Source organism: Streptococcus vicugnae (genome assembly GCF_016461705.1).
In the GTDB taxonomy this organism is placed as follows: Bacteria; Bacillota; Bacilli; order Lactobacillales; family Streptococcaceae; genus Streptococcus; species Streptococcus vicugnae.
The window spans coordinates 57672-115342 of record NZ_JAEMHW010000001.1; the positions used below are offsets into that span (position 1 = coordinate 57672).

The 57671-nt window shown below is 35.0% G+C and carries 49 protein-coding genes, 3 pseudogenes and 1 other annotated feature (2 of these 53 cut by a window edge); of the genes and pseudogenes, 7 read left to right on the top strand and 45 right to left on the bottom strand.

Annotated elements, in window-relative coordinates; translation table 11 throughout:
- The 4 genes in view from aroB to JG537_RS00335 are tightly spaced (at most 19 nt apart) and all read right to left on the bottom strand, a layout consistent with a single transcriptional unit that may run on beyond the window.
- Nucleotides 1-73 carry the 5' portion of a 3-dehydroquinate synthase gene (aroB, locus tag JG537_RS00320; RefSeq protein ID WP_132869057.1) on the bottom strand. Its footprint begins 995 nt before the window's first position, so only the first 73 of its 1068 coding nucleotides appear in the window; it begins with the start codon at nt 71-73; the stop codon falls past the left edge of the window.
- A 19-nt stretch (nt 74-92) separates the two neighbouring features.
- Nucleotides 93-962 carry a shikimate dehydrogenase gene (locus tag JG537_RS00325; protein WP_132869058.1) on the bottom strand — a complete coding sequence of 290 codons (870 nt, stop codon included), beginning with the start codon at nt 960-962 and terminating at the stop codon, nt 93-95.
- A complete protein-coding gene (gene aroD, locus JG537_RS00330; RefSeq protein ID WP_199542342.1) occupies nt 952-1629 on the bottom strand; it encodes a type I 3-dehydroquinate dehydratase in 678 nt (225 codons plus the stop codon). Before aroD ends, JG537_RS00325 begins: the two co-directional genes overlap by 11 nt.
- Nucleotides 1626-2789: a class I SAM-dependent rRNA methyltransferase gene (locus JG537_RS00335; RefSeq protein ID WP_199542344.1), complete on the bottom strand. Its 1164-nt coding sequence runs from the start codon at nt 2787-2789 to the stop codon at nt 1626-1628. Before JG537_RS00335 ends, aroD begins: the two co-directional genes overlap by 4 nt.
- 319 nt (nt 2790-3108) lie before the next feature.
- Between JG537_RS00335 and JG537_RS00340 the strand changes: the two genes are divergently transcribed.
- Entirely contained in the window at nt 3109-5238 is a 2130-nt protein-coding gene (locus JG537_RS00340) for a sulfatase-like hydrolase/transferase (protein ID WP_199542346.1), read from the top strand.
- A 156-nt stretch (nt 5239-5394) separates the two neighbouring features.
- On the opposite strand, the gene rplT is transcribed toward JG537_RS00340, so the two are convergent.
- The 5 genes from rplT to JG537_RS00365 all read right to left on the bottom strand — a co-directional run bounded on the left by rplT (nt 5395) and on the right by JG537_RS00365 (nt 7917).
- Nucleotides 5395-5754, bottom strand: a complete 360-nt coding sequence (gene rplT, locus JG537_RS00345; protein WP_000124839.1) for a 50S ribosomal protein L20 — start codon at nt 5752-5754, stop codon at nt 5395-5397.
- Between the two features lie 51 nt (nt 5755-5805).
- Complete coding sequence (gene rpmI, locus JG537_RS00350; RefSeq protein WP_003065422.1) at nt 5806-6006, bottom strand: 50S ribosomal protein L35; 201 nt, start codon at nt 6004-6006, stop codon at nt 5806-5808.
- Between the two features lie 38 nt (nt 6007-6044).
- Nucleotides 6045-6575, bottom strand: a complete 531-nt coding sequence (infC, locus tag JG537_RS00355) for a translation initiation factor IF-3 (RefSeq protein WP_003065423.1) — start codon at nt 6573-6575, stop codon at nt 6045-6047.
- A gap of 13 nt (nt 6576-6588) precedes the next feature.
- Nucleotides 6589-6716, bottom strand: a sequence feature (ribosomal protein L20 leader region).
- A gap of 23 nt (nt 6717-6739) precedes the next feature.
- Entirely contained in the window at nt 6740-7420 is a 681-nt protein-coding gene (cmk, locus tag JG537_RS00360) for a (d)CMP kinase (protein ID WP_074481598.1), read from the bottom strand.
- A gap of 14 nt (nt 7421-7434) precedes the next feature.
- Nucleotides 7435-7917, bottom strand: a complete 483-nt coding sequence (locus JG537_RS00365) for an SAG1386/EF1546 family surface-associated protein (protein ID WP_132869640.1) — start codon at nt 7915-7917, stop codon at nt 7435-7437.
- Nucleotides 7918-7961: 44 nt separating this feature from the next.
- Between JG537_RS00365 and JG537_RS00370 the strand changes: the two genes are divergently transcribed.
- Nucleotides 7962-8156 (top strand): ferredoxin, encoded by a 195-nt coding sequence (locus JG537_RS00370; protein ID WP_132869639.1) that lies wholly within the window; start codon nt 7962-7964, stop codon nt 8154-8156.
- On the opposite strand, the gene JG537_RS00375 is transcribed toward JG537_RS00370, so the two are convergent.
- From JG537_RS00375 to dnaG, 26 genes and pseudogenes are all read right to left on the bottom strand, one after another.
- Nucleotides 8146-8637: an EbsA family protein gene (locus JG537_RS00375; RefSeq protein ID WP_199542354.1), complete on the bottom strand. Its 492-nt coding sequence runs from the start codon at nt 8635-8637 to the stop codon at nt 8146-8148. The genes JG537_RS00370 and JG537_RS00375 overlap by 11 nt on opposite strands.
- Before the next feature lie 52 nt (nt 8638-8689).
- Nucleotides 8690-9907, bottom strand: a complete 1218-nt coding sequence (pepT, locus tag JG537_RS00380; protein ID WP_132869468.1) for a peptidase T — start codon at nt 9905-9907, stop codon at nt 8690-8692.
- 105 nt (nt 9908-10012) lie between these two features.
- Entirely contained in the window at nt 10013-10588 is a 576-nt protein-coding gene (locus JG537_RS00385) for a DUF6287 domain-containing protein (RefSeq protein ID WP_165941986.1), read from the bottom strand.
- A 16-nt stretch (nt 10589-10604) separates the two neighbouring features.
- Nucleotides 10605-13784 carry a GBS Bsp-like repeat-containing protein gene (locus tag JG537_RS00390; RefSeq protein ID WP_199542356.1) on the bottom strand — a complete coding sequence of 1060 codons (3180 nt, stop codon included), beginning with the start codon at nt 13782-13784 and terminating at the stop codon, nt 10605-10607.
- Between the two features lie 229 nt (nt 13785-14013).
- Nucleotides 14014-14471 (bottom strand): annotated as a pseudogene (tnpA, locus tag JG537_RS00395) (IS200/IS605 family transposase).
- Nucleotides 14472-14660: 189 nt separating this feature from the next.
- Complete coding sequence (locus tag JG537_RS00400) at nt 14661-16001, bottom strand: GBS Bsp-like repeat-containing protein (protein ID WP_199542357.1); 1341 nt, start codon at nt 15999-16001, stop codon at nt 14661-14663.
- Nucleotides 16002-16074: 73 nt separating this feature from the next.
- Nucleotides 16075-17001, bottom strand: coding sequence for a glycosyltransferase family 2 protein (locus JG537_RS00405; RefSeq protein ID WP_199542359.1), 927 nt, complete (start codon nt 16999-17001; stop codon nt 16075-16077).
- 122 nt (nt 17002-17123) lie between these two features.
- Nucleotides 17124-18386, bottom strand: a complete 1263-nt coding sequence (locus JG537_RS00410; protein ID WP_199542360.1) for a glycosyltransferase family 4 protein — start codon at nt 18384-18386, stop codon at nt 17124-17126.
- 2 nt (nt 18387-18388) lie between these two features.
- Nucleotides 18389-20425 (bottom strand): rhamnan synthesis F family protein, encoded by a 2037-nt coding sequence (locus JG537_RS00415; RefSeq protein ID WP_199542361.1) that lies wholly within the window; start codon nt 20423-20425, stop codon nt 18389-18391.
- 121 nt (nt 20426-20546) lie between these two features.
- Nucleotides 20547-23000, bottom strand: a complete 2454-nt coding sequence (locus JG537_RS00420; protein WP_199542362.1) for an LTA synthase family protein — start codon at nt 22998-23000, stop codon at nt 20547-20549.
- Nucleotides 23001-23018: 18 nt separating this feature from the next.
- On the bottom strand, nt 23019-23996 hold the full coding sequence (locus JG537_RS00425; protein WP_199542363.1) for a glycosyltransferase family 2 protein: 978 nt from the start codon (nt 23994-23996) through the stop codon (nt 23019-23021).
- A 14-nt stretch (nt 23997-24010) separates the two neighbouring features.
- Nucleotides 24011-24973, bottom strand: a complete 963-nt coding sequence (locus JG537_RS00430; protein ID WP_199542364.1) for a glycosyltransferase — start codon at nt 24971-24973, stop codon at nt 24011-24013.
- 12 nt (nt 24974-24985) lie between these two features.
- Nucleotides 24986-26302, bottom strand: a complete 1317-nt coding sequence (locus tag JG537_RS00435; RefSeq protein ID WP_199542366.1) for a DUF2142 domain-containing protein — start codon at nt 26300-26302, stop codon at nt 24986-24988.
- On the bottom strand, nt 26299-27567 hold the full coding sequence (locus tag JG537_RS00440) for an MATE family efflux transporter (protein ID WP_199542368.1): 1269 nt from the start codon (nt 27565-27567) through the stop codon (nt 26299-26301). Before JG537_RS00440 ends, JG537_RS00435 begins: the two co-directional genes overlap by 4 nt.
- The gene (locus JG537_RS00445; RefSeq protein WP_004232324.1) at nt 27560-27895 is read right to left on the bottom strand and encodes a DUF2304 domain-containing protein; all 336 of its coding nucleotides are present in this window, start codon (nt 27893-27895) and stop codon (nt 27560-27562) included. The genes JG537_RS00440 and JG537_RS00445 overlap by 8 nt, the downstream gene beginning before the upstream one ends.
- A 1-nt stretch (nt 27896) precedes the next feature.
- Nucleotides 27897-28592, bottom strand: coding sequence for a glycosyltransferase family 2 protein (locus tag JG537_RS00450; RefSeq protein ID WP_199542370.1), 696 nt, complete (start codon nt 28590-28592; stop codon nt 27897-27899).
- A gap of 11 nt (nt 28593-28603) precedes the next feature.
- Entirely contained in the window at nt 28604-29398 is a 795-nt protein-coding gene (locus JG537_RS00455) for a glycosyltransferase family A protein (RefSeq protein WP_199542372.1), read from the bottom strand.
- Nucleotides 29395-31092, bottom strand: coding sequence for a rhamnan synthesis F family protein (locus tag JG537_RS00460; protein ID WP_199542374.1), 1698 nt, complete (start codon nt 31090-31092; stop codon nt 29395-29397). Before JG537_RS00460 ends, JG537_RS00455 begins: the two co-directional genes overlap by 4 nt.
- Before the next feature lie 287 nt (nt 31093-31379).
- A pseudogene (locus tag JG537_RS00465) lies at nt 31380-32105 on the bottom strand (glycosyltransferase family 2 protein); the annotation flags it as partial.
- Between the two features lie 491 nt (nt 32106-32596).
- Nucleotides 32597-33341, bottom strand: a pseudogene (locus tag JG537_RS09820) (ABC transporter ATP-binding protein); the annotation flags it as partial.
- Nucleotides 33341-34147, bottom strand: a complete 807-nt coding sequence (locus tag JG537_RS00475; RefSeq protein WP_199542381.1) for an ABC transporter permease — start codon at nt 34145-34147, stop codon at nt 33341-33343. The gene JG537_RS00475 and the pseudogene JG537_RS09820, both read right to left, overlap by 1 nt.
- Nucleotides 34144-35079: a glycosyltransferase family 2 protein gene (locus tag JG537_RS00480; protein ID WP_199542383.1), complete on the bottom strand. Its 936-nt coding sequence runs from the start codon at nt 35077-35079 to the stop codon at nt 34144-34146. The genes JG537_RS00475 and JG537_RS00480 overlap by 4 nt, the downstream gene beginning before the upstream one ends.
- Nucleotides 35069-36223 (bottom strand): beta 1-4 rhamnosyltransferase Cps2T, encoded by a 1155-nt coding sequence (gene cps2T, locus JG537_RS00485; RefSeq protein ID WP_199543587.1) that lies wholly within the window; start codon nt 36221-36223, stop codon nt 35069-35071. Before cps2T ends, JG537_RS00480 begins: the two co-directional genes overlap by 11 nt.
- Nucleotides 36224-36364: 141 nt before the next feature.
- On the bottom strand, nt 36365-36700 hold the full coding sequence (locus JG537_RS00490; protein ID WP_132869512.1) for a metal-sulfur cluster assembly factor: 336 nt from the start codon (nt 36698-36700) through the stop codon (nt 36365-36367).
- A 21-nt stretch (nt 36701-36721) separates the two neighbouring features.
- Nucleotides 36722-37831 carry an RNA polymerase sigma factor RpoD gene (gene rpoD / locus JG537_RS00495; protein ID WP_024343868.1) on the bottom strand — a complete coding sequence of 370 codons (1110 nt, stop codon included), beginning with the start codon at nt 37829-37831 and terminating at the stop codon, nt 36722-36724.
- A gap of 8 nt (nt 37832-37839) precedes the next feature.
- Nucleotides 37840-39648 (bottom strand): DNA primase, encoded by a 1809-nt coding sequence (dnaG, locus tag JG537_RS00500; RefSeq protein ID WP_281402426.1) that lies wholly within the window; start codon nt 39646-39648, stop codon nt 37840-37842.
- Nucleotides 39649-39766: 118 nt separating this feature from the next.
- On the opposite strand from dnaG, the gene mscL reads away from it, so the two are divergent.
- Nucleotides 39767-40147, top strand: a complete 381-nt coding sequence (gene mscL / locus JG537_RS00505; protein WP_132870019.1) for a large conductance mechanosensitive channel protein MscL — start codon at nt 39767-39769, stop codon at nt 40145-40147.
- A 65-nt stretch (nt 40148-40212) separates the two neighbouring features.
- On the opposite strand, the gene rpsU is transcribed toward mscL, so the two are convergent.
- The 8 genes from rpsU to JG537_RS00545 all read right to left on the bottom strand — a co-directional run bounded on the left by rpsU (nt 40213) and on the right by JG537_RS00545 (nt 49457).
- A complete protein-coding gene (rpsU, locus tag JG537_RS00510; RefSeq protein WP_000048058.1) occupies nt 40213-40389 on the bottom strand; it encodes a 30S ribosomal protein S21 in 177 nt (58 codons plus the stop codon).
- 174 nt (nt 40390-40563) lie between these two features.
- Entirely contained in the window at nt 40564-41379 is an 816-nt protein-coding gene (locus tag JG537_RS00515) for a transporter substrate-binding domain-containing protein (RefSeq protein WP_199542387.1), read from the bottom strand.
- A gap of 101 nt (nt 41380-41480) precedes the next feature.
- A complete protein-coding gene (locus JG537_RS00520) occupies nt 41481-42593 on the bottom strand; it encodes an aminotransferase (RefSeq protein WP_199542389.1) in 1113 nt (370 codons plus the stop codon).
- An 84-nt stretch (nt 42594-42677) separates the two neighbouring features.
- On the bottom strand, nt 42678-43487 hold the full coding sequence (locus JG537_RS00525) for a transporter substrate-binding domain-containing protein (protein ID WP_199542391.1): 810 nt from the start codon (nt 43485-43487) through the stop codon (nt 42678-42680).
- Nucleotides 43488-43498: 11 nt separating this feature from the next.
- Nucleotides 43499-44317 carry an ABC transporter substrate-binding protein gene (locus JG537_RS00530; RefSeq protein WP_277997070.1) on the bottom strand — a complete coding sequence of 273 codons (819 nt, stop codon included), beginning with the start codon at nt 44315-44317 and terminating at the stop codon, nt 43499-43501.
- Nucleotides 44318-44477: 160 nt separating this feature from the next.
- Nucleotides 44478-46742, bottom strand: a complete 2265-nt coding sequence (gene glgP, locus JG537_RS00535) for a glycogen/starch/alpha-glucan family phosphorylase (RefSeq protein ID WP_199542393.1) — start codon at nt 46740-46742, stop codon at nt 44478-44480.
- Between the two features lie 20 nt (nt 46743-46762).
- Nucleotides 46763-48265 carry a 4-alpha-glucanotransferase gene (malQ, locus tag JG537_RS00540; protein WP_132869724.1) on the bottom strand — a complete coding sequence of 501 codons (1503 nt, stop codon included), beginning with the start codon at nt 48263-48265 and terminating at the stop codon, nt 46763-46765.
- Nucleotides 48266-48428: 163 nt separating this feature from the next.
- Nucleotides 48429-49457, bottom strand: coding sequence for a LacI family DNA-binding transcriptional regulator (locus tag JG537_RS00545; protein WP_199542395.1), 1029 nt, complete (start codon nt 49455-49457; stop codon nt 48429-48431).
- Nucleotides 49458-49799: 342 nt separating this feature from the next.
- On the opposite strand from JG537_RS00545, the gene JG537_RS00550 reads away from it, so the two are divergent.
- The 3 genes from JG537_RS00550 (at nt 49800) to JG537_RS00560 (ending at nt 53392) form a co-directional block, all read left to right on the top strand.
- Nucleotides 49800-51059 carry an extracellular solute-binding protein gene (locus tag JG537_RS00550; RefSeq protein WP_132869998.1) on the top strand — a complete coding sequence of 420 codons (1260 nt, stop codon included), beginning with the start codon at nt 49800-49802 and terminating at the stop codon, nt 51057-51059.
- Between the two features lie 129 nt (nt 51060-51188).
- A complete protein-coding gene (locus tag JG537_RS00555) occupies nt 51189-52556 on the top strand; it encodes a carbohydrate ABC transporter permease (RefSeq protein ID WP_157629157.1) in 1368 nt (455 codons plus the stop codon).
- Nucleotides 52556-53392 carry a sugar ABC transporter permease gene (locus tag JG537_RS00560; RefSeq protein WP_132869275.1) on the top strand — a complete coding sequence of 279 codons (837 nt, stop codon included), beginning with the start codon at nt 52556-52558 and terminating at the stop codon, nt 53390-53392. Before JG537_RS00555 ends, JG537_RS00560 begins: the two co-directional genes overlap by 1 nt.
- 121 nt (nt 53393-53513) lie before the next feature.
- Here JG537_RS00560 and JG537_RS00565 read toward each other — a convergent pair whose 3' ends face one another.
- Together JG537_RS00565 and uvrB are read right to left on the bottom strand one after the other, a co-directional pair.
- Nucleotides 53514-53978 carry an 8-oxo-dGTP diphosphatase gene (locus tag JG537_RS00565; RefSeq protein ID WP_132869274.1) on the bottom strand — a complete coding sequence of 155 codons (465 nt, stop codon included), beginning with the start codon at nt 53976-53978 and terminating at the stop codon, nt 53514-53516.
- A 19-nt stretch (nt 53979-53997) separates the two neighbouring features.
- Entirely contained in the window at nt 53998-55989 is a 1992-nt protein-coding gene (uvrB, locus tag JG537_RS00570; RefSeq protein WP_199542397.1) for an excinuclease ABC subunit UvrB, read from the bottom strand.
- 189 nt (nt 55990-56178) lie between these two features.
- On the opposite strand from uvrB, the gene JG537_RS00575 reads away from it, so the two are divergent.
- Nucleotides 56179-57671 carry the 5' portion of an ABC transporter substrate-binding protein/permease gene (locus tag JG537_RS00575; protein WP_199542399.1) on the top strand. 712 nt of this gene lie beyond the right edge of the window, so 1493 of the gene's 2205 nt are visible here — the first part of the coding sequence; the start codon lies at nt 56179-56181; its stop codon lies beyond the right edge, outside the window.

Here is a 57671-nt window from a genome sequence, read left to right on the forward strand (position 1 = left end):
CGGCTTTAGCTAAGACACCTTTTTCAATCACAATATCATAAGGTGTTTGAGGGAGATTAACATTCAATTTCATTAGCGTCACCTATATTATCCTATTTTGTATTGTACTTTTCTTCTAAAGCTGACCAAATTTCAGCTGTTGGCATAGTCTCACCAGTCCAGATTTCAAATGCTTCTGCAGCTTGGAACAATAACATTCCCAAGCCATTAAGCGCTTTGAGACCTTTGATTCGTGCTAATTTCAAGAATGGTGTTTCAAATGGTTGATAAATCGTATCAGCTACCAACAACCCTTCAGGAAATTCAAAATCTTCTGTGATAATCATTGATTTTCCATCCATTCCAACACTTGTCGCATTGACAAAAAGTTGTGATTCCAAAACCTTTTCTTGAATTGTTTTCAAATCTTCGACTGGATAAACTGTGATAGATACACCAGTTTTATCAGATAGTTCTTTAGCTTTATCTCGAGTCACATCCAAGAACTGTGTCTGATTGAAAATGTTAATATGACCAGCACCATTTAGTGCTGCTTGTGCAATAAGAGCCGTTGCAGCTCCTCCGCCACCAAGAATCGTCATTGTTTTGCCTTTGACATCAAAATCAGCAAAAGTAGACAGACTTCTAAAGAAGCCAATACCATCTGTATTATGGCCAACCAATTTGCCGTCACGATTAATAACAGTATTAACCGCACCAATCAGAGCTGCTGAATCAGTCAATTCATCCATATAAGGCATGACTTTTTGTTTGTATGGCATTGAGATATTAACACCAAACATGTCATAACGTTTAACATTTTCCAAAGTAACCGCTAGATCTTCCTCAGGAATATCCCAGGCAACATAAACACCATTAACACCAGTTTTGTCAAAAGCGTAATTATGAATGAATGGTGAAATAGAGTGTTTAATTGGCGTTGCCACAACAGCGGCTAAGCGAGTGTATCCATCAATCTGCATCAAGTACCTCCCTAATACGTTTCATATCGGCAAGAGCAACCTGTCCAGGTGCACTTGTTTGGTCTAGGCTTGCAAAAGACCATGATGATCCAAAAACGTCAACAGCAAAACGCGAAACGCGTCCTAGTTTCCCCATTGACATAGTGGCATACTCTTGTTCAGGATTTAACGTTTTAAATCCGCGAGTATAGTTCATCAAGTCAATAACATCTTGTTCACTTTGAGGCATAACAGCAACTTTTACCACACGAGGGGCTAAAGACGTTAGCTCAGAAAATGATTCCATCAAGTTTTCAGGAGTCTCTTCAAAATTATGATAAGACAAAACTAGATTTGGAAACTCTAACATTTGTTGAAAGGCTTCTTTATGTGAAAAATATTCAAAGTCAATATAATCTGGGTGGTAAATAGCATTGATATTTTTCAAAAGTTCAACATATTCATCGTCAGATAGGCTCAGATTACCACCTTCTCTATCTGTACGAATGGTAAAAATAATTTCTCTACCGGAAAATTTTTCAAAAATAGCTGGCGCAACAGTCATAATATCTTCTTTGGCTAGGTAATCAGCTCGCCATTCGATAATATCGACATCTTCAAACCTCGAGATGTCAATCGACTGCGCCTCTTCTAAATCTTTCGGCATAATAGGTACTACTATCTTCATTTCTCAACCTTTATTGTAAATACTTTCAAATAATTACTGCTCATATCTGCTTTGTTAACCGTGAAATCACTTGGCAATTGTTGCAAGCGAATATACTCATGCTTAACAGAAGCAAATCCTTTTTCCAATTGTTTCTTAAACTGTGCCACAGTCAAATTAGCTGCATTTGTAGAAGCAATGATTGTGCCATCATCTGATAGAACTTCCAATGCTTGGCTAATTAAACGGTGATAGTCTTTAGCAACAGAAAATGTTTGTTTTTTATTACGAGCAAAACTTGGTGGATCGATAACAATCAAATCAAAAGTCAAGTTTTTACGCTTAGCGTATTTGAAATATTCAAAAACATCCATGACCACAAAATGATGATTAGTCAAATCTAGGCCATTAGCTTCAAAATGCACTTGAGACAATTCACGAGAACGTTTCGCTAAGTCTACAGAAGTTGTTTCAGTAGCACCACCCATAGCAGCTGCAACTGAAAAAGCTGCTGTATATGAAAACATGTTCAGAACACGTCTTCCCAGACCTAGTTCATTAATTAAAGCATCACGGACTTCATGTTGATCTAAAAAGATACCTGTCATCAGACCATCATTCATGAAAACACTGTATTTGACACCATTTTCCAAAATTGTAAAGGTTTCAGGTGCTTCTTGACCATAAATGTGAGCTGACTCATAATCAAGTCCTTTAAAGCGAATTTTTTCATATCCGCCTTTTACCGTAGGATAAACTTTTTGAAAGGCTTCGACAATGATATCACGATACTGATAAACAAAAGTGTTATACCAAGAAAATACAACAAAATCAGCATAACGATCTATCGTCACACCACCGAAATTATCGCCATCTTGATTAAATAATCGGTAAGCCGTTGTTAAATCAGAATTCTCAAAATGTTGTCGCTTTTGCTTAGCCTTGCTAAACAAGCTAACAAAATAAGACTCTGTCAAATCAATCTTTCCTGTTCCTAAGAACCAACCAATTCCTTTATTCTGACGAGAAAGATAAGCCGTTCCTAAAAACTGACGTGAATGATTATAGAGTGCAACTAATTGATTATCTAAACCAAGTTGATGAAAATCTTTTCCATCCAAAAGTTGAATACCACGCTTAATTTTCTTTTCAACGAAAGAATCCACGTATAGTTTGTTCATGAAGCCTATTATATCAAAAATTCTGAATTTTTCCCACTAAATTTTATATTTCTTACCTATTTTACAGTGCAGTAAACCATATCTAGCATGGAAAAAACGAACAAAAGAAGAAACCGATTCAGCCTTGACTACTATTAAGTAAAAATTTCCACCTTTCTTTTCACCAGAATATCAAAAAATCAGACAATACTATTACCTTAGGTTGGCCAAATCCCTTAAAAACAAGGTACAGTTCCTTGTACTAAAAATCTTGTCTTTGTGTTATAATTGAAACTGAGATTTTATCTTTAGGAAAAAAAGAATAAAGGAAGTTCCTACAGTGAAAAAAATGAAACAAATTATCTCTCACGTGGTTAATACACGTTTGGGATTTATTTTGACACTTTTGGCCTTTTATTGGCTTAAAACTATGTGGGCTTATCACGTTGACTTTAGTCTTGGACTAGAGAATCCGTACCAACTTTTATTATCAATTGTCAATCCTATTCCTCTCGGATTGCTTCTACTCGGGTTAAGCCTCTATATTAAGAGAACACGTGTTTTTTATATCGTTAGTTGGATTATTTACACAATATTAAATATTCTTCTTATTTCTAACTCGATTTATTTCCGTGAGTTTTCGGATTTCATTACTGTAAGTGCTATGCTGGCAAGCAGTAAAGTTTCTGCTGGTCTTGGTGACTCAGCCCTTAACTTACTGCGTGTTTGGGATATTATTTACATTATTGATTATATCGTTCTACTTGCACTATTTGCTACTAAGAAAATTAAAGTTGATAATCGTCCATTTAACAAACGCGCTAGCTTTGCTATTACAGCCTTATCAACTCTTTTATTTTCAGTTAACCTTTTCATGGCTGAAATTGATCGACCAGAGTTGTTAACACGTGGCTTTTCAAACGTTTACGTTGTTAGAGCTCTCGGCTTACCATCATTCACAGCCTATAGCGCTAACCAAACCTACCAAACAGAGAAGGTTCGTAGTGAAGCTACAGCTTCAGACTTAAAAGAAGCAAAACAATACGTTTCTGAGCATTATGCAGCCCCTAACTCAAAATATTATGGTATCGCCAAAGGAAAAAACGTCATCGTCATCCACTTAGAAAGTTTCCAACAATTTCTGATTGACTACCATTTGCAAGTTGATGGAAAATCATATGAGGTCACACCTTTCCTTAATTCACTTTACCATTCAAATTCTACTCTTGCATTTTCAAACTTCTTCCACCAAGTTAAAGCTGGTAAAACTTCTGATGCTGAGACCTTAATGGAAACATCACTATTTGGACTTAGCAGTGGTTCTTACTTAGTTAACTACGGTGGTACAAATACAGCTTACGCTGCTCCATCAATTCTCGGACAAACCGGTGACTATACAAGCGCTGTGTTCCATGGTAACGTTGGTACCTTCTGGAATCGTAATAACGCTTATAAACAATGGGGCTACAATTATTTCTTCGATTCATCTTATTTTACAAAACAGAATAGTGAAAATTCTTTCCAATACGGATTAAATGATAAATACATGTTTGCAGACTCAATTAAATATCTTGAGCACATGCAACAACCATTCTACACAAAATTCATTACTGTAAGTAACCACTACCCATACACTAGTTTAGCTGGGAATTCTGATGAAGAAGGTTTCCCTCTTGCTAAAACAGATGATGAAACTATCAATGGTTACTTCGCTACTGCAAACTACTTAGATTCTGCCATCAAAGCTTTCTTTGATTACTTAAAAGAATCTGGATTATATGACAACTCTATTATCGTACTTTATGGTGACCACTATGGTATTTCAAATTCACGAAATACAGACTTGGCACCACTTCTTGGAAAAGACTCTGAAACTTGGACAGGTTATGACAACGCCATGTTACAACGTGTTCCATATATGATTCATATCCCTGGATATACTGAAGGCCACATCAGCAACACCTTTGGTGGTGAAGTTGATGCATTACCTACACTTCTACACCTACTCGGAATTGATACAAGTAACTTTGTTCAATTAGGTCAAGATTTATTATCTAGTGACAACAAACAAATCGTTGCTTTTAGAACTTCAGGTGATTATGTTACTCCAACATATACAAGTTACAGTGGTCGCTTATACTATACTGACTCTGGTCAAGAGATTACAAATCCTGACGAGAGCACTCAGGAAGCAACTAAATCCATTCGTGATGCAGTTGCAAAACAACTCTCCGTTAGCGATGAAGTGCAAACAGGTGACCTTCTCCGCTTTGATAACAATGGTTTAAAAGAAGTTGACAACTCATCTATTTCTTATACCGATTCTCTGAAATCACTTAAATCAATTGAGAAAAAACGTGGAGATCAATCAACAAGCTTGTACAGTGAAAATGGAAATCAATCAACTGTCGATCTCTTCAAAGCACCAAGTTATATGCAACTTCACGAAAGTTCTACCAGTGCTGAATAATACAAAAGACTTGCCTATAGGCAAGTCTTTTTTTATCCCCACAAGCAAAATAATCATGACCTACTAGTGCTTATACTTACTGTCAGTAACTAAGTATTCTAATCTGACAAATCTAGCAAAAAAAAACTAACCAAAGGTTAGTCTTTTAATTAATTCTTATTTACCAAGTTTAGCTTTAGCTGCATCTGCAAGAGCTGTGAAAGCTGCTGCATCGTTAACTGCTAAATCAGCAAGCATTTTACGGTTAACTTCAATTTCAGCCAATTTCAAACCGTGCATCAATTGTGAGTATGACAAACCGTTCATACGAGCTGCCGCATTGATACGTGTGATCCAAAGTTTACGGAAATCACGTTTTTTCTGACGACGGTCACGGTATGCATAGTAGTAAGAGTTCATTACTTGTTCTTTTGCAGTACGGAACAAGATATGTTTTGCACCATAGTAACCTTTAGCAAGTTTCAATACACGTTTACGACGTTTACGAGATACAACGCCACCTTTAACACGAGCCATTTATATTCTCCTCCAAATAATTCTTAATAATATCGAGTAATTGCTTTTGTCTTATTTAAGACCTGAAAGCATTGCTTTAATACGTTTGAAATCTCCTGAGTGCACCATAGCTGCTTTACGAAGATGACGACGTTGTTTTTTAGTTTTACCGTGGAAACGGTGTGAAGTAAATGCGCGGAAGCGTTTCAATCCACCAGAACCTGTACGTTTGAAACGTTTAGCTGATGCGCGGTGAGTTTTTTGTTTTGGCATTTTAGAATTCTCCTCTTAAAATAGTTTAAAATTGACAATTATTTTTTGTCTGGAATTGGAGCAAGTTGCATGAACATTTGACGTCCATCCATCTTAGCTCTTTGCTCAATAATAGCAATATCTTGCGTTCTTTCTGCAAATTCAGCCAATACCTTTGCTCCAATTTCTTTGTGAGTAATCATACGACCTCTAAAGCGAATTGAGACTTTCACTTTGTTTCCTTTTTCAAGGAATTTACGGCCGTTACGAAGTTTAGTCTCGAAGTCACCTTTATCGATAACTGGGCTAAGACGAACTTCTTTAACAGTCACAACGCTTTGTTTTTTGCGTTGTTCCTTACGTTTCTTTTGATACTCAAATTTGAACTTTCCGTAGTCCATAATTTTAGCAACAGGTGGCGTAGCTTGTGGTTGAATTAGAACCAAGTCAACATTAGCATCGTCAGCAATAGCCTGAGCTTCTGATAATGGTTTAATTCCTAATTGTTCACCATCAAGACCAACGAGACGAACTTCGCGAACGCGGATTTCATCGTTAATGAATAGATCTTTCTTAGCTATGATTTTCACCTCTTTATTTTTTTAGAGAAAAACGAAACGGACTTGATAACTCAAGCCCGCACACACGTAATATTCCTATTGGAATCTTTGACATGTTGGGCCAGACAACCGTAGTCGCAAGGCGAGAAGTTCTCACTTCTGCTTTTCTCATTGATTATATTCTATCATAGAGACTAATCCATGTCAATGATTTTTTCCGCTTTTTCTTGAATAAATTTCACAACACCGTTAATATCAACACCTGTTGTATCAAATGTGATTGCATCTTCAGCAGCTTTTAATGGTGAAACTTTTCGATGACTATCTTTGTAGTCACGTTCTGCAATTTCACGTTTAAGTGTTTCAAAGTCTGTTTCAATTCCTTTTTCTTTATTTTCTTTGAAACGACGTTCTGCACGTTCTTCAACAGAAGCAATCAAGAAGATTTTTAGTTCTGCATCTGGTAAAACAACTGTACCAATATCGCGACCATCCATGATGATTGCACCATTTTCAGCAATGCGACGTTGTTGTCTTACAAGTTCTTCACGAACTTCTGGAATAGCAGCTACCCATGAGACGTTATTTGTCACATCGTTTTGGCGAATGGCAAGGGTAACATCTTTATCGCCAACAAATACTGTTTGACTACCATCTTCAGCGCGACCAAATGACACTGGATTATTAGCCAAAGCTTTTAAAATACCTTCTACATCTTTTTCTGTTAATTTATTTTGTAACGCTAAATACGTTGCTGAACGGTACATTGCTCCAGTATCAAGATAAGTATAGCCAAGATTTTTAGCAATAATCTTGGCTACTGTACTCTTACCACTTGAAGCAGGACCATCAATCGCAATTCTAATTGATTTCATGATTCCTTTTCTTCCTAATTAATGTGTACTTCATCTCCAGGATTTGCATACCAGTATCCTGAAGTCATGTGGTCAGGATTAAGTTCATAGAGTTTGTCAACTGAAATTCCTGCACGTGCAGCAATTGATGCCGCACCTTCACCAGACATAACTGTAATGGTATCCCCATTACCTTCACTTGATGATTCAGTTGTGTCACTTGAATTAGCATCTGTAGACGAAGCTTCCGTTGATTCTTGTGAGCTTTCTGAACTTGTCGCTTCAGATGAAGAGACAACACTAGATGAAGCGCCATAAAAATTGGATGTTTCTGACGCTTTATCACCACCACGATTTGAAGTGTAAAAAACAACAAACAAAATCGCAACAACAATAACAAAGAAAACACTCAATAAAGCTGTCAACAAAGGTGTACTGATAACTGAACCTTTTGTTTTACGGCTAATTCTGATTTCGTTGTCATCGACTACTTTTTCTTCCCATGGTTGTTTTGCCATAATGTCCCCTTGTTAAATATATCAATTCATATTACAATAATAACATGAAAGTATCAATAATTCCTGAAAAATGTATTGCCTGTGGCCTCTGCCAAACATATTCTAATCGTTTTGATTACCATGACGATGGCATTGTAAAATTTGCTGATTCTGATTTACTAGAACAAGCAATTCCAGACTCAGACAAAGACACACTTCTCGCTGTCAAATCTTGTCCAACCAAAGCTCTTACAATTTAGTAGGAGCTTTTTTGTTAGACTTATAAGCTTCAAAATAATCAAGTTTAATAAAATTATCCGTCAATTCAACCGTACCACGAAAATCTGGATGAACTGCCAAAGCATCTAAGAAATACTTCTTAGGCCATTTTCGCATTGAAAAAATTCTATCTTTCTGATTTTTGACTTTTAAAATCAAACCTGACTTATTCACTTCAACACACTCAATTTGTGCAATTGCAAGTCTTGATCTCTTAAATGGATTTAACGAAACAATTCGAAGTTTTCCATCTTCTTCAATCACAAAATAACGATGGAATCCCAATCCAACTAAAATGATAAAAATAGCGAATAACACAAAAAATTGACTTGGTATCTTTGTCCGCTCAAATAATAATGATAAACCGATAAACATCGGAACCATTGCAATCGACCAATAAATAACTGACCAAGATAATTCTGGTTGCCAATGGTATCGAATCTTTCCAAAGATTTTAATCATTACGGTCCTCCATTTAGCTAATTCTAACAAATAGCGCTTAGATAAAGCTTAATTATTTTTGAACGATTCCAATAATAACATCAACTGCTTTTTCCATTGTTTGAAGGCTGACAAACTCAAAGCGTCCATGCATATTTTCTCCACCAGCAAATAAGTTTGGTGTCGGAATACCCATAAATGAAATCTTAGAACCATCAGTTCCACCGCGAATTGGTTCAATAACAGGCGCGATGTCTAAATCTTCCATTACTTCTTTAGCTAACTCTACAGGAGTCATATCTTTTTCAATGACTTTTTTCATGTTGTAATACTGATCACTGAGCGTAACAAGAACACAGTCTTTGCCAAGTTCAGCATTCATTTTATCGGCAATTTCTTGAACTAATTTTTTACGATTTTCAAATGATTCATCTTCGAAATCACGAATAATATATGAACTGTGTGCTTTTTCAACACTACCTTCCATGCCATGCAAGTGGTAGAAACCTTCGTAACCTTCAGTATTTTCTGGACGATCAGCTTCTGGTAATCGATTATGGAAATCAATTGCTAATTGTAAAGCATTAATCATTTGATTTTTAGCTGTACCTGGGTGAACATTACGTCCCATGAAATCAATCTCTAAACTTGCAGCGCTGAATGTTTCATATTGAAGTTCACCAAGCGGACCACCATCAACAGTGTAGGCAAAATCAACATTGAAATCATCAACATCAAATTTATTAGCTCCGACACCAATTTCTTCATCTGGTCCAAATCCTACTCGAATTTCACCGTGTTTGATTTCAGGATGAGCCACCAAATACTCAATGGCTGTCATAATTTCAGCAATACCTGATTTATCATCTGAACCAAGAAGAGTTGTTCCGTCAGTTGTTACCAAAGTTTGACCAAGATAATTATTCAAATTTGGAAATTCTTCTGGTGAAAGAGCATAACCAGATTCACCTAATTCAATAGAACCTCCAGCATAATTGTCGATAATTTGTGGATTGATTCCTTCTGCATTAAAATCGGCTGTATCCATGTGAGCAATAAATCCGATTTTACGTGTTTTTGTTGAATCGTTAGCTGGTAGCGTACCAACAAGATAACCATTTGTTAAATAATGAACATCTTGCAAACCAACAGACTCCATCTCAGGTTTCAAAATGTTCAAAGCGAAATCGACTTGAGTTTGTGTCGATGGTGTTGTAGTACTATCTGGATTACTACGTGTATTAACTTTAACATAGGTTAAAAAACGATTTAATAAGTTTTCGTAAGACATCATTCACCTCTATTTTTCTCGTTAACTATTATATCACATAATCGGTTACAAAAAAACAACCACATGGGTTGTTTTTTAAGTAAGCTTCACTCAAAAATAGTAGAGTTATTTTGAAACATGATAGTAGGCCTTGTTAGCCAAATCACCTGAATTGATATCAGCTGATGAAATCACGCGATCTTTTGAGACGTCTGTGTTATCAGCTTGTCCATTTAGATAATCTGATGAAAATGAGGTCCCTGCAGGAACAATATACAAAGTAACATTTGATCTTGTACCTGTCTGAACATCTAATAACAGAATACCGTTTTGATCGATATCTAACATGTTAGGTGTCATGCCTTCTGTCGCAAGTCCAGTATCATTAAATGTCAAAATATCACCTGATGCATTTTGCCAATTTCCAGCCATAGTAGAATAATTTGCTTTTAAAATAGCACCTGTGTAAATTGGTTCAATGTCTTGTTCGGCTTGTGAAGATGAAGCTTCTGTTGAAGATGATTGACTTTCTGAAGAAACCGATGACGAAGTAATACTTGTACTTGAACTAGAAGTTGTGACTTTGGCACTTGTTTTAGTTGCTGAACTTTGTTTTGTATGATTTTCCGAGTGATTTGTACAAGCTGTCACCATACAAAGTGACAAGACTAAAGTCAGAACAAGTTTTAATCGCTTTTTCATCGTTATTCTCCCCCTTTTACAAAGTAAATCGACCAGTGTAATCAATACTTTCATCTAGCGCATGAGATAATTTTGGTGAAACACTTGTGTATTGCCATGCAGCTGTATTTGAATAGTAAGATAAAGACTTAGCTGATTCTTGATCCAAATAGGTATAAGCATACAAATAATGCGCTACCCAGAGATTTGACAAACCAAATTTAGCTGTGTTTAATTTTCCACCTTTAGTGTCCAACCAGCTTGCCATTGTGTAATAAACATTATTACTATAGCCAAGTCGATTCATCTCATCTTTCCATGCTTGTGTATTACCATTAAGGTCACCATTTAGCATTGCACGCTCTTCCATATCATTAACCATTGTTGTTGATCCTGAAAGTCCCATTGATTTAGCAACACTGACAAAGTACTGTGCTTCTGCTCTTGCTTCTACAGCTGTCTCATAATGAGAATAATGGTAGGCAGATACTTTTAAGCCAGCGTCTTGAGCATTGGCAATCTGTGCTCGAGCGTATGGATTCGTGTATGATGTTCCTTCAGTTAATTTAACAACAACCCCAGTAATTCCTTGACTCTTCAATGATTGATATTCACTAACTGAAATTACACCATTGTGGCTACTAATATCAATGAAATATGATGGGGCGTGAACCGGCTTGTCAGCGTTCAATGCATAAGTTCCGAGATTGAATCCTGAAGTTGTGCTATCAGTGAAATCAACATAAACATGAACCGTATAGTCACCCTTGATATAACCATGATTTTTCTCATTAACCATCACAGTAACCACACCATCATAAACATCAGAAGTTGTATACCAGTGAAGATTAGATTGATTACTTTCAGACCATGCTGCAACAGTAACGGATTTGATTTTTTTAGTATTTTCAGACTCAGCTACACGAACTTTTAAAGTACCACCATTTGCATCATGATTTTGAACCGTTACAGATGGGGCAACAACATAGTTTTCAGTTGCTAAATCAACACCATTTGTTGCTGTTAATCCTTCAAGAGAATGACTAACTTGACTTTGACCATAAACATGAATATTATAATGTCCTGATTCAAAATTGTGTTGTTTTGGTGAAAATGTTAATACATATGTGCCATCTGCTTGTTTAGTAGCCTGATACCATTTAATATCATCTTGACCATTCTTCTCTGTCCAAATTGGAAGCGTAATACCAGTAATATAAACAGGAACATTTGAAACAGTTACTTTAACCTTAGCATCACTTTCTTTAGTAATCGTTGCTTTAACTTCCGGTTTTGGAACGTTGATTGATGTCGCGCTGATGCATGTCATCTTGCCATTAATTACAGCATAAGTATGGATGAGATATGTACCATAATCACCTGTATAAGCTGCAGTCAATTGGCCATTAGCTGGCACTTGATACCACTTAAGATCATCTTGATCATTTTTAGCTGACCAAACGGCATGTGACACCTGTAAATCTGTGCTAATATCACTTGGCATAGTAATTACAATACCATTTTGAGTGAGTTTTGCTTCGACATGGACATCGCCAAATTGATAACCTGCTTCAAAACGTGTTCCAAGAAGACCAACTAAACTATTTGTGACACGACTATTACCATACACATGAACATTGTATGTACCTGATTCAAAGTTATGTGTAGCTTCGCTAAAGATAACATAATAAGAACCATCTGCTGCTTTAGTAGCTTTATACCATTGAATATCATCCTGACCGTTAGCTTCTGTCCAAGTTGGAACTTGAATACTATCAATATAGACAGGCACATCAGTAATGGTTACTTTATAAGTTGTGGCGCTCTCTTTTGTAATTTTTGCTTTAGCACTTGGTTTTGGAACATCAATAGATGTCGCACTCAAGCAAACCATTTGACCCTTGATGACTGCATAGGTATGAATCAAATAAGTACCATAATCACCTATATACTTAGCTGTTAATTGGCCATTAGCTGGGACTTTATACCAAATAAGATCATCTTGATCATTTTTAGCTGACCAAACGGCATGATAAACTGTCAAATCAGAGCTGACATCACTTGGCATAGTGATTGCTATACCATTTTGAGTGATTTTTGCTCCAACATGAACATCGCCAAACTGATAATCACCTTGGAAGCTTGTTCCTGTTAAGCCTGTTAGAGAGTTGGTTACAGCACTTGTTCCATAGACATGAACATTGTACTGACCACTTTCCATATTATGTTCAGCGATACTGAATGTTTTGCTAAATGTACCATCTGCACTTTGACTTGTGCTATACCATTTGATGTCGTCTTGACCATCCTTTTCAGTCCAAGTTGGTAGTTGAATACTTGTGATATAAGCTGGAATGTCACTAACAGTCACTTTATAAGTTGTTTCATCAACTTTTGTAATTGTCACTTTAGCACTTGGTTTTGGAACATCAATAGAACGACCGTTTAAACCAGTCATTTGACCATTAAGATTTTGGTAAGTGTGAATATAGTATCTTCCATAAGACCCAGTATACTTAGCCACAACATGACCATTGCTATCAGCTGTGTACCAAATTAAATCATCTTGGCCATTAGTATCAGACCAAACTGCAAACATAATTTTAGCACCAGCTGGAATAGCTTTGTTATACTGAATATCAAACCCTTTGTTTGTTAGGCTAGCGCTAGTTACTTCTTTAACTGCTACTTTTGATGCAGCCAATTGATTAATTACTTTTTGGCTAACAGCTTGAACATTCGATGTTGAAACCTTAGAATCATTGATAATTGATGATGACAAACTGTTTTCAGATGATACTTCATCTAAATGATTATTTTCAGTCGTTTCAATACTATCATCAAGAGAGTTTTCAACATTCTCTTTCTGCTCTTCAGAAATTGAAGGATCAATCAGACTTGTATTGTCACTGTCAATCTTGTTAATTTCTTGACTATCAACAATTGCTGAACCTTGGTTGTTAACATCGGCTAATTCTTGAGGTTTGTTTTGAACATCAGATGATGGTAATGAGTTAGATGTTTCATTATCAACAGAATTAACAGTATCGTTATTCAACTGTGTTGATTCCGATTGTTCTACCGATGGTTGAACATTCTCAGTTACTGTCGCTGTCGGGCTTACTGTATTTTCATCAGCAAAAACTTGCCCCGAACTTAAAAAAGCTCCTATAATAATCGGAGATATTAGGCAGCTTCGAAGAATATTCTTTTTCAAATCAATCCCCCTCTTTCTATCTTTACTCAAAGATATTGTAACATGATTTTGAAAGCCCTTCAAGCACTCATACTTTCATCAAAATCATAACCACCCGTCAAACGGGTGGTTTGTACAAGGGCTATAAGCCCATAACACCAGCCAGCGCCTAAAGACGCTGGCTTTCACTTTGTTCAAGCCTATTGCTCTTGACTCGTCACAAGTCTCTCAAAGAGACGTTCGTAATCACTTACTTATCCCTAAAGAGATCTTCATATTCTTTAACACTCAACTTATATTGCACTATATCATGTTTTTCTTGTTCTTGAATATATTTTTTTATCGTCGCTTCGTTAAGTCCAACTGTACTTACGTAATATCCCTCTGCCCAAAAATGTCTATTGCCAAATTTATATTTTAAATTTGCGTGCTTATCAAACATCATTAATGAGCTTTTTCCCTTTAAATAACCCATAAATTGAGATACACTTATTTTGGGGGAATACTTACAAGCATATGAACATGGTCTGGCATTAAGTAACCTTCTATTATTTTTACTCCCTTATATTCACATAAACGCCTGAAGATTTCTCCTAAACTACTTCTGTATTGATTATAAATAACTTTTCGTCTATACTTAGGAATGAAGACGATGTGATACTTACACATCCACTTTGTGTGTGATAAACTATATGATTTATTAGACATACTTTTTATACTCCTTTCGCTAAGCAATAAGCTTGAACAACTTTATTGTACTGCGAAAGGAGTTATTTTATATAACTATTGTTACCCACCCGCATAGCAGGTGGTTGTTTTGTCTCACACCTTACGGAGTGAGACTGACTAAAGTCATATAATAAAAAAGGTGACATTTTAATGACACCTTTTTATGAATTAATCTGGATAAATGTAAGAAACATCACCACCCCAGAATGAATCAAGTGGGTTGAACCAGCCGCGGAAATTACCGATGTACTGTTTTCCAGCATAATTTGCTTCTTTAACTTGAATACGTGTGTTACTTGATACAGCAGTTACATAAGCTACATGACCATAGCCACCACCATCATGTGGCCAAACAACAATTGAACCAACTCTTGGTGTTGTTCCTACTCTAAATCCTTTTGCACGCGCATTAACTGCCCATCCACCAGCGTTTCCAAGCCGATTAGGAATCCAAGGCGCCAAAGATTTTACACCCCATGTACATTGACCAACTGGATAAGTGTTTGTTTCATTAATGTAAGTTGTAATGCGTGGAGTTGAGGTAGTGGTTGGTTTAGGAACATTAACTGCATTAAAGCCTGATGTTACCCTTAACCCTTCAAAATTATTACTAATAGCATTTTGTCCATAAATATGAACACTATAGTCACCAGATGCATAACCGTGATTCCCTAAATTGATTTGTGCTTTATAAATTCCATCTCCTATTTTTGTTGTCGTGTACCATTTGATATCATCTTGTCCATTTGCATTAGACCAAACTGGAACAGTAATTGAAGTAATATATTCTGGTACATCAGTTACTAATACATCATAAGTTGTGTCATTAACTTTATTAATCTGGTAAGAAACCTCTTGCTTATCAATTGTAATATCTTGACAACTTATCCCTGACATCTTTCCATCTTGTGATACATACGTATGAATATTGTATTTACCGTATCCACTATGATTTTTTAAATCAGCAATTGTTGTTCCTGTACCATTATCAGCATACCATTTAAGATCATCTTGATCATTTTCTTCTGACCAAACAGCATAATAAAGCGTTCCATTGGTTGGAGCATAAATATCCGTAGACATTCGAATACCACCATCTTTGAGACTGAGTGTCGGCGCTTTTGGACTGATTCGTGTATTTTCCATGACAACTCCAGATCTGCTACCATCAGTATAAGTAGTATAAACATGAGTATTATAATTTCCTGCATGATTACCATGATTAGCTAAATTAAACTGAACTTTAGCTTGACCATTCGAAACATTTGAACTTGAATACCATTTAAGATCATCTTGACCATCTTCTTCTGACCAAATAGCAACATCAATACTTTTAATCGCTTTTCCATTAGTAGATTGCTGTGCAGTTACCTCAAAAGTCTTACTTGCTATATCAAATGGTGTTTTAGTTACTAGGGCATCTGACTGTTGATCTGCCATAACCGAATTAGTAAGAAATGCCATGCTAAGCACAGCTGTCGACAATAAAGCTGATTTGATTTTATTCAAAAAGCTGTTCTCCTTTTAATATAATGTTTTACACTATATTAATTCGGAAAAACAGCTAGAAAATAATATAAATTTATCCTTTTTCTTTCACAATATAAACTGGGCGCTTCTTGGTTTCTAGGAAAATTTTAGAAATATACTTTCCAATAATTCCCAAAGCAAGCAACTGAATACCACCAATAAATAGGATGATACAAACTAAGCTCGCCCAACCCGAAACACTACCTCCTATGGTAAGTTTACGGATAATGATAAACAAGATTCCTAAAATCGATACAATAAACGAAATCGCTCCAGCCCAAAGAGATAAATCAAGTGGTGCTTCTGAAAAATTAATGAAACCTTCCATAGAATATTTTAATAAACTCCAAAAACTCCAAGAGGTTTCACCTGCAACACGTTCACGATTTTCGTAAGCGATGTATGTAACATCAAACCCAACCCAAGAAAAAATCCCTTTAGAAAAGCGGTTAACTTCGCCAAGTTCTAAGATGCTGTCTACAACTTGTCTTGTCATTAAACGAAAATCACGCGCACCATCAACCATTTCTGTATCAGAGACAGCATTAATAATTTTGTAAAACATTTTTGAAAAGAATGATCGGATAACGGGCTCACCTTTTCGATCGGCACGACGTGTCCCAACAACATCATAACCCTCTTTGATTTTTTCATACATATCAATCAAAAGTTCAGGCGGATCTTGCAAATCAGCATCCATAACAGTAATAAAATCACCATCTGCTGCTTCAAGACCAGCTAACAAGCCAGCCTCTTTACCAAAATTACGTGAAAATGACAAATAATGAACATTCGTAAAGCGTTTTGCAACATCCCGAAGAACTTTTAAAGTTTCATCCTTTGAACCATCATTGACAAAAATATAATCAAAAATCAATTGGTCCTTCATTTTTGCTTCAATTTTTTGAGTTTCCTCTAAAAATGGATAAATTGTTTCTTGTTCATTGTAGCAAGGAACAACAATAGATAGTTTTTTCATTGGACTCTCCTCAACATGAAATAACACGTCTATAAGTATAGCATAGTCTAAAATAATTTTCATAAAAAACTATGAAAATAAAAAAAGAGAAGGTCTCCCTTCTCTAAAATAAAGATTAAGCGTCACTGCTTTTTCAGTTTTTGTCTTACTCGATAAAGGGTATGGCTAATTTTACGAGCTCCTCTTTCAAGTTTGGTTGGTTCTGCATTCACAGTAATCAAATCAGAAATGTGACGCAATGGTGTCTCAAGTGTTGCTGAATCTTGATTTTTAATTTTTTCAATAATCTCTCTGTAGGTTATTTCAACACTATAAAGTTGTTTGGCTTTTGCTTTATCTTGACTAGCTTGTCCATAAATAGTTTCCTGATTATCCAACATTGATTTAATCATATCAGTCAATTCATCAACATTCCCCAAATGGTACATTGATCCAATTTTAAAAATATCATAAGCTGTCTTATGTCCCAAATTATCTGATAAAATTACTGGTAATCCCTTCAGTATTGCCTCAACATAAACTAGGCCAAATGTTTCTTGAGCAGATGTGAAAACACAAATATCTTTATCTGTCAAATATTCCCATGGATTCGATTTGAAACCTAAAAACGAAATGTTTTTAAGTTGATGCTTATTAATATAGTTTTGGCACTCTTTTTTATAATCATCATCCCATGGACCAATAAAAACAAGTTCTAAATTAGAATGTTCTTTTGTTTGCAGACGTTCAAAACTCTTAATGAGTTCAAGTTGATTCTTACGTTCATTAATTCGACCAACTGAAACTATCCTAACCTTATCTCCCTTAGCCAATTCCATGTCTGGAATTTGAGTATAAGGAACAAAACATCCAATCTTTCTATTTTGGAACAATTGTTGAAGACTATTATTTAAATTTCCTGATACACTAAAAATCTCTGTAGAATACTCTGAAATAAAATCACATTTATCAAGATAATAAGAAAATTCTTTTTCAGGGAATTCATGAATCAACCAGTAATGTGGAATACCTGCAAGTTTTGCTGCCACCGCTCCTTGAAAGACATTAACAGTATTTGAAACAACTAAATCAATGGAGTATTCTTCAATGATTTCACCAATTTCTTTAATATTTCGACGATAAGATTCTACACGATGTGCTTTAGAACCTGGTTTTCCACCAGGTGCATCCTCCCACCACCACTTGGCAGCAGGAAGGTATATCATCTTAATTCCAACTTCATCATAATGTTTTCGATGTTCGTCTTGCTGCGGTTCTGGAATTTCCTGACAGACACTATAAATATTATATCCTTGAGATACCAAGTATTTCATTAGATAAAAAATAGATATTTCTGCACCATTATCAAATGTTGTTGTTGGTGTAACAAATAAAATATTTTTCATGTTTAACCTTTTATTTCTAAAAAATTCATTTTAATCGCTTTAGTAGTAGCGCGTGCCATAATTGTTCGATAAGCATTTTCAGCTATTTGACTACGATAAGCTTTATTAATAATTAAAGCCTCTAATTTTTCTTCCCATTCAGTATCTGAAGCCAAAATACCGTCAATACCATCTTCGATCATATCCTCAAATGAACCTATCCTACTAGCAACGGTTGGCACCTTAACAGCTGCTGCTTCTAACCACTTAATTTCTGATTTTGCTTCATTAAAGGTTGAGTGAACCAGAGGAGCTAAGTTGATATCAATAGCAGAAATCAATCGCGGTAGCTCTTTCCAATCAACATAGGGATGGGTTACAATTTGCTCACCAAAACAAGCAATGTCTTCAGGAATATCCAAATGACCAGCTAAATGTAATTCTAAATACGGGTATTTCTTCAATAACAAAATAATAGCTGGCTTAATCATTTCAAAATTTTCATTATGGGTTATTGAACCAGAAAAATATGCCATCTTAACTTTATTGTCATCAGATTCTTTGTGTGGTGTCTGTGAACTAATAGCAACCAATTCTTCTGATAAGACATTACGATTTATAATCACAGTCTTTTTATAGTTTTTCAACTCTTTTGCCAACTGATTTGTCGAAGTAATGACCGCATCACATTTTTCAAGCATTCTGCCATAACCTCGAACACTCTCATCATAATTATTTTTATCTACTGCTGACAACCCCTGCGTATAAGCAAGTTGATCAGTGTATTTTGTATCAAAAACTAAATCATCAATGTCGTAGAAAACCGGAACACCTGTTTTATTTGCTAACTGACAAACTTGGTTTAAAATAGGAAGATCTGGTGCACGATAAATAATAATATGACTAGCACCTTTACAATCTAACAACTGTAGTTTTGACATGTCAACAACCTTCACATTATATCCTAATTGCTCAAGTTGCTCTGCTTTGTTTAATACACGATATCGAGTACATTGCGGAATAATATTCTCAACACCATCAATGATTAAAACATACTTTTGTTGTGCCTTTTTCTTAAAATCATCAATAATAGTCATGATGATTTCAACTGGATAATTTGTTTTTTCTTCAATGTATGAGAAAAGTTCAGGAATTTCGCTATGACGTTCCAATCCTTGCCAAATAAATTGATCATCATCGTAATTTGAGAATGCTGAATATTTTATTAAAGGAGATCCCTGTTTTAGAACTCGTAATGGATGTATGTACATCGCACTATCAGTTGTATCCCTAATCAAAGCATCATAACGAAAACCTAAATTAGCAAAATATTTTGTAAAATATGTTTCGTGTCTTCCAATCGCTTTTTGACGTGAATCTGTATCACTAAGTTTTTCCCAATAATGATAGAATGACTTTTGATGTAATAGACTACGTTCAATCACAACAAAATACGTTTGAATATGCTCCGGAATATAACCAAAAGGATTTACTCCTGTGAAGTCTGGTTGAACTTCTCCCAACGAAACACCCCAAAAATCCAATGATTTTGAATTAACTGTTGAAAAAACTTCTTCTAAATCTCGAAAAGGACCAATGTTAGTATCATTAACTAACAATAATTGATCATATTCCTTCAATTTTTCAGAGCCTAAATTTAGAATTCCTGCTCTAAAAGCCGCTACATCGTAACCCTTATTTTCTCTTAAAGTAACTTTACCGATTTTTTCTAAGCGTTCAATGTCTGACTGTGATAACTCACCATTAACAACAATGTAAATATCATCAACAATTTTAGCTAAGGCCTCTAAGAAAATAACTTTATACTCTTGAAGTGTTTCTTTTCCTTCAAAAATATTATAAATCAAAACACGTTTTACACGTGGAAGATAGTCATTATCTCGAAAATAATCTCGAAAAGCACGAAGAATAATACATCTTATTTTAAAGAAAGCCTTCTTCCCAAAAAGAGCAACTTTTTTTAAAAGTTGTTTCATTTTATACAGTAGTGCTTTTAATTTTACAAAAAAATGTTTGTTACCAATAATCCTCATTTTCATTTCCAATCTTTTTTCTATTATATATTCTACACTAAAGCTTGCTTTTTTTCACTAGTAAATCTATTTTGAAGAATAATATTACAATATAAAAAGAGAGCTTTATTGCTCTCTCGATATTTTACTATTGAAAATCAAAGAAATCAGAATGCTTCAAAATATACCCTTTTCCTTCAGACAAATCATACTGAATTAATTTGAGATCTTTAGCAATTTCTTTACCATCACCATCAAGTTTATCTTTATCAACACTAGCTTTATTTAAAACTTCCGTTAACAATGCATAATAAGGCGATACACGCGAATTTGTATGGGCTAATAATTCAGCTGGAAAATCACTAGAATTAACTAATGGATAATCATCTTTAACAGTACCATGATTTGACCAAATAAAATAATCAGTCAAATACTGCAATTCAGGATTATCCTTAAAGATTGATTTTGGATAAATACCTGGTAAATGATCTCCATAGAATACAACCGTAATTTTCTTATCAATTCCTTCTAATTGCTGTAAAAACTCCGCAGTGCTGCTATCAGTATAACTCAAAAGTCTCGCATAGTTCGTTAAGCTTTCATTTTGGTCACTTGTCAAACCTTCTCCACTTGCCGTAATATCAGTCAAATCAGTTGGAAACCATGGTCCATGGTTTTGCATGGTCATCACAGAAAAGAATTGGTTTTGATTAGTATCAATCTTAGAGAGAATATTATCATAGGTTGACGTATCACTTGGGTAAGCTCCCAAAATATTAACCTCTTCTGCAGTATCATCTGACCCTGATGTAGCAACAAATTTATCAAATTTTAATTTCATATACACTGAATTACGTGCATAGTGAGTAGCATCAGATAAATGAATGGCAATCCTATTTTCTGGCTCAAAGGCATTACTAATTGATGGAATATAATTCATCTTCGGAATTACCTCAGTATACAGAACTGAAATCATATCATTGTAGTTATACATTGGTAAACCTGTTAAGGTCTGGAATTCCATATTAGCTGTTCCACCACCATAACCATCGGATTTCATTAAGCCCGATGTTGTTCCGGCTTGAATCTGTTGAATTTGCGGTATTACTGGAGCCGATAAAGTTACCCCAGGAACACGAGCAGGATCAGCTAAACTTTCACTTAGAATGAAGATCACTGTTTGATCAGAAATATTTTCTGTCCTTATGGCATTTATTTCACCAGCAAGATTTGTATATTTCTTATAAACTTTGTCAATTTCCTTTTGACTATAATTAGCTGGTTTTTCAATATCAGTAATTGTTATCTGTTTTAGCCATACAAAGCTCAAAGATTGAAATCTTGTATTAGCATTAATTCCTTGCCAATTGACATTATAAAGGTTATAAACAGAAGATAAAACTGGAATATGTTCAGGAATTCTTCCATCCTCTTGATTCTTAAATATCGATAATGTTCCTGAAAAAGCAACAACAATTGTAACGGCAACTGCTAATCGTTGTTTCCAATTTTTAAATATTTGCCCGGGCAAACACTTTTTCCTAACATAATACAAAATAACAATTGTCCAAAGTATCCCTACTATGCTTAATAAAAGAGCATTTTCACTAACATATTCTTTAAAAAATCCGATATCATTTAACCAAGTAAAATCTGCAATCAAAAATGGCTCATTACGTAAAGTAAATTTTTCAGCATTAATATAGCTGATTAAGACTCCTAAAACAATGTTAAAAACTGTAGCTGGTAAATAGCGATTAATAGTAATATAAATCACCATGAAACAAGCAAAGATAATTAAAATTTGAAATATCGTTGCTCCTGAGGCGATATAATACCCATAAGATTCACCTTTTTCAGTCACTCCCGCTTGAATTGTAAAATTAAAAATAAAAGCCAACAACAAACTTGTCGCAACCGATAAAGAAGGGGTTGGCTTATTCTTAAAAAGGTGACTTATTCCTTTAGCTGATGCATAAGTGATTAAACTAAAGAAAACATACATGCCAAGAGAATAATGCAGTAATTGTCCTGCATAAGCTGTCTTTTTAATATCTTCAACAAGAAAAAGTGTATTGGAAAGGAAACTATTTATTAATTGATTGCTTGTAACAATAAACATTGTTGCAATTTGACTCATTACTAAAATGTCATAGCGTTTCTTTTTCAGAGAAAAAGCATTAATAAACTCATTAGAAAAATAGCTTGAGAAGCGATTAAAGACCAGAGCTAATAACAGCAAACATGCTAAAGGAATTAAAAAGTTAAAATCCCAAAAATGTTGAAATTTTGTCCAGTCAAATTTTTCATTATTAAGATTTAAAGTAACTTTTACAAAATAAGCACCTATTACAAAAAGAAAGTAAATAAGTGGAAGATATAATAACCACCATTTATTATCCATTCTTTTTCGAATTTGGAGGGCATATAAGACGATAAAAACACCTAACAAAATCCAAATAAGCGGTGTAATAGTTCGATGATTTTCTAAGCCAATTACTATAATAAGATGTAAGTAGGTAATGAGAAAGGTTACAAAATAGGAAAGTAAAACACCTTTATTCTTCTTACAAAAATTACCTATTGATTTTAAAAATATCATTATACCTTTTGAAAATCCTTAACCTTTAAACTTTTTGTACAGACCAAGTAACTTATTAAACAAGGCAGCTGCCTTTTCTACTCCTATCCCTTTTGCCACCAAGCCAGTATATTTAAAACTTTTGTTTTCAATCTGCCTTGAATATTGTAACAAATATTCATAATTTTTTAAATAGTTTTTAATATCAAAGCTGTTTTTATATAAATGAACAAACGGCAAAATTGAAATATATGAAATTGCAAAATAGACTTTTAATGCTTCCTGTTTTTCAAATGGAAGTTTTTCGATATTATCAAGGCCAATTGAAATACTCTTTAAAATATCGAGAACATTTTTTTCTTTAACAACATTGGTGATACTTCCTGCTCGATTTTGACGATACATGTATTGTGCATTGTCAAAAACTGCATAACTTGTCATTAGCTTCAAAAGATTTGCACACCAAAGACAATCTTCTGAAAGGAAACCGACTTGAAAATCTAGAGAACCGTCTACAAATAAAGTTCTCTTTACACATTTATTCCATGCAGGTGCGGTTATCAATTCACGTTTAACTAAGTCTGTACAATCTTTCTTTATATTTCCCGATAATCCTTTATTACTGATTGTCTTCTTAACAATTTTATCGGTATAATGGTATGAGTAAGAATAGATAATAACATCAACAGAATTTTCATTAAGTCTATTGTTGATGTCGTTTAAAAAAGACTGACTTGACCAAAAATCATCTCCATCTAGAAAGATTATATAATCACCATTTGCTGCTTCAATTCCGCTATTTCGTGCAGCAGATAATCCACCATTTTTTTGATGAATAACTTTAACTTTTTCGGATTTTTGGGCAAGGCTATCAATGATTTGAGGTGTTTCATCAGTTGCTCCATCATCAACAACAATAACTTCAAAGTTATCATAATCTTGATTTAGAACACTTTCCACACACTCTTCGATATATTGTGCCACATTATATGCCGGTACAATAATTGAAAATTTCATTTTATCTCCTCTAATCATTTTTTACTTTTACAATAAACTGACGCAAACAGTGGTAACAAATAACATTTATCTAAAAGACTAAAAACTAACACTGCACAACGATTTGAAAATTTTTCGCCCTTCAAGCGACGTGATAACGGTGATATTTTTCTAGAAATATTTTGCTCACGTAAAAATGCTTTAATTTTCCTATTATAAGATAGGAATTGCTGTTTACTAGATGAACGTCCTGAAAATAAAAGATACCAAATATAATATCTATAAATAAAATATGACAAATAATCATCTGGCTCTGGATTATTTTCTAAAATTTTCTCTAGTAAGATACGGATATCTAAGCGATCATCTAAGCCACGTTGAGAGGTATTAGATACACTATCATCATTAAACATCCATTTATAGCCAGAATAGGAAATAATATTAATATTTTTGGTTTTAGCTAAAAACTGTAGGTTAAAGGCAACATCTTCTCCTATTCCATAATCAAAGAATTCAATGCTATTATTCAATAAAACTTGTCTTCGATAAAGCTTCGCCCAAGGGGCCATCACTATGTATTTTGCCCACTCAGTTTGACTTAAGCTTTCTTTAAACAAAACTTTTCCTGAATAAGTCATACGAGTATAGCCTGAAAAAACAGCATCAGCATTTGATTGAGAAATTGCTGTATACAGTTTTTCCAAATAATCTGTTTCTACTAAGTCATCATTATCAACAAAGGCGACAAAGTCGCCTTTTGCTTTTTGAATTCCTAGATTTCGTGTTTTTGAGACACCTTCATTTTCTTTATTAACAAAAACGATATTGCTATACTGCTTCGCATAACGCTCACAAATTTCAGCAGACATATCTTTTGAACCATCATTTAAAAGAATGATTTCATAGAAATTACTCTCTAATGTTTGATGTAAAAGTGAATCAAGACAGTCTGATAAATGTTCTTGAGCATTGTAAACCGGAACAATAACACTAATCATCCAATTGTACTCCTATACCCAATAATATGCCCATAAGACAGCAAATGACACTGCAACATTGATTAGAATGATAATTGTTGATAGTTTAATAATTGATTTTTGACTAAATTCAAATCTTAGTTTTGACTGGCAAAGACTAAACAAAGGTGCCAAATAAATCAAGAAAGGCGTGAAATATCGACCTTGTTCTCCATGAGCAATTCTATTCGCACCAACATTGTCAGGATTTGAACGTAAAGTCCATGCAAAATACATTCCTACGACAATAACTAGTACTTGAAGTGGAAAAATCAAAGCTGATGAAATTCCTTCCGTTTTAGTGACAGGAAGATATTCACTCAAATAAATTAAAATCAATACAACAATATCAATAAAGACTAGCCATAACGGTAATTGAGTCGTTAACCAGCCAAATTCTCCGAAAATACCAATAGTTAACAAACCATTTAAATTAACGTTTTCTTGTTGTAAGAAGAAAGTATTAAACATTACCCAAATAAAGTGTTGAGTTCCACCCCAGCCTTTTAAGAAGAAATAAAACGCAACAATTCCTAAGCAAACCGCACCTGTAACAAAATACCATCTATATTTCTTGAAGAAATTATAAGCTGGATTTAACACTTTTAAAAATCCTTCAAACTCAAAATCTATCATTACTAAGAACGGTAATAAAAGCAGGTTATTTGTTTTCGTTGAATAAAGGAATAAAGTTAATAAGATAAGCTGAAGAAACTTTTTATTAGTAAATGTTCTTTCTTTGATAAGATTAACAAAGAAAACAAAGAAACATGCAATCGAGACGTAATTTAAAACATCATAAGATAGAGAAGCTGCTTGCTGTAACATCATTGGTAATAACGAAATAAACATCAAAGCTAATTTACCGTATTTTGCTGCTTTGATAACAAAATACATCCCGATGATATAAACAAGAGCATTAACAATTCGTCCTACTAACATAATGACGCCATATGAAGGATAGATCGCACGTCCAATCAACATTCCAATTGCTTGAGGAAGATGAGCCACACTTTTAATTGAAACACTCAATTTAAAAGGAGCTGAAGAAAAATCTTGTTCCTTAGTAAAAAAACGATTTAGTTTTTCCTTATTGAGTACAGCAGGAGCTTCTGGCGAACTATTAGTGATTACTTCTCCTTGATGATGTGCAAGCCATTGAAGCGAATCTTCCTTTGCAGCATCATGTGTAATATTCCAAGCTAAAATTGCATGTGTTGTTTCATCTGGAACTTGCGTCACAGGAACCAAAAACATAAACAGTGCAACACAGGGAGCTGCTAAGAATAAAAATAATTTTTCTATTTTCATTTTTTCTCCTTATATGAATCTTTAGCGCTAAAATAGATAATTAGGGATACTAGTAACCACGTTAACATTGATAATGTAAATGAAATTGATGCACCATAAATGCCATAATGCTCAACCAAAGGATTGGCTGAAAAATAGGATACACAAAATCCGCTGGCAAATGAAATCACCAAAAGTTTTTGCTTACGCAAAACTGTCAAAATATTATCACAAACTGTCGCAAAAGTACTTGCTATTCCTCCAGTCATTAAAATAATAAAGGCAATCAAATACCTATTCAAATTAGTCGAATAAACAATATTTAAAATTGGAACCCCAATAACAGACACAACTGCTAAAATTAAGAATGAAATAACGACTAATAATTGCAATAATTTTCGACGGTAATGAACAAAAGACTCATACTCCTTTTTCTCAAGAAAAATAGCCATTTGCGTCATCATTGGTCTAAAGAAAATCATTGTCAAATTCATGGCAAAAACCGGCATAAAGAGAATATTAAAGTCCGTTTGAACACCAACTTCAAGTAAGCCTTGCTCAAATAAATTGTCTAATGCATATTTTGGCTGATTATAAATGGAAACCAACATAAAAGCATTAATAAATAGTGGACTACTTTCTACTAAAAGACCTCTGATTTGTTTAAATGAAAAATGAAATGCTTTAATTTTACTGAAATATCGACTTAACCAAAAATCAAAACCAAAAACAAAAGCAAATGATAACACATTCATGATAATCAATGATAATAACAACTCATGTGTAATAATCAATGTAATTGTAAAACCTACAAAGATAAATCCATTTCTAAAAAAAAGAGATTTTCCCGCAATATCAAGGCGTTCGTGCTGTTGAAACATTCCCTGAAAAACATCAGATAAGGCATCACTACAGCGATAAAAACAAATCAGTAAAACACATAAAGATTTGTAAGCGTCATAGCCATGCATAAGAACATAACCAAGGGCTACAAGCAACATAATAAAGATAGTTAACACACGTGCATAGAAATAATTATTAAAAGAATACTTCTCTTTAATATCTGTTGCTTGAAAGTCACGAACTTGAAAAGTAGCTACTGTAATCAATAGATTTCCAACAGCATAAGCAATACTAAAAACATCGGCATTATAGCTATCCAATAAACGAGCTACAGATAACAGCAAAAGCGTTGACATAGCTGCTGAAGCTAAACTTCCCAAAATATTCCAAGCAAAGACTTCTTTTTGAGAGGCTTTCTGCCCAATTTTCAATAATTTAATCATCCTTCTTCTCACTTAATGCAATTTGTTGTGCCAAGCTTTTAATTTTTGAGCTTTGAATAGAAACAATGCGAGTTAGTGAGAAAAGAATCCACAAACTTAAGCAAAACCCAACAAAGAAAACCAGATTCATTGGGGAATAAATACCTAATAAATTAGCCAATACAACCAATAAATTTGGGAACCAAACAGCAATCAATAAAATAACGCTTAGAATATACCATGATAACGAATAACGAATAGATAGTTTATCCTTCTTAATCAAATGGAATGAGTAAGCAACAAAAAGTACAATAACAATTGAGATAAAAAGGCTCGCTGTTTGTGTCATCTTATTTCCCCCTTAATTTTACAAATAAAATAGCCAATGTCACTTTAATCATATAATAAACGGATTTTGTTGCAGAAATTGACGAAACACCACCTTGTCTCTCGTTCATAACAACCGGAATTTCCTTAACAGAATAACCTTTATTAAGTAAAGAAACAATTGTTTCTGGTTCTGGATAGTCATCTGGATAATCACTCGCAAACAGTTCAATAATATTGCGATCTATCATTCGCAATCCTGAAGTTGCGTCTGTGATTTTCTTACCTGTAAGCAAATGAATCAAGCCCATAAAATAGCGAATCCCCAAACGACGCATAAACGATGATTGAAAGCCTTCTTTTTCTAGAAAACGTGAACCAATTACCATGTTAACATCACTTTCTATCAACTCATCAGCCATTTTGGATAAGAAAGCAGGATTATGTTGACCATCACCGTCCACTTGAACAGCTAAATCATAACCATGTTTTTTAGCATATAAATAACCCGTTTGCACTGCACCACCAATTCCAAGGTTAATTGGAAGTGACACGACATTGAAATTATTTTTTTGACAAATTTCAAGTGTGTTATCTGTTGAACAGTCATTAATAATGACATAGTCAAAATCTGGTGCATCTTTTTTAATTGCAGCAACCGTACCTTCAATATTGCTGCTCTCATTATATGCAGGGATAATAATTAATTTTTTTAACAAGCGGCTGCCTCCTATTGATTTGAATTCTGACTTTTTTGATAAAACTTAATCAGTAAGTTAGCGATAGCTTTTGGCCAAAGCAGCTGATACATTTGTAAATCTTCGTTTGTTCGTGTATTATTTGAAATCGTTGCCGTTGTTTCAGATTCCTCATGAATACGGTGAAACATCAAAGATTCCTTAATGTAAGAAAAACGCCCTTTGTATTTTTCAGAAATTGTGTACCATGCATACCAATCCAAACTTGTCTTCATCTCCTCATCAAATTGGAAGTCCGACAAACGTTTCATATTATATGAAACACTTGGACAACAAATAGGATTTCCAAATGATAGGACACGATTACGCCACCATTTTGAACTAGGTAGCACTGATAGAACATTAAGCATCAAACGTTTGATTTTTAAGTTCTGATTACTTGCAATATCCTTAGCTCCTTCTGCCATCATTTTTAATTCATGATAGTCTGTATAAACAATCGTTGAGTTTGGGTACTTTTCGAATGATTCCAATACCTTCTGTGTGAAAGTTTCATCATACAAATCGTCCTGGTGAACAATTGTCACATATTCTGTTTTACAATGTGAAAGTGCCTGATTCCAATCAGCTCCTATTGATTTTCGTTCACCAACATATAATGGAAGATGGTATTTTTCAGCCAATGATTTAATAAAATTATTTGGTGTTGATGTGTAAATGTAAACATCAGATGATACTGTTTGCTTTTCTACAGAAAGAATACATTCTTCCAAATATGAACTCTCACCATATGCGCAAATTGCAATGGTATGTTTTTTTTCACTCATTTATTCTGTTTTTCCTTAACTAATTTGATTAAATTTAGACGTTTTAAAAAATAAATCAAAGTCAATAGCGTAGCCTTTTTAAAGAAACGCAAGACTAATTTAGCACTGATCGGATAATTAATACTACTTGGTACCTCAAGTTCTGATGCAAAGAGCATATCATTTGCTTTTTTTGCATCAATCAAAGCAGGTAAACTTGCTTTATTTGGTAGCAAAACAAAATCATAGCGCTCTTTCCAATTAAAAATTGGAAGAATTTTTTCAAAATCTGAAAGCGTTAGATTGCCTTTGTTATTCCATATTTTTTGCAATCCATCTACCCTAATCCAATAAGCCGACCAAGCTTTTTCTATCATAGGATTTTTTATTTCTGCTTCAGAAATATTTAATCTTTCAAAAACTTCTTTATCAATGGCCAATTGACTATCTTTATACCTTTCATATAAAAGCATGTCTGGAATGGCTAAACCGACTTTTTTATCATCAAGAAATATTTTCTTAATAGTATCCTCTAATGAAAACATTATCTCAAGTAGTTCCCTTAAACTATAGGAGTCAACCAATTGATTTAAAAAGAAATCCGAAACATGAATATAGGCTAAGCAATTACCATCGAACACCTTAGAAGAATCACTAATAAATTTTTGCCATTCACTAACACTTTCAACATGTGCGTAAGCATAACTAGTAATATCTTCTCGCTGGAACTGTTCTTTTACCTCTTCTAAGGTTTTATCTGATTCAGCACTAACTAAAGTTATAATATTTTTACGGCTCTTCAAAAAACTAGTCAAAATTTCTACACCATTTCGTGTTGAAAAATGCAGGTGCAAAATTGTCTTTGAAGGTTGCTTTAGCGTGTTATCAGATTGATTCAAATTTTTATAAGGTAATAAGAAAGATGTAGTCGGCGGCAATATACTAGAAAGATGATTAATGATTAAATCACCTGGATACTCACTCTTCTCCTCGATTGCATTTAAGACAAACGGTGCCAAGTGTGCCACATGACTAAAAGACTTAATTTTTACAAATGGAATACCTGCCTGCAATATCAAATCTGGTCGAAAAATTGAAACATTTCCAAGTTCCGGTTTACTTGACAAGTCAAGCATAGAACTACAACTGTAACCCGCTTTAACTAATTGTTCAGTCAATTCTGATTCATAAGAATCGATAACTTGTTGAACATTCTTATAGCTTTTAACATTTGACCAAAAATCAATAAATGCTTCACTCTCTACAACCTGCTTTTTAAAAGAGAGAAAATATGATTGCAGATGCTCTGCTACATAACTTCCTCCTTTTATTTTACAAGCAGCATGGTTAGTTAGTCCCCAAAAATCAACACTAGCATCTGATTCAAATTTTTCAAAAATCTCTTGCATATCCCACAAAGGACCAAAACAAGTATCATTCATCAAAGTTAAAGAATCAAATGACTTGACATAATCAAAAGAAGATAAAATTGCTTCCTTCCATGCTGCAAAATCATAGCCTTCATTTTGACGTTGAATCACATCATCAATTAGTTGATTTTCTTGCAATTTCTCAATAGCAGTCTTACTCAAATAACTATTAGAAATAAAACATATTGATGAAAATAAAGGCCTCAACTGTTCAAGTTGATAAAGAACATGAGGGCTCAGTTCATTAAATTTATTATAATGAACATAAAGTAGCATTCGATTCATCGATTTCTCCTGAATAAATTGATTATCTTCGTCGGAATTACCCAGCGTTTTGAATGGATAACCTTGTTATACTCGTTCAGCCAATGATTTTTTTCAGCAATTTGGCTTTCTAATTTTTCTTCAGTTGATTTTAATTTTGCCCTTTCTTCAAGTAATTCATCTAATATTACTTGAGCATTATTTAATTGTGTTGTTAATTCTTGCTGACGACGTGCAATAATTTTTTCACGCTCAGTATTTTCAGAGAATAAGTATCGTGTTAATACCTTAAAATCAATTCTTGAATAGTACTTTTCAAGATACTCTTCTTGTGTCTCCTGTAATTTTTCAAAACGCTCTGATAGCTTTTCAACAGATGTAGGATGTGAGTCCGAACCTTCGTGAAGGCGATAAACAGTAGTCGCTTCTGGTAAAAATGTTAACTCTGTTCTTGTAAACAACTCCAGTTGGAGACTAAAAGTATCATCAACTGCGTCAGGAGAAATAGCATTATTTACTTCCAACATCAAGTTGCGATCTACTAACCAAGTCGATGACATTGTCATTCCTCGAAATGCAAGCATCTCCTCGAAACTTGACATTTTTCGAATAATACCATTCTCAATGGCTTTTTTCTGACGTAATTCACCACTCTCAGAGATAATGTTAAAATCAGAGCAAGACCATTTTGATGCTGTTGATCGTTCTAAGATATCAACCTGCTTTTGAAGTTTGTAAGCATCAATCCAGTAATCGTCACCATCACATCGAGCAATGTAATCACCTTGAGCTAACTGACAAATATCAAGCCATGTTTTTGTGATACCTAGATTTTCTTGATGAAAAACAGCCTTAATCTTATCAGGGTATTGATTCGCATAGCGTTCAATAATCTGAGGAGAATGATCGCTGGAAGCATCGTCAACTAAAATGATTTCATAATCAAAATCACACTTCTGATTTAAGAAACTCCGAATAGCCTCTTCTATCCATGCCTCCTTATTATAATTTGTACAAATAATAGATACTTTCATTCCTTACCTCATTACTGAACCATTATTTTAAAAATCCCATTGACCATTACGTTGAATCAAACCAGTTGCCGAATCAACTTCAGATTCATTATTATAATCAAGGTCATCACGTGTTAATAATATAATTGGTGATTTTTCAGCTGGGACAAATCCAATCATTTGCCCATCTTTATCTCGGATTGTCACTTCCAATTTCAATTTCAAATCATTAACATTTGGAATATGACATGTATATTTAACCGTTTTTTTACCTGAACCTTGTGTCATATGCTCTTTTGAATTATCATTATAAATCCAAATATTGCGATCAATATCTGTAAATGATAACGCCACATAAGTGTCCATATCTTGAAGCATATTGTAGTTAACTTCAAAAGAAATTTCATCTTTTGGTGTTAGGCGTTTTTCAGACAACAATTTAATAGAAATATCAGAGATTTTTTCATCCCCTTCGACTTCACGTTCTTCTTGAACATTGTCATCATATTCTTTTTCAGTATTATCGTAACTATACTGGTTAGCAACATCATAAGGGTTACCGTATGCCTTAACCAAACCATTTTCAATTAGAACTGCACGGTTACAATATTTCTTAACTGCTCCCATATCATGAGTAACTAGAATAGTTGTCTTACCACTTTCTTTACGTTCTAGGAAGTAATCGTTACATTTACGTTGGAAAGCTTCGTCACCTACGGCAAGAACCTCGTCAAGGATAAGAACATCTCCTTGTGCTTTAATGGCTACTGAAAAGGCTAAGCGAACTTGCATACCACTTGAGTAATTTTTAAGTTTTTGGTTCATGAAATCTTCAAGTTCTGCAAACTCAACGATGTCATCGTACATAGCATCAATCTCTTCAGTAGTAAATCCAAGCATGGCACCATTCATATAGACATTTTCACGTCCAGTCAGTTCAGGGTTAAAACCAACACCGAGTTCAATAAATGAAACCATTTTACCATTCACTGTAACAGAACCTTTTTCAGGAACGTAGATTTGGGAAATGATTTTTAAAAGTGTTGATTTTCCTGAACCATTACGACCAACGATTCCGAAAAAATCACCTTTGTGAACATCGAATGAAATGTCTTTCAAGACATGTTGTTCTCGATACCCTTTTACCCCTTTAAATCTATTAACAAGGGCTGTTCGTAAACTATGTGTTGCTTCCGTTGGTAATTTAAAATATTTACTAACATGATCAACTTTTACTGCAATTTCTTTATCTGACATTATAGAATCTCCGCAAATTTCTTAGCATGCTTATGGAAAATATAATAACCAATTGCAAATACCACAAATGGAATTAGGTATGGCACAAGTGCAATGATATTATTATTAATCAATTCCCATCCACGCATATTTCCTGAATAAACGATAAAATGACGCATATCTTGAATAATTTGAGCAATCGGATTTAGCATCATAATCTTACCAATAGTCAAGTGTTTACGCTGCAAAATAAATGTCAATGAATAGATAATAGGTGTACCATACATACCAGCTTGAAGAATTACTTCCCAAATTGGTCCTAAATCACGATATTTAACAAATAAAGTTGACAATATAAATGCAACACCAGCAGCTAAAGCAAACAATTCAATAAACAATGGAATAATAACTAAGAATCCAAAATTTGGATGAATACCATTTAACAAAGCGAAAACAAAAACGACCACCATATTAATGGCATAGTTGATTGCTGCTCCAACAACTGAAGAAATGACAATAATTTCTTTTGAAAAGTTTAATTTACGCAGTAAATCCCCACGCGCAACAATTGAAAGCATTCCCATGTTAGTTGCTTCAGCAAAGAAGTTCCATGTCACCATACCAATTAACAAACCGATAGCATAGTGAGGAGTACCATCATCAAAACGCAAGAAACGGACAAATACTAAATACATAATTGTAAAAAGCATCAATGGTTTTAAAATTGACCACAAATGTCCAATTAAACTACCTTGATAGCGCAGTTTAAAGTCTGTTTTTACCATTTCTTTTAATAAGATTTTATTTTCTTTACTAAAGAACTTCATTTATTTCTCCTATAACCAAATTTGGTAATAATTAATGTTCTAAACACAAATGTATGAAAAGTACGGTTTTTTCGTAACCCATATTTATTCAAAGTTTTAATCCTTTGAATAAAAGATTTATCCATAATGGTTACGAAATTTTCAACCAAGTCTCTTTTTTCAGGGGTCAATGCTAAATCTAATAAAAAACGTGCTTGAGTTTGACTAGCATTAATCAACCACCAATATTTTTCGACTAGTTTATGCGGCTTAATCCAATTTTTCATGCGTTTAGTCCATGTACGCGCCCCTAATACATTAGCATCATGTTGACGATACAATTCCGTTGGGTAATCAACATAAGCAAGATTACCTAAAGCGCTAGCAAGTAAAGCAAGATACCAATCGTGCATCAACAAATCATCTGTTGATGTCCACAATTCAGCCAATGTATGATTTATCATTGCTGTACCGCCAGTTACTGTGTTTTCAGTCAATTCTTGAACCAACTCAGTATTAGCATGATCAGACTGTGTTTTAATCATACTTTCATGTAAAACATTTAAATCTCGATCAACAATTTTCAAATCTGTATAAACCAATAAAGGTTTCTGACTATCATACTTTTGTGCTTCTTCTAAAGTAACTGCCAATTTATCTTCTAACCAAATATCATCTTGATCAGAAAAGAAATAGTAATCAGCTTTGCTATGTTTTAAAAGGGTATAAAAGTTTTTAATAACGCCAAAATTTTTACGATTGTCAGCATTAATAAAAACAATACGTGAGTCAAGCTGCGCATAGTGCTTAATAATTTCGGGTGTCGTATCACTAGAGCCATCATCACGAATATATAAATTCCAGTCTTTGACTGTTTGATTTTGAATACTTTCAATCTGTTCAGCCAAAAATTGTTCACCATTGTAGGTGGACATGAGAATATTAATTTTCATTTAAAAACAGTTCCTCATACTCTCCTACGATTTTTTCCCATGTGTAATTTTGCTTAACAATAGCACGCGCACGATTGCCATATCCTGTAAAATCATAATGTCCATCAGCATCATTAATCAAACATGAGAGATTACCTGATGTTTTATTCCAATAAAAAGCGCTGTGTCCAGCTACAGACTTATTGAAGGAAACATCAAGGACAAGATTTAATTTAGTATGACCTAAAGCTTCTAACAAGCCTGGATTTGTTCCGCCAACCTCATGACCATGGATATAGGCAAAGGCATTCTCACGAATATAATTGAGTAAATCACGATCATAAACAGTGCCAACAAACTTAACTCTGTGGTCGCGTTCAAAATTTGTTAAGTGCTTCAATTTTTCAAAATAGCTACTATTTTTATGGTTAGAAATAATAATCAAATCACGTCTAGTGTTCGATTTCATAAACTCACGAATAGCTGTTTCATAATTATTTTCTGGCACAAAACGACCAACAATTAGATAGTAGCCATTTTCTTTGGTTTGCCAGTTATCAAAACACTTTCTTACCTTATAATCATCTGCTGTTAAAGTTGATTTTTTCAAATCCGTTCCATAAGCAATGAAACGTGTCTTAGCCCCCGGATAAGACTCCTTAATATAAGTCTCGATACCGATATTATCTGAAATCACTAAATCAGCAGTCTTAGCCATAGCTTTTTCAGCATATTTTAAATAAGCTTGAACTGGTTTCGACCATTTTGAGCGTTTCCACTCAAGACCATCTGGATTCACATAGATTTTTCCACCTAGAGCATGAATTTTCTTTGCAAAAGGTGCAATAAATGCCCCAATTGTGTTACCCAAAATATAAAAAATAGGGTGTTCAATACCAGATCTTTTTACCATTTGAAGTCCATAAGTAATTGCCATCATATCATAAGCAATCACTCGTGCTGGACCAATTTTAGGTGCCTTGATGGTAAAACAATCTGCGCCCTCATATTTAAAATGCGTATGATGTTTATCATCACTTAAACAAGCGACGTGATAAACAATATCTGAGCTCTGCTTATTTTTTACCAACTCCTCAACAAAAGTCTCAAAGCCACCATACTTTGCAGGCAAACCTCGACTTCCGATGATGAATACATGTTGCATGGCACACTTCTCCATTCTAAAATACAATCAAAAATATTATACCATATTTTACATAAGCTGGCGATGGAAAAACGAAAGTAGCTAGAGCATACGGCTATCAAAGAATCAAAAAAACACCAGCATTTCTGCTGGTGTTCAATATTATCTAATTCCCAAAGCAATGCGGGCATAACGACTCATTTTATCAACTGTCCAAGCTGGGTACCAGACCAATTTAACTTCGGTATTAGTAACCTCAGGAATCTCACGCATTGCATCGTGAATCTGATCGGTAAGAAGATCTGCTAGTGGGCATCCCATTGTTGTTAGGGTCATATCAATTTCTGTATGTCCATTTTGCTCAAATCGGATTTCATAAACAAGCCCCAAATTAACAATATCAATCCCTAGTTCAGGGTCGATAACTGTTTCCAAAGTTTCAAGAATACGATCTTTAATCTTTGCGACATCTTCTTCTGTATATTTTTGTTCAGACATAAGCGAACCTCTTGACTATTTTTAATCTTCGATAAAATCACGGAGCTGTTTGCTACGGCTCGGATGGCGAAGTTTGCGAAGTGCTTTAGCTTCAATCTGACGAATACGTTCACGCGTCACATTGAAGACTTTACCAACATCTTCCAATGTACGCATTTTACCATCATCAAGACCAAAACGCAAGCGCAAGACGTTCTCTTCACGGTCAGTCAATGTGTCTAAAACTTCATCAAGTTGTTCACGAAGAACAACACGAGTTGTATAGTCTACTGGATTTTCAATAACTTCATCTTCAATGAAATCTCCAAGATGGCTATCATCTTCTTCACCGATAGGTGTTTCCAAAGAAACAGGTTCTTGGGCAATTTTCAAGATTTCACGAACTTTATCAGGAGTCATATCCATACGTTCAGCAATTTGTTCTGGTGTTGGATCTTGTCCAAGTTCCTGTAGAAGGTTACGTTGTTCACGAACAAGTTTGTTAATTGTTTCAACCATGTGTACTGGGATACGGATTGTACGAGCTTGGTCAGCAATCGCACGTGTGATTGCTTGACGAATCCACCATGTAGCATAAGTTGAGAATTTGAAACCTTTTGAGTAGTCAAATTTATCAACAGCTTTCATCAATCCCATATTTCCTTCTTGGATAAGATCGAGGAATTGCATACCACGCCCAACATAACGTTTAGCAATAGAAACAACCAAACGCAAGTTAGCTTCTGCCAAACGTTGTTTAGCTTGAAGATCACCTGCTGCTACTGCAACAGCTAATTCTTTTTCTTCTTCACTTGACAACAAAGGCACAACCCCAATTTCTTTAAGGTACATACGAACTGGGTCATTAACCTTAGCAGAATTACTTCCAAGCAATTCTTCATCAGTCAATTCCTCTGGTTTTGGTTCTTCAACAACATATTTTGTTGATGGATTACCTTCTTTATCAGTAATTGAAATACCACCGTCTGTCAAACGTTCCAAAAGATCATCGATTTGATCAGCATCCAATGAAAATGGAATAACCAATTTTTCTGTCACTTCATCATCGACAGCTGTTCCGTTCTTTTTATGGTTACGAATAAATTCTGCAACTTGAACATTAAAAGTAGTAATTTCTTTTTCTTTTGCCATATTTTCCTCTATTCCATATTTCTTTTTTGGGCAATGAGATTTTCCAAAACCGCTAAAGCTGCGTCAACATCCCCAAGATTGCTAGATTCACGAATTAATTTACTTTGTTTTTGCAAATCCCTCTCTTGAAGCAAGTGGTTACGTTTCTGAATAATTTCTTCAACCTCGTTAGGCCCAACATCATCTGGTAGATTTTCCTCTAATACTTGATAATACATCTGCCGCGTTCGATCATCCAACTGCGCTAAATCATATGAAGAAACCTCCCCCTGCTGCACTAATAAATTATAGATTGTCTGCAGCTCTTGGGTATCAAAAGTAAATTCTTCTCGATTTCTAAATTCATTAAGAAGATAATCATGCGTCAATAACCTTTGCATCAACTGACTTTCTGCTTTAATAATCGCAGAGATATTCTTTGATATCGGTAATTCAACAACCGTCACTCTTTGTTTAGCTGCTTCTGATTGAAGAACTGAGCGATTTTGAAGTCGCTGGCTATTTACCGATTGCTCAACTTGATAATAATCAAAGTCAGGCAATAAATCAGCCACCATATTAATATACGAATTTTGTGCCGTAATCGATGGTGATTGAGCAATGATTTTTGAAATCTTCTCTACATAAGCAATTTCAGCCTGAAGATTATCACTGTTTTCCGGTTTTAAGTACTGAATAAAGAATTCTGTACTACTAATCCGACTATTTTCAAGCAAGTTTGCTAAAGCTTGTGGAGAATTCTTTTGAATGAATTCATCCGGGTCCATCTGATCTGGAACTCGCACAATTTCAACATTAAAATCTTTTAAAAGTTCCAAAGACTTAGCAATCGCATTTTGTCCTGCATTATCACCATCATATGTCAAAATAACTTTTTTAGCATAACGCCTTAAATGCCTTACATGCTCTGAGGTCAAAGCCGTCCCCATCGAAGCAACAGCATTTTCAATACCAGCTCGATAAGCCGCAATGACATCCATAAAACCTTCCATTAAATAGACTTCATGTTTTTTCGACATTACAGGTCTCGCCTTATCTAGATGATACAACTCATAAGACTTATTAAATAAAGCGGTTGACCTAGTATTCTTATACTTAGCCTGCTTATTCTCTAAATCTTCTTTGGTCCAAACACGACCTGAAAAGGCAACAACTTGACCACTATCATCCGTCAGAGGAAACATGATTCGATTTTGAAAAGCATCATAAACGCGATTCGTGCGCTCAGACAAATTAAAAAGACCTGAAGCCATCAAAGCATTCTCTTCGTATCGTTTTGCAAGAGATTGATAAAGAAAATCAGGCTCATTTGGCGACAATCCAATGTTAAAATAATCAATCAATTCATCTGTTAAACCACGCTGGGCTAAATAAGCTTTCGCTTCTTGACCTTCCTTAGTCGTTTTCAAAACAGCATTGTAAAACTTAGCCGCATCCTTATGAATATCAATAAGAACTTGGTTAGGATTTTGCGGTTTTGCTTGTGCTTGCTGTGTTTCAACCTGCAAAGGAATTCCAGCACGTTCAGCGACACGATGAACACTCTCTAAAAAACTAATCTGATGATATTCCTCTAAAAACTTGTAAACATCCCCAGATTTTCCGCAACCAAAACAATGAAAAAACTGCTTGTCTTCAATAACATTAAAAGACGGTGTTTTTTCCTTATGAAACGGACAAAGTCCAATGTAGTTGCGACCTGCACGTGTAAGATTGACCACTTCGCCAATAACATCAACAATATTAACGCTATTTTTTATCTCGGTAATTAACTCTCTGTCAATCGCCAAAAGACCACCTCCACGCACTATTCCCATTTTAGTTTTGTATTTCATTATAACATTTTGAATGCGATTTGTAAATTCTCAAAAATCGGACTTTATGAAAGATTTTTGGTATAATGGTACTAACAAAAATATATTGGAGGTTTTTCAAATGATTAAAGAACTTAAAGAATTTTTGTTCAAAGCAAACGTTCTTGATCTTGCTGTCGCAGTTGTTATGGGGGCTGCATTTAACGCTATCATTACTTCTCTTGTCGAAGATGTTATCACACCACTCTTCCTCAATCCTGCTCTGAAAGCTGCCGGTGTGGCTAAAATTGCTGACCTTTCTTGGAATGGTGTTGCTTACGGTAGTTTCTTAAGCGCCGTTATTAACTTCCTTATCGTTGGTACAACACTGTTTTTCGTAGTTAAAGCTGCAAATGCTGCCACTGCCCTTAGCAAAAAAGGTAAGGACGAGGAAGAGACTGAAGCTGCTCCAACTCAAGAAGAACTTCTTACAGAAATTCGTGACTTATTGAAAGAAAAATAATCTTTATAAGTCCTCAAAGCATAAAAAGAGACGCTTAGCGCCTCTTTTTTGTATCTAATGTTTAATTAGAATTTTTTACGTTTGCGAGCTGCTTCTGATTTGCGTTTACGTTTTACAGAAGGTTTTTCGTAGAATTCACGTTTACGTGATTCTTGAAGAGTCCCAGCTTTAGTCACAGAACGTTTGAAACGACGAAGTGCATCGTCAAGTGATTCGTTTTTACGTACTACTGTTTTTGACATGTGTTTCACCTCCTCAAGACATTGTAACATTTACACGTTCCTTACCATGATACATGAATTATATCAAAAAGTCAATCTAAAAACATGTATTAAGTGACATTTTTTGTGATTTCTTTTATCGTTTTAAAATGATTTTAAAAGTTCAAAAAAGAGCTGAAATATCAGCTCTTTTCGTTAATCATCAATTTCATTTCCTGTCAATTGTGCAGCGTCTGAAATGAATTGTTTGTATTTATCGTCTTTTGCTAATTTCTTAATAACTTTGTTAACTGTTTTAACCATTTCACCGCTATCCTTTGGCATAGCTACAGCTTTAGCGTCACCATCACCGGTTTTCAACGCAAAACTTGCTAGCGCTAAATCAGAATTCTGTGAAAGATATCCTTCGGCTACCGGTTTTTCAAGATCAACTGCTTGAACTTGACCAGATTTCAATTCATTAATCGCTTCTCCCATTGCTGTTAGAGAAATGATTTTTGAATCTTTCAATTGATCTTTAGCCAATCCCTCTTCGATAGTTCCTTTTTGGACTGCTACTTTGACGCCCGATAAACTGTCTACAGAATTATATTTATTAAGATCGCTTGCTTTAACCAGAACAGCATTCTCTGTCTCATAATAAGGATCTGAGAAATCATAAGCATTTTTACGTTCTTTCGTTGCGGATAAGCCAGAAATTGCCATATCTGCTTTTCCGGTTTGAAGACTTGAAAGGACATTATCAAAACTCATTGAAGACAACTCAAGTTTTACACCTAGTTCATCAGCAATAGCTTTCGCTAATTCAACATCAGCTCCAACAATAGTATCCTTACCATCAACCAAAGCTTTAAATTCAAATGGTGCATAGTCAGGACTCATAGCTACGACTAATTTACCTTTTTTAACTACTTTTTCTTGTAAATTTTCATTTGATGAAGATCCACAAGCTGCCAACGTAAAAACAGAGACAAGCGCGAGTATCCCTAGAACAAGCTTTTTAATTTTCATATTTATTCTCTCTTCTCTTAAACTTATCTCTATTTTATCTATCTTTTTGCAATTAGTCAACGATTTTTGAATAAAAATTCATTTCAATCATTAAACTATTTTTAATAGTTTTTCAAACAAGACGATAGCAAACTTAAGCCTTTTTTCAAAGTTTCTTGCTTGCAGGAATAACCCAATCTAACAAAGCCTTCCTTGTCAAAACGATTTCCAGGAACCAAAAGAACACCGTATTCTTTCAACAAAGTCAGGCAAAAATCTTCGATAGGAATACCAACATTTAATTCCACAAAGGACGTTGGTACTTCTGCTGGTTTTATGTAGGAAGCTTTTTCTTCCTTACTAATCCACTGGTCAAGAATAGCTAAATTTTCTCTGATAATCTGACGATTACGCTCTAAAATCACATGCTTATGTTTTAAAGCTAAGCTAGCCACCATATCATCAAACACACCCGCACAAATCATTGTGTAATCTCGATAATCACGTAAGATATCTGCAACTTCATCACAAGCAGCAACCCAACCAACACGAATACCAGGTAATGAAAATGTCTTTGAAAGACTATTAACCGAAATCCCTCTGTCATACAAATCAATAATAGATGAAACTTTTTGATTTGTAAAAGGGCGGTAGACTTCGTCAGACAAAATATAAGCATCACAAGATTTAGCAATTTCAACCAATTCACGTAGGTAATTATCGTCCATGACTGCACCAGTTGGATTGTTAGCATTATTAATACAAATCATTTTAGTATTTGGACGAATCATTTGACGTAGCTCAAATAAATCTGGAAGCCAGCCATTTTCTTCCTTAACTTGCCATAAATCAACTTCTGCTCCTAAAGACTTTGGAATATCATAAAGTTGCTGATAAGTTGGATAGATAGAAATAACATGATCACCTGGTTCAATCAGTCCGTACAGCACCAACATATTAGCTCCGGTGGCACCGTTTGTCTGAAGAATTTGACTTTCTGTCACAAAATTATACAAACTACTGACTGCTTTTTTAAATTCTGGAGAGCCTTCAATCCAACCATAGTTTAATTTTTTTGACAGTAATTCTTGATAAAATTTCTCTTTTGATTCACCTGTTAGATCAAACAACTCTTGTAAAGTCAAAGCTTCAATAGACACACCAGCAATATCATATTTAGCTTCTCTCTCATGGACATTAAGCCATTCTTCAACTCCAAATCGTGGTAATTTCATCGCATACCCCTTCTGACTTTCTAAGATTATTTTACCATTCACAAGGAAAAACCGAGAGCAATTACCCTCAGTTTCCTTCCATTTTTATTCTGACGTTGAACTAGTCTGCGTATAAGTCGATGCTTTTTCAATCCAAGCATCAAATTCGCCTGTTTTCTTAGCCTTTTTAATGACTTTATTGACAGAAGAAATTAGCTTTTTATCACTTCCTTTAGCAAAAGCTACAGCGTATGCATCAGTATCTGTTGATTTTAAAGACATATCTGCAATGGTTAAATCAGGATTTTGTGAAATATATCCTTCTGCAATAGCTTTTTCTAACACAACCGCTTGAAGTTGATTACTTTTTAGTTCATTAATCATCTCTCCATTTGAAGTAAGAGATACAAGGCTTGAATCGGGTAATTGATCTTTAGCAATATTTTCTTGAATAGAACCTTTTTGGGCACCAACTGATTTTCCTGCCAAACTTTCTAAAGTTGGATAAGTTGCGACATCTGTTTTTCTCACAATCACAACATTTTCAGCTTCATAATAAGCATCTGAAAAATCATAAGCTTTTTTACGTTCATCAGTCACCGAAATTCCTGCAATAGCAATATCAGCTTTTCCAGAAGTCACCGAAGCAAGGACATTGTTAAAGGACATGACTGAAAAATCTGCTTTGACATTTAACTCTTTGGCGATGGCCTTTGCAAGCTCAATATCAGCTCCAACCAAAGTATCTTTGCCATCAATCAATGTTTTAAATTCAAATGGTGCAAATTCTGACTCAGTTGCAATAACTATTTTACCTTTATTTTGAATACTTTTTTGACTTGTTCCCGAAGATGAACAAGCGGTCATGCTTCCTACTGCTAAAAGTAGAAATAAACCTCCTAAAAACTTCTTCATATCATCTCTCCTTAATTGTTTGATTCACTTGTTGACAAGTTATAAGCGTCTTGAACAAATTGATCAATTTTACCTGAATTTTTCAACTCTTTGATAACTTTATTAACTTCTTTCGTCAATTTGTCATCTCCTTTAGGGAGAGCAACAGCATAGGCATCAGCATCGTCGTTTTTCAATTTGATGTTTGAAATTGTTAAGTCATCATTATTTGCTGCATATCCTTCTGCAATTGGTTTTTCTAAAACAACAGCTTGGATTTGACCATTTTTCAACTCATTGATCATTTCACCATTTTGCGTCAAGGCAACAACTTTTGATCCCTTCAATTGTTCAGAGGCAACAGTTTCTTGGATAGAACCTTTTTGTGTTCCAACTGACAAACCATCTAGTGAACTTGTTTTTGTATATTTATCAAGGTCAGTTTTCTTAATCAAGACAACATTTTCTGATTCATAGTAAGGTTCTGAGAAATTATAAGCTTTCTTACGTTCAGGTGTTGCAGAAATACCTGAAATAGCTACATCTGCTTTTCCAGATTGAAGACTTGCCAAAACATTATTAAATGACATTGATGAAAATTTTACTTTAACGCCAAGTTCTTCACCAATCGCTTTAGCAATCTCTACATCAGCACCAACAATTGTATCTTTACCGTCAACCAAAGTTTTAAATTCAAATGGCGCGAATTCAGGATTCATGGCAACAACAAGTGTTCCTTTGTCCTTAACATCAGAAACTGATGTATCTTTTTGATTATTTGATCCGCATGCTGTTAACAAAAAGGCTGAGGCAACAAGGGCTAACCCACCAAACATTTTACTTACTTTCATAGTCATTTTCTCTTTTCTTTTTTGATATGTATACATTTTATGTAATATTTATACATTTGTCAACCCTAAATTTATAAAAATTCAATATTTTTTGTATTTTTCTGTATATACATAAAAAGGCGAGGTTGTTAAACCAACCTCACCCATTTTAAACTATACTTTATTTGCTGTGCCAGATTTCATCATTGTATTGTTCGATAGTACGGTCAGATGAGAAGAATCCTGCTTTAGCAATATTCTTGATAACTTTTGTCATCCAAGATTTTTGATCTTCATAATCAGAAAGCATTTGTTCTTTAACAGCAATGTATTCTTTAAGGTCAATCAAAGTCATGAACCAATCTTTATTAATCAATTCATTGTAGAGACGTTCAAGACGTTCTGCATTACCATGTTTAACCAATTCATCGCTAACGATAAAGTCTACTGCTTCTTTAATTACTGGATCATTTTCATAATAATCAGTTGAAACATAACCTTGAGTAGCATAAAGATCAATGATAGTATCTGAATCTTTACCAAATGTATAAATATTATCCATTCCTGCAAGTTCTGCAATTTCGACGTTAGCACCATCCATTGTACCAAGTGTCAAAGCACCGTTTAGCATGAATTTCATGTTACCAGTACCTGAAGCTTCTTTAGAAGCAAGAGAGATTTGTTCTGAAATATCTGTCGCAGGAATCAAGTGTTCAGCTACAGTAACATTGTAGTTTTCAACTAAGTGAACATTTAGGTATTTGTTTACTTCTGGGTCGTTGTTAATCAATTCAGACAAGCAAAGAATCAAGTGAATAACATCTTGTGCAATGATGTATGCTGGTGCTGCTTTACCACCAAAGATAACAGTAATTTTACGTTCTGGTAGGTTACCACGTTTGATTTCAAGGTATTTATGAATGACATAAAGTGCATTCATTTGTTGACGTTTGTACTCATGGAAGCGCTTGATTTGTGTATCAATAATTGAGTTTTCATCAAGGTCAATACCTTTATTATCTTTAAGGTAACGTTTAAGTGCAAGTTTATTATTGTGTTTGATTTCAGCTAATTTAGTATGAACAGCTTCGTCATCAGCAAATGCTAACAATTTTTCAAGTTTAGTTGCATCAGTAAGGTATTCATCACCAATAAGTTCTTTAAGGTAATCTGCTAAATCTTGGTTAGCAAATTCAAGCCAACGACGGAAAGTGATACCATTTGTTTTGTTATTGAATTTTTCAGGGTAAATGTCATAGAATGGTTTCAATTCACTGTTTTTAAGGATTTCAGTGTGAAGTGCAGCTACCCCGTTTACAGAAGTTGAGAAATGAATATCCATGTGAGCCATGTGAACACGACCAGATTCATCAATAATTTGAACGGCTGGGTCAGAGTATTCACTAGCTACAAGTTTATTCAATTTTTCAATGATTGTTACCAAGTGAGGGACAACTTCATTAAGGTAATCAAGAGGCCATTTTTCAAGTGCTTCTGCCAAGATTGTGTGGTTAGTATAACCAACCATGCTCTTCACGATAGATACAGCTTCATCAAAATCAATACCGTGTTTTTCAGTCAAGAGACGAATCAATTCAGGAATAACCATTGATGGGTGAGTATCATTGATTTGAACATAAGCATAGTCAGCCAAGTCATGCAAGTTTGAACCACGTTCAAGGGCTTCATCAATCAACAATTGTGCTGCATTTGACACCATGAAATATTGTTGGTAAATACGAAGCAATTCACCATTACGATCTGAGTCATCTGGATAAAGGAAAAGTATCAAGTTTTTCTTGATTTCTGTTTTATCAAATGAAATACCATCGTGAATCAATCCATAGTCAAGGCCATCAATATCAAACAAGTTCAAGTAGTTTTTAGTATCACGTTTGTAACCCAAAACATCGATGCGATCTAGACGAGATTTAAGCGTAAAATCTTTAAATGGCACATCATAGCTGATGTCAGTTGGAACAAGCCATGAATCTTTTTCAATCCAGTAGTTTGCTTCTGCTTCTTGTTGATTATCTACAAATACTTGTTTGAATAGACCACAGTGGTAGTTAAGACCTACACCTTCACCGTTGATGCCAAGTGTTGACATTGAATCGATGAAACATGATGCCAAACGTCCAAGACCACCATTACCAAGTGAGGGTTCAAGTTCAACATCTTCTACCTCAGCGATTGACTTCCCAGCCGCAGCAAGTTCAGCTTTAACATCTTTATAGATGCCAAGGTTAATCAAGTTATTTGATAGTAATTTACCGATAAGGAATTCAGCTGAAATGTAGTAAACTTTACGTTTTGCAGTATTTTTTGTTTTTTCAGCAGCTAATTCTTTAACATAGTGTAAAAGTGCTACATAGATGTCTTCATTGCTCAATTCAGCAAGTTTTTGACCTTTTGATGCTAAGTAATCTGTAAATTTAGTTGTCATTGTAATATCCTTTTTCTTTTTTATTTAAATGTATTTTTGCGGCTATAAAGGGCAGTAATGTCTTTCAAGAAAGCTTTGCGTTCATCTGTCAAATCTTCTTTTAACATACGCCATTGCCAGTTGCCACCAACAGTGTTTGGAATATTCATACGAGATTCAGCTGGCTTGTCCAAAATATCTTGCATTGTAGCAATCGCAATATCGCTAACAGTCGCAAATAATGTACGAAGCATAGCTTGTGTAATTGGTTCACCATCGTGACGGTGTGTATAAGCATCAACAAATGCTTTTTGTTCATCAGTCAAGTTATCGTACCAACCATTGACCACTTCATTATCATGTGTGCCGTTGTAAGCAACACTATTTTTATTGCAGTTATGCGGAGCATCGATACTCTTACCTTCGGTATCATAGAAACCAAATTCAAGAATCTTCATACCTGGGAAAGCAGTGTCAGTTAACAATTGCTCAGCTTTGGCATCAATATAACCAAGGTTTTCTGCAATAATAGGAAGTTCGCCAAGCTCGTCACGTACAACATCAAACAAAGCACGTCCAGGACCAGGTTGCCAGCTACCATCATTAGCTGTTTCGTAATCACCTCGAATTTCCCAATAATCTGAGAATCCTTTAAAATGGTCGATACGAAGAAGATCATACAATTTAATACCTTCATTAATACGGTAAACCCACCAAGCATAATTTGTTTTCTTATGATTTTCCCAATCATAAATTGGGTTACCCCAGAGTTGACCATCATCACTAAATGAATCAGCAGGGACACCAGCAATGCAAAGTGGATTCTTTTCAGCATCTACTTTGAACAGTTCTGGCATTGTCCAAACTTCAACACTATCAGCTGAGACGTAGATCGGCATGTCACCAATGATTTTAATACCATTTTTATTAGCGTAAGCTTTAAGTTCAGCCCATTGTTGGTAAAAGAAATATTGTGTAACTTTATGATAAGTAATCGCATCTTTTAGTTTTTCGCGATAAGCATCAAGAGCTGTCTCTTCACGGCGAACAACTGCTTTATCATCCCATTCTTGCAAAGCTTTATTTCCAAAGAACTCTTTGATTGCCATGAATTCTGCGTAATCTTTTACCCAACTTGCTTCTTTTTCAAACTCAGCTAAAGCTTTTTGGTTATCAGAATTTTGCATAAATTCTGCAACTGCTTTCTCCAAAATTGGACGACGAGCTTCAAAAATGCGAGCGTAATCAACATTTTCTAAATCATCTCCAAAGTTGACTGTTTCATAATCTTCTTTTGCTAGAAAGCCTTGTTTGGCAAGTAATTCTAAGTCAATTAAATGTGTGTTCCCAGCTGTCGCTGAGAATGATTGATAAGGGGAGTCACCATAACTAGTCGTTGTTAATGGTAGGATTTGCCAATATGTTTGGTCTGTTTCAACTAAGAAATCAACGAAGTCATAAGCTTCTTGACCAAATGTTCCCACCCCTTGTTTGCCGGGTAATGATGTGATATGCATCAGTACACCACTTGCACGTTTTTCCATATGTTTTCTCCTTTATCAACGATCTTTACACTGCAAATTATAACGCAAGCGTTTGCGTAAGTCAATCATTTTTTGTAAAAAATATAAAAAAACACCCTAACCACTAAAACTAATAGCAATTAAGGCGTCTTTTCTTTGATAAAAGCTCCACTAGTGAAGTGATTTATTTGTCTTCAACATGTAATTGACGAACACTTTCACGTTCTCTCAATGTAAATGGAACAATGACTTTTTCAGTAATAGCTGTTTCAGGTGATTTAATCAATTCGACTAATCTTCTGAAACTTGTTCGGCCCAGATTAGCAACATTAATATCAAAAGTTGTCATATATGGGTGAATCAATGTTGAGTAAGCAGAGTTATTGAAGGTGATAATAGAAATATCATCTGGCACCTTCAACTGATAATATGATAAGAATTGTGCCAAGCGAACTGAAATCGTATCAGCAATGACAATCAGGGCAGTTGCTTTACTTGACTCAATTTTCTCAATTAGTTTTTCCAATATCATTGGATCTCTTCGATCAAACAGAAGAGCTTTTTCACTTGTGAGTCCGAGTTTCTCCATACCACGAAGGTAACCAAAATAGCGTTCTGATGATACTTCAGATTTTAAATCATCAGTAATGAATAAAATCTCACGGTGACCTTTTTGATAAAGGTATTCTACCGCTTTTTTACCCATTAGTTGGTTATCATTATCTATATAAGTAATATCATTTTCGAAACCTTCGGGAGCGCCGACAATCACAAATGGTACATTATTGTCCATCAAATATTTACGGACAGGATCTTCTGGATCAGAGTATAAGATAATAAATCCGTCTACACGTTTCTGACGATACATTAATTTTACTTGTTCTTCTAATTCATCAACTGTCATACCGGTTGCAATAGAAACTGTAAAATCATTTAATTTCGCTTCGCTAGTTATAGTAGAAAGAATTTGCATAAAGAATGGTTCGTTTAAACGATCTGGTGTGATTAAAGGTGGAAAAATCAAACCAACATTATATGTTAGCCCACTGGCTAACATTTGGGCAGCAACATTAGGAACATATCCTAACTCTGCCATCGCTTTCCGAACTTTATCTTTTGTTTTCTGAGAAATGGATTTATTATCCTTCAAAACACGGCTAACCGTCGAAGGATTAACACCAGCTTTAGCCGCTACATCTTTAATTGTAACCATCTAAGTCTCCTTTGCAACTAACATTTTATAATAGATTTACTGTACTGACAAGGTTTTAGAGGTAAAAACTCTTATTTTTATCCCCTATTATACATAAATAAGAATTTTCCGCAATTGTTTGCTTTATTTTGTCAATTTTTTAGAGACATACTCTCTTTTTGGCTTATTTTATAGTAAAAACTGACCAACTTATACTAGATTGATGCTCTTTTTATTAGTTTATTTATTTAAGAGTTCAAGTTTTTTTAATTTTTTTACTAAAAACGCTTGACAATAGCTGCAAACGGTTGCATAATATAAGTGTAAATAATATTACTAATCTTTCTCTAGGAGGGGAAACTCATGAAGAAGAACACATGGAAAAAAATGGTCCTTGCTGGTGCAGGTTTAACACTTGCTGGAAGCGTTTTAGTTGCTTGTTCGAATAACTCATCAACAAAATCATCTTCTGCTTCTGACAGCAAGACAATCAAACTTTGGGTACCAACAGGTGCTAAAAAATCTTATACAGACGTTGTTAAGAAATTCGAAAAAGAATCTGGCTACTCTGTAAAAATGGTAGAATCTAACGATTCAAAAGCACAAGAAAACGTTAAGAAAGATCCGCAAAAAGCTGCTGATGTCTTCTCACTTCCACATGACCAACTTGGTCAATTAGTTGAATCAGGTGTTATTCAAGAAGTTCCTGAAGATTATGCAAAAGAAATTGCTGCTAACGATACTGATCAAGCAGTTGCTGGTGCAAAATACAATGGTAAAACTTATGCTTTCCCATTTGGTATCGAATCACAAGTTCTCTTCTATAACAAATCAAAACTTTCAAGTGACGATGTTGCTAGCTACGAAACAATCACAAGCAAAGCTTCATTTGGTGCAACATTTAAAGCTATGAATGCTTATGCAACTGCTCCACTCTTCATGTCAGTTGGTGACACACTATTTGGTGAAAATGGTGAAACAGTTGACGGTACTAACTGGGGTAACGATGCTGGTGTATCAGTTCTTCAATGGATTGCTGATCAAAAATCAAACAAAGGTTTCGTTAACTTGACTGCTGAAAATGCAATGTCTAAATTCGGTGACGGAAGCGTTGCTTCACTTGAATCAGGCCCTTGGGATCTTAAAGCAGCACAAGACGCTGTTGGTAAAGATAATCTTGGTATCGCTGTTTATCCAAAAATCTCAATTGGCGGTAACGAAGTGCAACAAAAAGCTTTCCTTGGTGTGAAACTCTTTGCTGTTAACCAAGCTCCTGCAGGTTCAGATACAAAACGTATCGCTGCTTCTTACAAACTTGCTTCTATGCTTACTAGCGCAGAAAGCCAAGAAAACCAATTCACTTACGAAGGTCGTAACATTATTCCTGCTAACAAAGAAGTTCAATCATCAGATAAAGTTCAATCAGATGAATTGGCTCAAGCAGTTATCAAGATGGCTTCATCATCAGACTACACAGTTGTAACACCTAAACTTAGTCAAATGACTACATTCTGGACTGAAAGCGCTGCACTTCTCAGCGATGTCTACAATGGTAAAATTCAAAGTGGTGACTACCTCGCTAAATTGCAACAATTTGACAAAGATTTAGCTAATGCTAAGTAAGATGTTCTGAAGTGGGGAGTTACATCCCCACTTTATTTTTAGGGAAACTCTTGTCGGAGTTATTGCTAAGAACTTTAAGATTAAATTTTTAGCAGTGACTTCCAACAAGATTAATAAAAGGAGTTTTGTATGACTAATTCACACTATTTTGACAGTGTATCAGTTACTGAGGCTTTTAAAAAAGGAAAATTTGATACCAAACTATCATTTCTGATTATGGGATTCTCAAATTTTTACCATAAACAGATTATTAAAGGTTGCTTGTTTTTACTATCAGAGATTCTTTTCTTAATCACTTTCTTCTCTCAGATTATTCCAAACTTGCAAGGATTAATCACTCTGGGAACACACCAACAAGGTCTTGTTGAACAAACCGTCAACGGGATTAAGATGAAAGTTGCTGTTGATGGCGATAACTCAATGTTAATGCTTATCTTCGGTCTTGCTTCTCTTATCTTCTGCCTTGTTTTTGCTTACATTTATTGGTGTAACCTTAAGAGCGCTAGAAATCTTTACGTCATCGATAAAGAAGGTTTGAAAGTTCCTACCTTTAAAGAAGACTTTGAAACATTGGCAAACGGTCGTTTCCACATGACTTTGATGGCAGTCCCAATGATTGGGGTTCTTCTCTTCACTATCTTGCCATTAATTTATATGATTTGTTTGGCCTTCACAAGTTATGACCATAATCATTTACCACCGAAAAGTTTGTTTGACTGGGTTGGTTTTGCTAACTTCGGTAACATCTTTAATGGTCGTATGGCAGGAACATTCTTCCCAGTCTTGTCTTGGACATTAATTTGGGCAGTCTTTGCCACTGTTACTAACTTCTTCTTTGGTATTGTTCTTGCATTAATCATTAATACTAAAGGATTGAAATTGAAAAAAATGTGGCGTACTATCTTCGTTATCACAATTGCTGTGCCACAATTCATTTCACTTCTTATCATGAGAAACTTGCTTAGTGATGCTGGTCCAGTTAATGCATTCCTTGAAAAAATTGGACTTATCTCAGCAGCAAACCCATTGCCATTCCTTTCTGATCCACTTTGGGCTAAATTCTCAATCATTATCGTTAACATGTGGGTAGGTATTCCTGTCACAATGCTTGTTGCTTCAGGTATTATCATGAACCTACCACAAGAACAAATTGAAGCCGCTGAAATCGATGGTGCCAATAAATTCCAAATCTTTAAATCAATCACATTCCCTCAAATCTTACTTGTGATGATGCCAAACTTGATTCAACAATTTATCGGTAACATCAACAACTTCAACGTTATCTACCTTCTTACTGGTGGTGGTCCTACTAACTCTAACTTCTACCAAGCTGGTAGCACAGACTTGCTTGTTACTTGGCTCTACAACTTAACAGTTACTGCAGCTGACTACAACCTTGCTTCTGTTATCGGTATTCTTATCTTTGTTCTTTCTGCTGTATTTAGTCTCTTGGCTTACACAAGAACAAGTTCTTACAAGGAAGGGGTTGCTAAATAATGAAAAACAAAAAACGTTTAACACTGACATTTGTCTATATTCTATTGATTGTTTTATCAATCATCTGGCTCTTTCCAATTGTTTGGGTTGTTCTTACTAGCTTCCGTGGCGAAGGAACAGCATACGTTAACTACTTCATTCCAAAAACTTGGACGCTAGATAATTATATTAAACTGTTTACTTCAGATGCCTTCCCATTTGGGCAATGGTTCTTGAATACTTTATTTGTTGCTTCTGCAACATGTGTCATTTCAACATTTATTACTGTTGCCATGGCTTACTCACTCAGCCGTATCAAATTCAAACACCGTAATGGTTTCTTGAAACTAGCTCTTGTGCTTAACATGTTCCCTGGTTTTATGAGTATGATTGCTGTATACTACATCCTCAAAGCTTTCAACCTTGACCAAACATTATTAGCTCTTATCTTAGTTTACTCAGCTGGTGCGGCACTTGGCTTCTACATTGCTAAAGGATTCTTTGATACGATTCCTTACTCACTTGATGAATCTGCCATGATTGATGGAGCAACTCGCGCTGATATTTTCTTTAAAATCACTCTCCCTCTATCAAAACCAATCATTGTCTACACAGCGCTTATGGCTTTCATCGGTCCTTGGATTGATTTCATCTTTGCCAAAGTTATCCTTGGTGATGCAACCAACAAGTACACTGTTGCCATTGGACTCTTCTCAATGTTGCAACAAGATACTATTAATGACTGGTTCATGTCATTCACTGCTGGTTCAGTTCTTATCGCTGTTCCAATCACATTGCTCTTCATGTTTATGCAAAAATACTACGTCGAAGGTATTACTGGTGGTTCAGTTAAATAAGAAGAAGTTCAATCACTTCTCCCCTTCTATTATTAATTATCAAAAAAAGCTTGGAACATTTGTTCCAAGCTTTTTAAGTACATGAATACCGACTATATAATAGGAAGAAAAGTTTTTATTTTTACCAGAATTCACGTAAGAAATCGTCTTTCAAACGTTCACGATAAAAAAGTTCATTAAGATTTTCTTCCTCAAAAACTCGAAGTAAATTTAACATATCATAAGCCAAATCCAAGTTAGGTAAATCCTTACGTGGCACCCACTTAATCTCTCCCTCATTAGTAGAATGAATGTCACCTTCAAACTCAGACGTTCGGTACAAGAAAACAAGATAGCGTTCATCTTCTTTTGTATACCAATGTTTCATACCGACTAACTGAGGGTTCTTAATGACTAAGCCAGTTTCTTCTTTAACTTCACGGATAACCGACTCAACTAGCCCTTCATGAGCTTCAATATGCCCTCCTGGAAGAGCATATCCTGACCATGAATAACGTTTTGGGTCACGAATTTGCATAACGACATTTCCTTGACCATCTTCAATCAAGCACATATTAGTTAAAATCACACGTTGTGCACGAGACATGATTTATCTTTCTCCTCTCCTAATCCATCGCTTTTAACTCTAGTACCATATCACGCAATTGAGCAGCAAGTTCGAAATCAAGCATTTCAGCAGCTTCATGCATTTGTTTTTCAAGCTTCTTGATTGCTTCTTTACGCTCAGTTTTGTTCATACTGCTGTAGTCTAGTGTATCTTCAGCTACATCAGTATCTGTTGCTTTAGAGATAGCAATCAAATCTCGAATATCTTTCTTAATAGTTTGTGGGACAATACCATGTTCTTCGTTATAGCGCATTTGAATCTCACGACGACGAGCGGTTTCATCCATGGCTTTTTGCATAGATTCGGTAATCTTATCAGCGTACATAATAACATGACCTTCGCTGTTTCGAGCTGCACGTCCAATCGTTTGAATCAAACCTCGTTCATTACGAAGGAAACCTTCTTTATCCGCATCAAGAATAGCAACTAAACTAACTTCTGGTACGTCAATCCCTTCACGCAGCAAATTAATCCCAATCAGAACATCGAAAACACCCAGACGCAAATCGCGAATAATTTCCGTACGCTCTAAAGTTTTAATATCTGAGTGCATGTACTTAACTTTGACACCCATTTCTTTGAGGTAATCGGTCAAGTCTTCTGCCATCTTCTTGGTAAGCGTTGTAATAAAGGTACGTTCACCTTTTTCGACACGAGCATTGATTTCACCAAGCAAATCATCCATTTGTCCCATGGTTGGACGGACTTCAACTTCCGGATCAAGAAGGCCTGTCGGACGAATGATTTGTTCGACGATTGTGTCTGTTTGCTCAAGTTCATAATCACCTGGTGTCGCTGATACGTAGACAATCTGATGAACATGGCTTTCAAACTCCTCACGACGAAGTGGACGGTTATCAAGAGCACTTGGAAGACGGAAACCATAGTTAACCAACATTTCCTTACGAGAGCGGTCTCCGTTATACATTCCCTTAATTTGCCCCATCGTCATGTGACTTTCATCAACCATAATAAGAAAATCTTCTGGGAAGAAATCAAGAAGTGTGAATGGCGGTTCACCTTCTGAACGTCCATCCATGTGACGTGAGTAATTTTCGACACCGTTTGTGTACCCCATTTCACGGAGCATTTCAACATCATACTCAGTTCTTTGACGAATTCGCTGCGCTTCAATGAGCTTACCTTCAGCCTCGAACTGCTTAACTTGTTCTTCCATTTCTTCCAAAATGTTTTTAATAGCATGTTCCAAATGTTCTTCATTTGTCATAAAGTGAGTGGCAGGGAAAATGGCCAAATGTTCGACTTCGCCAAGAACTTTACCTGTCAAACTTTCAATTTCTCGGATACGATCAATTTCATCACCGAAAAATTCTACTCGAAAGGCATGTTCATCACGGCTCGCTGGGAAGATTTCCACGACATCACCGCGCACACGAAAACGACCACGTTGAAAATCAATATCATTTCGTTCAAATTGAATATCAACAAGGTCATTTAATAATTGGTCACGTGAGATTTCCTGACCTGGACGAAGACTCACAACGCTATCAGCATACTCTTTTGGTGAACCCAAACCATAAATACATGACACAGAAGCTACAACAATAACGTCATTACGCTCTAACAAAGCTGATGTTGCTGAGTGGCGTAGCTTATCAATTTCATCATTGACTGAGCTATCTTTTTCAATATAGGTGTCACTTGATGGCACATAGGCTTCCGGTTGGTAGTAATCATAATATGAAACAAAATATTCAACAGCGTTATCTGGGAAAAATTCTTTAAACTCCCCGTACAACTGACCTGCCAGCGTTTTATTATGGGCGATAACAAGCGTTGGTTTATTAACTCTTGCAATAACCTGACTCATCGTATAGGTCTTACCGGTACCAGTGGCACCAAGGAGAATTTGAGACTTTTCTCCTCCTTCAATATTATCAACTAATGTCTCAATCGCTTGTGGTTGATCACCAGAAGGTTCGTATTTAGAGACTAGTTTAAACTGATTATCTTCTATTCTATCAATCATAATATTCCTCAAAATGTCATTTAATACCTTCATTTTATCATAAATAAGGGTAAAATACTCTCTTTAGATATTGAGAAATCAACCTCCTCACTCTTCATGTTAGGTTTTCTAACATGAGTTGAAATCTAAAGTTGCTTAACTGTCTGAATTTTGATATAATTAATGCAATCTATTCAAAAGGAGACTTACATGAAGCACAAATTGAAAGCTATTATGCTAGCAATGGTTTCTGCAATCTTTGTGTTTGGTGTAGATGCTAAAGCAGATACAATTAGTATCGTATCTGACACAGCATACGCACCATTCGAATTTAAAGATTCAGATCAAACTTATAAAGGTATTGACGTTGACATTATTAATGAAGTCGCAAATCGAGAGGGTTGGGATATCGATATGACATTCCCTGGTTTCGATGCTGCTGTTAATGCTGTTCAAGCTGGTCAAGCCGATGCTCTTATGGCTGGTACAACAGTTACAGAGGCTCGTAAAAAAGTCTTCACATTCTCAGATACTTATTACGATACCGCTGTTGTTGTCTACACTCGTAGCGATGCTAAAGTGTCTAACTATAAACAACTTTCAGGTAAAACTGTTGGTGTTAAAAACGGTACTGCTGCTCAAGCATTCCTAAAGGAAAACCAAAAGAAATACGGTTATAAAATCAAAACATTTGATACTAGTGACTTGATGAACAATAGTCTAGATGCTGGTTCAGTTTACGCTGCTATGGATGACCAACCTGTTGTCCAATACGCAATCAGTCAAGGTAAAAACTATGCTATCAATATCGATGGAGAAAAAGTCGGAAGCTTCGCATTTGCTGTTAAAAAAGGAAGCAAATACGAATACCTTATTGATGAATTTAACCACGCATTTGCCGAAATGAAAAAAGACGGTACTTACGATGCTATCACGGCAAAATGGCTTGGTGATTCTGAAAAATCTGATGACAAATCAAGTGTTGTTACATCAAGCAGCCTAAAATTAACTGGAGACGCTTCTGCAAAAGCAACACCTGTTAAATCAACTTACAAAATCGTCATGGATTCTTCATTTGCCCCATTTGAATACCAAAATGACTCAGGCAAATACGAAGGAATCGACGTTGACTTAATTAAAGCTATCGCAGAACAACAAGGTTTCAACATCGAAATATCAAATCCTGGTTTTGACGCTGCACTTAACGCTGTTCAAGCTGGTCAAGCTGACGGTGTTATGGCAGGTATGTCAATCACTGATGCTCGTAAAGAAATCTTCGATTTCTCAGATCCATATTATACTTCAAACATCTTGCTTGCTGTTAAAAAAGGAAGCTTTGTTAAATCATATGAAGATTTAAACGGCAAAACTGTTGGAGCTAAAAATGGTACATCATCATACACATGGTTGTCTGAACACGCTGCTCAATACGGCTACACACTTCGTGCTTTCGACGAAGCATCAACTATGTATGATAGTTTGAACTCAGGTTCAATTGACGCTCTTATGGATGATGAAGCCGTACTTCGTTACGCTATCAAACAAGGTCGTAACTTTGAAACACCAGTTGATGGCGAAAAATCTGGTGAATACGGATTTGCTGTTAACAAAGGTACTAACCCTGAACTACTTGAAATGTTCAACAATGGTCTTGCAGCACTTGTCAAATCAGGTGAATACGATAAAATCGTAAGCAAATACCT

Bases quoted from the DNA above. Each gene is read 5' to 3' on its own strand.
- JG537_RS00525 (WP_199542391.1), bottom strand. From the start codon at position 43,487: ATGAAGAAGTTTTTAGGAGGTTTATTTCTACTTTTAGCAGTAGGAAGC.
- cps2T (WP_199543587.1), bottom strand. From the start codon at position 36,223: ATGCAACATGTATTCATCATCGGAAGTCGAGGTTTGCCTGCAAAGTAT.
- JG537_RS00565 (WP_132869274.1), bottom strand. From the start codon at position 53,978: ATGTCTCGTGCACAACGTGTGATTTTAACTAATATGTGCTTGATTGAA.
- glgP (WP_199542393.1), bottom strand. From the start codon at position 46,742: ATGACAACTAAATTTACAGATTACTTAGCATCAAAAGGTCAAAAACTT.
- pepT (WP_132869468.1), bottom strand. From the start codon at position 9,907: ATGTCTTACGAAAACTTATTAAATCGTTTTTTAACCTATGTTAAAGTT.
- JG537_RS00530 (WP_277997070.1), bottom strand. From the start codon at position 44,317: ATGAAAGTAAGTAAAATGTTTGGTGGGTTAGCCCTTGTTGCCTCAGCC.
- rplT (WP_000124839.1), bottom strand. From the start codon at position 5,754: ATGGCTCGTGTTAAAGGTGGCGTTGTATCTCGTAAACGTCGTAAACGT.
- JG537_RS00515 (WP_199542387.1), bottom strand. From the start codon at position 41,379: ATGAAAATTAAAAAGCTTGTTCTAGGGATACTCGCGCTTGTCTCTGTT.
- JG537_RS00550 (WP_132869998.1), top strand. From the start codon at position 49,800: ATGAAGAAGAACACATGGAAAAAAATGGTCCTTGCTGGTGCAGGTTTA.
- JG537_RS00325 (WP_132869058.1), bottom strand. From the start codon at position 962: ATGCAGATTGATGGATACACTCGCTTAGCCGCTGTTGTGGCAACGCCA.
- JG537_RS00410 (WP_199542360.1), bottom strand. From the start codon at position 18,386: ATGAAAAATATTTTATTTGTTACACCAACAACAACATTTGATAATGGT.
- JG537_RS00415 (WP_199542361.1), bottom strand. From the start codon at position 20,425: ATGAAAATGAGGATTATTGGTAACAAACATTTTTTTGTAAAATTAAAA.
- JG537_RS00375 (WP_199542354.1), bottom strand. From the start codon at position 8,637: ATGATTAAAATCTTTGGAAAGATTCGATACCATTGGCAACCAGAATTA.
- JG537_RS00335 (WP_199542344.1), bottom strand. From the start codon at position 2,789: ATGAACAAACTATACGTGGATTCTTTCGTTGAAAAGAAAATTAAGCGT.
- rpmI (WP_003065422.1), bottom strand. From the start codon at position 6,006: ATGCCAAAACAAAAAACTCACCGCGCATCAGCTAAACGTTTCAAACGT.
- JG537_RS00555 (WP_157629157.1), top strand. From the start codon at position 51,189: ATGACTAATTCACACTATTTTGACAGTGTATCAGTTACTGAGGCTTTT.
- JG537_RS00445 (WP_004232324.1), bottom strand. From the start codon at position 27,895: ATGACACAAACAGCGAGCCTTTTTATCTCAATTGTTATTGTACTTTTT.
- JG537_RS00475 (WP_199542381.1), bottom strand. From the start codon at position 34,147: ATGAAGTTCTTTAGTAAAGAAAATAAAATCTTATTAAAAGAAATGGTA.
- dnaG (WP_281402426.1), bottom strand. From the start codon at position 39,648: ATGGGAATAGTGCGTGGAGGTGGTCTTTTGGCGATTGACAGAGAGTTA.
- malQ (WP_132869724.1), bottom strand. From the start codon at position 48,265: ATGGAAAAACGTGCAAGTGGTGTACTGATGCATATCACATCATTACCC.
- JG537_RS00385 (WP_165941986.1), bottom strand. From the start codon at position 10,588: ATGAAAAAGCGATTAAAACTTGTTCTGACTTTAGTCTTGTCACTTTGT.
- JG537_RS00370 (WP_132869639.1), top strand. From the start codon at position 7,962: ATGAAAGTATCAATAATTCCTGAAAAATGTATTGCCTGTGGCCTCTGC.
- JG537_RS00425 (WP_199542363.1), bottom strand. From the start codon at position 23,996: ATGAAATTTTCAATTATTGTACCGGCATATAATGTGGCACAATATATC.
- JG537_RS00480 (WP_199542383.1), bottom strand. From the start codon at position 35,079: ATGAAAATTAATATTCTCATGTCCACCTACAATGGTGAACAATTTTTG.
- rpoD (WP_024343868.1), bottom strand. From the start codon at position 37,831: ATGGCAAAAGAAAAAGAAATTACTACTTTTAATGTTCAAGTTGCAGAA.
- JG537_RS00440 (WP_199542368.1), bottom strand. From the start codon at position 27,567: ATGATTAAATTATTGAAAATTGGGCAGAAAGCCTCTCAAAAAGAAGTC.
- mscL (WP_132870019.1), top strand. From the start codon at position 39,767: ATGATTAAAGAACTTAAAGAATTTTTGTTCAAAGCAAACGTTCTTGAT.
- aroD (WP_199542342.1), bottom strand. From the start codon at position 1,629: ATGAAGATAGTAGTACCTATTATGCCGAAAGATTTAGAAGAGGCGCAG.
- JG537_RS00455 (WP_199542372.1), bottom strand. From the start codon at position 29,398: ATGAGTGAAAAAAAACATACCATTGCAATTTGCGCATATGGTGAGAGT.
- rpsU (WP_000048058.1), bottom strand. From the start codon at position 40,389: ATGTCAAAAACAGTAGTACGTAAAAACGAATCACTTGACGATGCACTT.
- cmk (WP_074481598.1), bottom strand. From the start codon at position 7,420: ATGAAATCAATTAGAATTGCGATTGATGGTCCTGCTTCAAGTGGTAAG.
- JG537_RS00420 (WP_199542362.1), bottom strand. From the start codon at position 23,000: ATGATATTTTTAAAATCAATAGGTAATTTTTGTAAGAAGAATAAAGGT.
- JG537_RS00435 (WP_199542366.1), bottom strand. From the start codon at position 26,302: ATGAAAATAGAAAAATTATTTTTATTCTTAGCAGCTCCCTGTGTTGCA.
- JG537_RS00490 (WP_132869512.1), bottom strand. From the start codon at position 36,700: ATGTCTGAACAAAAATATACAGAAGAAGATGTCGCAAAGATTAAAGAT.
- JG537_RS00460 (WP_199542374.1), bottom strand. From the start codon at position 31,092: ATGAATCGAATGCTACTTTATGTTCATTATAATAAATTTAATGAACTG.
- JG537_RS00545 (WP_199542395.1), bottom strand. From the start codon at position 49,457: ATGGTTACAATTAAAGATGTAGCGGCTAAAGCTGGTGTTAATCCTTCG.
- JG537_RS00365 (WP_132869640.1), bottom strand. From the start codon at position 7,917: ATGGCAAAACAACCATGGGAAGAAAAAGTAGTCGATGACAACGAAATC.
- uvrB (WP_199542397.1), bottom strand. From the start codon at position 55,989: ATGATTGATAGAATAGAAGATAATCAGTTTAAACTAGTCTCTAAATAC.
- JG537_RS00430 (WP_199542364.1), bottom strand. From the start codon at position 24,973: ATGATTAGTGTTATTGTTCCGGTTTACAATGCTCAAGAACATTTATCA.
- JG537_RS00520 (WP_199542389.1), bottom strand. From the start codon at position 42,593: ATGAAATTACCACGATTTGGAGTTGAAGAATGGCTTAATGTCCATGAG.
- JG537_RS00405 (WP_199542359.1), bottom strand. From the start codon at position 17,001: ATGAAAAAACTATCTATTGTTGTTCCTTGCTACAATGAACAAGAAACA.
- JG537_RS00560 (WP_132869275.1), top strand. From the start codon at position 52,556: ATGAAAAACAAAAAACGTTTAACACTGACATTTGTCTATATTCTATTG.